Below are 56234 nucleotides of genomic sequence, written 5' to 3' on the forward strand. Positions count from 1 at the left end.
GACATCCGCCAGCCGCAGCCCCAAGCGCCATCTGCCATCTGCAACGGTATAGACCCGCAGCAAGGCGCCGCGCCGGTCCACCACCTCGACAGAGCTTTGCAGGCTTAGGCTGGGCAGATCGGTGGTGTCGATCCACTGATCGGCCAAATCACGGCCAAGGCCTGCCAGAAACAGGCCCGCCGCCAGCACAAAGACCGCCGCACCGCGCATCACTCGGCGATTGTGACGCTGCCCGCATCACTGCGGCCGGTCAGATCGGGGCGATACATATCTTCGACCGTGGCGGCAGGCAGGTGGAACACCCCCGGCGAGATTGCGCGCAAGACATAGCCCAGTTTGAACGGCTGATTCGAGCTGCGGTCAATCGCCGCCAAAAACCGATCTTGCCGAAACTGGGTTTGCGTGACGTCGCTTTCCAAGCCAAAGGCCGCCATGGCCTCGCTGGCGCTGGATAAAAGAGTGGGGTTATCAATTTCAAAACCGGCGGGCAGTGGGTCGTTGATCATCAACCGCGCCTCGCCGCGACCAAAGGGCGTAATGGTTAGGACAGTGGTAAAACGCTCACCAACCCGCAGCGCCTCGAGGCTAAGCGGAACGCCGTCTAGGCTGTAATAGCTGCGGCTAATGGCATAACCGGTGCCCCCCGCAACCACAGGTTCATTTGGCACACCCATTGTTGTCAAAGTCACATTTGTGTCTTTACCATCGTTTTGCAGGATCAGAGGACCGTCGCTTGGTGTTAAACGCCGCATAATGCGATCTGTGACAGTCGCACCTGTTTTACCTTGACCTGCTTCTGACCCTTGCAACAGGGCATGTGCGGCCAGCAAGCTCCAGACAGCCTCCTGTGTTGACAGCCGCAGGTTTGTGACAATCCGGTCTGTGAGGGCAGACCTGTCAACGGCTTTTGATCCGGCCTCGGTGGCCAGCGTCAAGACTGCTGCTGCGTCGCGGAACCCTGTTCCATAATCGGCTCGAAAGATCTGCTCGGTTTCCGGTCCGGCCATGGTTTGCAAGGCAAGCCCCGCCCGGCGGAACATCGCATCGGCGCGCGGTTGGTCGCCATAGCTTGCCAGCGCCGCCCCCAGTTGCGCCATAGCCATCGGGGTGGCAAAGGCCGCCCCCTTTACATCTGCGTAATAGCGCAGATCGCCCACAGCTGCCGCGCCTTCGCGCGCCAGCACCAGCAGCGCATAGGCAAGCCCCTCGCCGCCCTTGTCGAAATCGGCAGCATAGTTGACCTGATTGCGCAGATTGTCCAAGGCAGAGCGAAAGGCCTGATCCGGCACGGCGTAGCCCATGGCTTTGGCGCGGCTGAGGAAATCGGTGACATAGGAATCCAGCCACATATCGCCGCCGTCCTCGACCGGACCCCAAAGCCCAAAGGCGCCGTTCGAGGCCTGGTTTGTCAGCACATCGGCAATCGCGCCTTGAATGCGCTGCGTCAGATCCTCGGCCCCTTGCAGCTGCAACGCCTGGGCCAGATCGTTGAAATACAACAGCGGCAGCGCCTTTGAGGTGATCTGCTCGGTGCAGCCGTAAGGATAGCGGTCAAGCGCTGCCAACAGCCCCGCCGCATTCAGCCGCGCCAAAGGCCCAGTGACCACCGTCGCCGTGGCCGTTTCGGGGGTCAGCCCTGCAAATATACTGGCATCCAGTGTCAGACTTTGCCCCTGTTGCAGCGCAAAGCGCGACACCCTTGCGACGGCCGGATCATTGTTGCGCACGGGCACTGTTAGGGTTTTGCGCAACAGCTTGCCATCAGGGGTGGTCAAGACGACCTCGATCGTCTGATCGCCCAGATCGCGCGTTGTCAGCGGCACCCTGAACACCGCCTTGCCGTTCTGCGCCAGATCAAAGCGGTCAGGCACAGCGCCCAGAGTTAAACCGTTTGAGGTCACGCTTAGCCCAACTTCGCCCGCAGGCCCGCTGGCATGAATGATTTCCAACAGCATCCGGCTTTGATCGCCGGGCTGCAAGAACCGTGGCAGGCTGGCGGTGAGAACCACCGGATCGCGCACCAGCACATCGGCATTGGCCTGCCCGATGGCAGAGTTCGACCAAGCCACCACCATGACTTTGACCGTGCCGTTAAACGAAGGCAGCGCAAAACTGGCACGCGCGTAGCCATCCGCCCCCACCGCAATCGGCCCGGTGAAATTGGCGACCAAATCCTCGGTCGGCGGCGGGGCTTGCAGCCGCGCTTGTGCCGCCGCATCGCCGCCCGAGCGGGTTTCTCCCATCGCGCCCGACATCCCGTCGATCAGCCGCCCATAGAGATCGCGGATGCCAACGCCCAGTTTGCGCTGGCCAAAGTAATGCCCCTGCGGATCGGGCGGGGTATAGGCTGTCAGGTTCAAGATGCCCTGATCGACCGCCGCAATGGTGACAAAAGCCGTTTCGCCTGCCGCAATGCCCTGAACCTTGACCGCGACGTCAAGCGAGCCGCGTGGATCAGCCTCGGGCGCGGTTTCAATCGTGGTTTTCAGCGCACGCGGCCCCGGATCAATGCTGGCATAGGTCAGGCCCAGCGCACGCGCAGGGTTGCGCGCCGCCGCCACATCCATCGGCCGCAGCGCCTGCACCGTGACATAGGCCCCCGCGCCCCAATCGGCGCTTACCGGCAGTGGGATCAGGTTTTCGCCCGCCGCCACCGCCACCGTCTGCATCGCCACCAACCGGTTTGACAGCACGGTGATCAGCGCCGTGCCTTCAGCCTTTGGCACCAGCCGCAGCATCGCAGTTTCGCCCGAGGCATAGGCGGGCTTGTCCAGCGACATCTCTAACACATCCGGCGAATCGGAGGTATCGGCGGGGGCATACCATCCGGCATAAAACCGGGTCGAACTTGACGGGCCATTTGGCGCAGAAACCACCAGCTCGTATTGGCCCCAGTCTACCGCCGCCGCAATCGAGGTGGCGGTGTCGCCCAGATCGGCCATGCCTTCGGCCACGCGTTTGCGGCTGGTGACGGGTTCCCAGTTCCAACTGCCGCCAGACTGATACCATTGATAATTGGTCTCGATCCGCGTCAGGGTCCAAGTGACCTGCATCGGCACCGGCGCCAGATCGGCACCTATCGCAATCAGATCAAAGCGCGCCGCGCTTGCCTCGGCCACCACACCGTCGAACAAGGGCTTGATCCCGATCATGTCAGACGAGGGCGCAAGCAGGCGCGTCAGGCTGCGTTCAACCGGACGGCCCGAGCCTTCGGCGATGCGGGTGGTGACGCGCAATTCAAGTGGGCGGGCGGGGTCGTCTATTTGCGGCAGCGGCAGGGCGATCAGGGCTTGGCCTCTGGCATCGGTCTTGATGCCGCCAAAGCTGTCTTGTACCGGGCTGAACGGCGTATCCTCGCGGCCAAAAACATAGCGCGGCCAAGCCTCCAAGCCCTTGGCGGCGCGCAGCAAAACCTCGCCCTCAATCGCCAGATCAGCACCCGCCGCCCCAAACAGATATTTGGCAGCAACCGTCATTTCCGGGGCATCGCCCAGACGAATCGCGGCATCAGGCAGGCTCTGGCTGAAATCAATGCGTTCGGGCAGAAAATCTTCCACCAGCACGGTTTTGGATTGCAACGCCGGAGCCTCTAGGTCGGCGAAAACCGCCAAGCTCCACAGCCCACGCGGGGCAGAGCCTGCGACGGGCAGCGCAAAGATATGACCGCCCGCGCCCGCATCTGCCATCTGCGCGCGGCTGTATTCAACGCCATCTGGCCGGCGCAAAATCGCGGTCAGCGGCAGACCGACAATCGCCTTGGCACTGCTGTCGCGGGTCAGGGCTGTGGCGTAGATCGTCTCGCCGGCGCGGTAAGCGCCGCGATCTGTGGTCAGAAACACATCAACCGGCGGCGCAGCCTCGCGCCCCGCAACGCCGCGATCTGACAGATCAAATTCGGGATCGGTCAGCGACAAAAACGCGATATCATCACTGCCTGCCGTTGCCACAATCAGCGCAGGCGCGTGGCCCCCCGTGCCCAGCGCAAGCGCTGCCTCAAAACGCGCATAGCCCTGATCGTCGGTCACCGCCGCGCCAAGCACCTCGTTCGCGGCCGACAAAAGCTGAACCGAGACGCCCGGCTTTGCCGCTGCAGTGCCAAGGCTGCGCACAAAGACATGCAGCCCGTCGGTGCCCGACAAACTGGTCAGCCCCAGATCCGAGATCACAAACCACTGCCAGCTTGCGGGCACATCATAGGGGTCTACCCCTGGCACCGCTGCGCGCAGGGCATATATTCCGGCGGGTTGACCATTAAGTGCCTGGCCAAGCGGCAGGCGGGTGGTGACATCGACGTTCACCTCTTGCCGCACCAAGCCCGCCCCATGCCAGATTTCTGCGCCGATTCTGTCGCTGAAATCCTGTTCCCGATAGAGGTTCATCGGCGCGCCGAAATAGCTGTCTTGCAGCGCGCGCAGCATGTTGCGATCTGAAATCTTGAACAGGGTGAGGTCCAGCTTTTCTGTGTTCACGGTTTCCACCGGAATCGCCTGATCTTGCCCGCGTGGCAGCACATAGCCCCGCCCAGCAAAGCGCACACTGGGTTTGCGGTCGCGGACATAGGCCGTCACCTCGACCGATTTCGCCAGCGTTTGGCCATCAGCGGCAGGCAGGCCCGCGCGCAGAGTAAAGCTGTTGCGCGAGCCAAACTGCACGCCCTCGATACAAAGCTGCTGGTCGCCGTCGCTGCTGACCGTCAGGCTTTGATCGGAGAGCTGCACAAAATTGGTATAATCGACGCCCGATTTTGCCAAAGGCTCGGATAGGGTGACACAAATCCGTGGCCTCGCGCTGTCGGATTGCACTTGAGTCTCAAGCATCCGAAAGCCGTAAAGCCCGATGACCCGATCAAGAGCCGCTGCGGTGTCATCGCGGGCCTGTAAGCTTTGCGCCAATTGAAGTGCAGGCACAGCCAGACGGCCTCGATCCAGACCTTCTAAAGCCGCGGCCATGCCGACCAAGATCGAATGGCGCAGCGCAGGGCTATCCCCGCGTAGATAGGCATTTACGCCAGCATAATAGGCTTGGGTGTAATAGATCAGCGCATCGTCTTGCGCAGCAATAGCGCGCTGCCGCAGGTCTTCGGCATAATCGGCCCAAGCCTCGGCGCTATCGGTCAAGCTGACCAAAGTGGCGTAGTCGCTGCTGCTGGCCAGATCTTCGGCGCTTAGGTCATTCACCGGAAAGGCATTGGCCATGGCCTTGGCCTGTAATGTAATCTGGGGCATCTCCCAATCCTGCACAAAGCTTAAATCGGCGCGCAGAGCCTCGGCTCTGGTCAAAATCTCTGGATCGGTGGCAAAGCGATAGCCCGAGATCGCATTGGCAAAACCAACTGGCGCGCCTGCATTGGCCTTGGCAAAGCACGAGCCGTTGCGCTGGTTAAAGGTAAAGGCCTCACAGGCGGTATTGCTGGCACAGGCGCGTTGGCAGGCGTCGAGAGTTGTGTCGAAAATCGAGGCGATATCGCCACCCGGAAGATCGGTGTCTTGCCTGATCAGAAAACGCGTTTCGGGAACCAGAGTCTCGGCCGCTATGGGTTGGGGCATCAGAAAGGCGGTCGAAAGACTCATTCCAATGAAAAGGTATGCAAGACCAGCACGCATATCGAAACCCTCCAAAATACTTGCACAGACTGGCACGGTATCGGCCTTGGCAGCAAGCTTAGCGATTGGGCCGCGAAGAATTCTGTGGCGTTAATTGGCCATTCATTTTGTTGCGCGAAACTGTGGGCAATAAAGGGCTGTGACCCAGACCCGCACACAGAAAGTGATGATCGTAAAACCGATGGAATTTGCAGAACGGTTGGCAAAAGAACGGCGGGCGCGGCTGGCGGCAGAGCGGCTGCTAAAGCACAAAAGCCGAGAGCTTTTCATCGCCAATGAAAAGCTTGGCCTGCATGCCCGCGCGCTCTCTGACCAGATTGTTGAACAGCGCCAAGTTGTTGCAACCGCGCTGGGCGAGGCAGAGCGGTTAAAGGGGCAGGAAACCCGTTTTGTCGCCGATCTGGACCGCGCGCATACGGTGGCGGTTATGGCAGAACGTCGGCTTTGGGATAGCATCGACACCATTTCAGATGGCTTCGCGGTGTTTGATGCCAACCAAAAGCTTGTTGCCGCAAATTCCGCCTATCTGGCGCTGTTTGATGATCCTGCGATCACGCTTGGTTTGCCCTATCCTGATCTGCTTGGCCTCATTGCCCGCAACCGCCAGATTGATCTTGGCGGTGTCCCTGCGGATCTGTGGATCACCGATATGTTGGCACGCTGGGACAGCGACTTGATCGAACCGATGGTGCTGCAAATCCGCCCGGGCACTTGGATCCGCCTGATCGACAAACGCGCGGGCGACGGCGACATGGTCAGCCTGGCCATCAATATCACTGAAGAAATGCGAATTCTGGCAGCCATAGAGGCTATTCCAGACGGCTTTGTACTATTTGACAGGGAGGATCGTCTTGTGATCTGCAACCAAAACTATCGCGATATCTATGCAGACTCGGCGCCTGCCATGGTGCCGGGCACCACCTTTGAAGAAATTCTGCGCTATGGCTTGCAATGCGGCCAATATGCCGAAGCCATTGGCCGCGAGGATGATTGGCTTTCCGAACGCATGGCGCAGCGCGGCAACCCCGGCACAGTGATCGAACAGCAGCTGGCTGACGGAACTTGGGTGCGCGCGCAGGACAAGGCCACGCCCGATGGTGGCCGCGTCGGCCTGCGCATCGACATCACGCCGCTTAAGGAACAGCAGGCTGCGCTTGAAGCCGCCCGCGTCGCGGCTGAGGCGGCAAGCCGTGCGAAATCGGCGTTTTTGGCGAATATGAGCCACGAGATCCGCACGCCGATGAATGGCGTTGTTGGCATGGCGGAGCTGCTTTGCGACACCTCGCTCTCTGAAGAGCAGCGCCTTTTTGCTGAAACCATCCGGTCTTCGGGTGAGGCTTTGCTGGTGATCATCAATGACATCCTCGATTTCTCGAAGATCGAGGCGGAACGGCTGACGCTGCATCCAGAACCCTTTGATCTGGAACGCACAATTCACGAAATCAGCATGTTGCTTCAGCCGCGCGCCCGCGAAAAGGGGCTGGATCTGATGATTGATTTCGACATGTTCCTGCCCACGCGCTATGTCGGCGACCCAGGGCGCGTGCGGCAGATTTTGACCAATCTGATCGGAAATGCGGTCAAGTTTACGGAAAAAGGCCATGTGCTGATTCGCGTCGTCGGTCTAGAGGGCGAGACCGGCCATCACGAGCTGCATGTCACGGTCGAAGATACCGGCGTTGGCATCGCTGCCGAAAATTTGGCCGATATTTTTGGCGAGTTTAACCAAGTTGAAACCGCCACCAACCGCAAATTTGAGGGCACTGGGCTTGGCCTCGCCATCACCAAACGCCTAATCGAGCGGATGAAGGGCGAAATCTGGGTTGATAGCGAGCTTGGCAAGGGCTCTTGCTTTGGCTTTCGGCTTTCATTGCCCATCGCCGAAGAGCCCGAGATGCTACGCGGAACCATTGCGGTTAAAAAGGTGCTGGCGGTGGACGATCAATTCATCAATCGCACGATTTTGGAACGCCAGCTGGTGCCTTGTGGCATTTCCGTAACCCTTTGTCGCAGCGGTGCCGAGGCTTTGGCGGCGCTAAAGAAAGAAAGCTTTGACGTCATCATCACCGATCACGAAATGCCCGAGATGGATGGGCTTGTGCTGACCCAACGCATTCGCGAGGCTGGCATCGATTCGCCTATCATTCTACTGTCCTCTAGCCCAAAAAATGCGCAAGATCTGCGCGCTTCCGAGACCTTTGCGGCCCTGTTGCAAAAGCCGATCCTGCGCGCTGATCTTTACCGTCAGTTGCAAAATATCACGATGCCGCTGGCTGAAGTGGCCGAAGCCGTTGTCCTGCCCGAGGTGTCAGCGCCGACCGAGCTGCGGCAAATGCGGGTGCTGGCCGCTGAGGATAACCGCACCAATCAGCTGGTGTTTCAGAAAATGGTGCGTGATGCGGATATCGATCTGGTCTTTGCCAATAATGGCGTCGAGGCCGTGGCATTGTTTCAAAGCTTTCAGCCGGATATGATCTTCATGGATATTTCAATGCCTCAGATGGATGGCCGCGAAGCCAGCTTGGCCATTCGTGCGCTTGAGGCGGGCAAAACCCATGTGCCGATTGTTGCCCTGACCGCGCATGCGATGGATGGTGATTCGGCCGATATTCTTGCAGCGGGGATTGATCGCTATATGACCAAGCCGCTGCGTAAAGGCGCTATCGCGGCCACTTTGTCAGAGTTTTGCCCGCCCCTTGCCCGCGCGCCAATGCCGGCGGCCGAAGAAAACGCGGCCTAAGCGGCTTCTGTCTCGACTGCGCTGCGGCTGAACACCAGCCGCAGCGCATCAGATTGCGCGGCCTGAAACTGATAGCCGCCCAGATCAAAACTGCGCAGATCGGCGGGGTCTGTCAGATGGTGCAGGCTGATATAGCGCGCCATCGCCCCGCGCGCCTTTTTCGCCCAAAAGCTGACGATCTTTGCCTCGCCGCCACGCTCTTCCAAAAACACCGGCGTGATGATTGGCAGGCGCAGCGCTTTGACATCGACCGCGCCGAAATACTCGGTCGAGGCGCAATTGACCAAGGCCTGCGCGCCAACTTCGGCCGCAAGATCATTCAGCGCATCGGCGATTTTGCTGCCCCAAAAGGCGTAAAGATCGCGGCCTTTGGGGTTTTCCAACCGGCTGCCCATTTCCAACCGATAGGGCAGGATCGCATCCATTGGGCGTAACAGCCCGTAAAGCCCGGATAAAATCCGCAAATGCCGCTGCGCCCAGCGCAGAGCGTCAGGCTCTAGGCTGCGGGCCTCTAGCCCGGCATAGGTGTCGCCGTCGAACAAAAATGCCGCAGGTTGACCAGCCGCCTTTGGGTCAAAGCTCTGAAACCGGTCATGGTTAAGCTGCGCCAGTTTCTCGGAGATATGCATCAACTTGCCCAGATCCGCGGCCGAAAGCCCACGCGCGATCTGCGCCAGATTGGCAGCCTCGGCGGTAAAATCGGGCTGGGTCGCGGCCAAAGGGCTGCTTTGGGCGGTCTCATTCAGGCGTTTGGCGGGCGAAATCACGGTCAGCATGGCGGCTCCTTTTCAGGATAAATAGCGGGCGGGGCGCAAAGGTCTAGGCCTCGCGCAGAACGGCCAAGAAGGCCTCGCCAAAGCGTTCGATTTTTTGCGGGCCAAGATCGCCGATCCGGTCCAGATCGGACAGGGTCGAGGGGCGGCCTTCGGCGATTTTGCGCAACGCGCCTTGGCTTAGCGACAGCGGTTTTCCGGTGCCATCTTCGCCGCGTTGCAGCCGCAGCTGTTCTTGCGACAGCCGGTCAAACACCTGCCCGGCATCGCGGCCAACCAGCCGTTTGCGCGCCGGATGCATCGCCCCCGCGCTGGCGCCGGTGATCACTTCCAAAAAGCCGCGACCATAGCTTTCCAGCTTTTTCGCGCCAACCCCGGTGATGCCCATCATCTGATCCAACGAGGCGGGCCGCTTTTCGGCCATCTCGATCAGGGTGCGGTCGGCGAAAATTACATAGGCGGGCACGCCTGCGGCCTCGGCCAAGGCGCGGCGCTTGGCTTTCAGCGCCGAAAGCAGGCTCATATCCTCTTCGGCGACCATCATTTTGATGGCGACGCGCGGGGTGGCTTTTTCGACGGTATCGCTGCGCAGAGTGATCGCCGCCTCGCCGCGCAGGATCGGCCGCGCGGCCTCGGTCATCCGCAGCGCGCCAAAGCGGTCGGGGTCGGGCCGCACCAGATCGCGGCCCATCATCTGGCGAAACACCGCACCCCAAGCCGGTTTTGACAGCTCGCGCCCTATTGCAAAGGTGGGCAGGCTGTCATGGCCCTTTTCGCGGACTTTGGCAGTGCTGTTGCCGGTCAGAATATCAATCAAATGGCCCGCGCCGAAATATTCGCCAGTGCGCAACATCGCCGAAAGCGCCTTGCGCACCGCATCGGTAGCGTCAAACAGGGCCGCAGGGCGGTCGCACAGATCGCAATTGCCGCAAGGCTCGGATGCCTCGCCAAAATACCCCAGCAGCACCTGACGCCGGCAGGCTACCGCCTCGGCCAGACCCAAAAGCGCGTTCAGCCGACCGTGATCGGCATCTTTGCGTTCGGGGGGCGCAAGGCCTTCGTCGATCTGGGTGCGGCGCAGACGAATGTCGTCGGGGCCGTAAAGCGTCAGGGTCTCGGCCGCAGCGCCATCGCGGCCCGCGCGGCCAATTTCCTGATAATAGCCCTCGATCGACTTGGGCAGATCGGCATGCGCGACCCAGCGAATATCGGGTTTGTCGATGCCCATGCCAAAGGCCACGGTGGCCACAACGATCAGCCCGTCTTCTTGCTGAAAGCGGATTTCGACGCGGCGGCGGTCTTCGGCATCCATGCCGCCGTGATAAAAGCAGGCGGCATGCGCTTCGGCGCGCAGGGCCTGCGCCAGCGTTTCGGTTTTCGCCCGCGTGCCGCAATAGACGATGCCCGATTGCCCCCGCCGCGCGCCTGCAAAGCGCAAGATCTGCTCGCGCGGGCCATCTTTGACGGCAAAGGCAAGGTGGATATTGGGGCGATCAAAGCCGCGCAGAAAGGTCGCGGGGGCCTCGCCGTCGAACAGGCGGGTGACGATTTCGGCGCGGGTTTCTTCATCTGCTGTGGCGGTAAAAGCGGCCAAGGGCACGCCCAAGCTGCGCCGCAGCGCGCCGATGCGCAGATAATCTGGCCGGAAATCATGGCCCCATTGGCTGACGCAATGCGCCTCGTCGACCGCGATCATGGTGCAGTTGATCCGCCGCAGCATCGGCACGGTTTGCGCCGAGGCCAGCCGTTCTGGCGCCATATACAACAGCTTAAGCGCGCCCGCATCCAGCTTGGCGAAGACCTCTTCGGTTTCTTCTTCGGTATTGCCCGAGGTCAGCGCACCGGCCTCGACGCCCGCTTCGCGCAGCGCGCGCACTTGATCACGCATCAGCGCAATTAAGGGCGAGATCACCACCGTCACCCCGTCGCGGCACAGGGCTGGCAGTTGAAAACACAGCGATTTTCCGCCACCCGTTGGCATGATTGCCAGCGTGTTGCGCCCGGCCATCACCGCATCGACAATCTCTTCCTGACCTTGCCGAAACCCGGAAAAGCCAAAGACAGTTTGCAGCAATGCGGTGGGTTCAGGCATTCTTACTCTATTCGCCGTCAGGCACTGGGGGGCGGCAGCGGTTTAGTAGAAGGCCATCTGATTGCGCAGCAGCAGTTGCTTTAGCACCATGATGCCGATCAGCACCACCAGCGGCGAAAAATCCACCCCTGACATCGAGGGCAGCATCCGGCGGATTGGCGCATAGACGGGTTCCAGAATCCGGCCCAAGAACGACCAGAGCTTATAGACCAGCGGCTGACGAATGTTCAGCACCTGAAAATTGATCAGCCAGCTCATTAAGGCCTGCGCCAGAACGATCCATTGCGCGATCAGCAAGGCATTCCAAATTAGCGTGAAGATTAAGGGCATCGAAAGGCTCCAACCACTACAGATGGTGCCAGAGGTAACGCCAGCCCCCCGAAAGGGCAATGCTTTCCGTCGCGTTTTACTTGACCTGCGGGGGGTCTGCGGGCAGGGATGGGGCCAAAGCACAGGGGATTTGCGATGTATCCGATTTTTCGCATGGCTAAAGAGCTGTGGAAATTCCGCAAGTCAGCCGCTTTGAGCATTTTGCAGCCGCATATCAGCACGCATCGGGTTTGGCCTTGGGATCTGGACGTTTGGTTCGAGCTGAACAACGGCCGCACCCTGACGCTGTTTGATCTGGGCCGGATTCCCATGGCCAAGCGGATGGGGTTTGACAGCGTGGCCCGCGCGCGCGGCTGGGGGCTGACGGTTGCGGGCAATTCGACTCGCTATCGCAAACGGGTGACGGCGTTTCAGCGTCTGACCCAAGTCAGCCGCGTGGTTGGTTGGGACACAAGATTTGTCTATCTTGAGCAAAGCTTTTGGCGGGGGGACGAATGCACAACCCATATGCTGTTGCGCAATGCTTTTATCTCGAAGGCCGGAATGGTGCCGCCTGCCGAGGTTTTGGCAGCCCTTGGCCAAAGTCAGCCCAGCCCACCCTTGCCCGAGTGGATCAGCGATTGGATCGCGGCAGAGGCCAAGCGGCCTTGGCCACCGCAGCGCTAGGCCGCGCTTGCGCCAGCGCGCGTTTTCAGGCTTGATCCGCAGCAAGCAATCGAAGGGGTAGGCAATGGCAACGGCTCGGCAACGCATTTGGGGTTGGTGGTTTTTCGATTGGGCCAGCCAGCCCTATAGCACTCTGCTTTTGACCTTTATCTTCGGCCCCTATTTCGCCGAGGTGGCGCGCAGCTATTACATGGGCACCGGCATGGCGGAAGAAGCCGCAAAGGCCGCTGCCCAAGCCTATTGGGGCTATGGGCTGACCATCGCGTCGATTTTGATCGCGGTTTTGGCGCCAATTTTGGGGGCGGTTGCCGATGGCACCGGCCGGCGGATGATCTGGATCTGGATTTTCTCGATGTTCTATGTGGTTGGTGCGGCGGGCCTGTGGTGGGTGGTGCCCGGCGGCGAAGCCAGCACCTTGGCTTGGGGCGTGGCGCTGTTTGGTCTGGGTTTTATCGGCATGGAGTTCACCACGATCTTCACCAATGCCCTGATGCCAAGTCTGACCGACCATGACGAGATTGGCGCGGTCTCTGGCACCGGATTCGCCTTTGGTTATTTGGGCGGTCTGCTGGCGCTGATCTTGATGCTGTTGCTGTTTGCCGAAAATGCGGCCACCGGCAAAACCTTGCTGGGGATTGACCCGCTATTTGGCTTTGACGCCGAAGCCCGCGAGGGCACCCGCTTTGTCGGGCCGCTGACGGCGCTGTGGTATGTGGTTTTCATGATCCCGTTTTTCCTTTGGGTGAAAGAACCAAAGATGCCCGCGACGCGGCTGCATATCGGCAAGGCCTTGGGCAGTTTGAAAGAGTTAATCGCTGGCCTACGCTTTCGCAAAAGCCTTGCCGCCTATCTGACGTCGTCGCTGTTTTACCGCGACGCGCTGAACGCGCTTTATGGGTTTGGCGGGGTCTATGCCTCGAATGTGCTGAATTGGTCGATCACCCAGATTGGGGTCTTCGGGATTTTGGGCGGCATCACGGCAATGGTTGCTTCGTTTATCGGCGGCAAGCTCGACAACCGCTTTGGTCCGCGCTTTGTGATCGGCTGGGCGATTGTGGTGCTGATGTTTGTCTGCATCATCATCGTGGGCATGACCCGCGAAAGCCTGTGGGGCATTGCGCTTGATCCAGCCTCGGCGACGCCGGATATCATCTTTTACATCTGCGGCGGGTTGATTGGGGCGGCGGGCGGGCCGTTGCAGGCGGCCTCGCGCACCATGTTGCTGCGCCACACCACGCCAGACCGCGCGACCGAGGCCTTTGGTCTGTTCGCGCTCTCGGGCAAGGTCGCCAGCTTTATGTCGCCGTTTTTGATCGCGGTTGTCTCGCAAGCCAGCGGGTCGGCGCGCATTGGCATCTCGCCGGTGATCTTCTTGTTTCTGATTGGACTTATTCTGTTACTCTGGGTCAATCCAAAGGGTGAACGGGCATGATAGCCAGAATAGTTATGATTGCGGCGCTGTTTGCGCCTGTGCCGGGTGTTGCAGAGCAGCTGGCCAATAAGCTTTTTGGTGCGACGAAAGCCCCCAGCCAGCAAGAGGCTGCACCGATTGGCACCTATGCCAAGGGCTGTGCCGCGGGTAATGTCGAACTGCCCGAATCCGGGCCGACATGGCAGGCGATGCGGCTGTCGCGCAATCGCAATTATGGTCAGCCAGTTTTGGTGCAATATCTGGAGGATCTTTCGGTCAAGGCCACCCAGATCGGCTGGAAGGGGCTTTATATCGGCGATATGGGCCAGCCGCGCGGCGGGCCGATGACCTCGGGTCATGCCAGCCATCAGATCGGGCTGGATGCCGATATCTGGATGCTGCCGCCCACAAGCCTGACGCTGTCGCGGGCCGAGCGGGAAAAGATCAGCTCGATCCCCGTACGCTCGGCCGATCAGCGCAGTGTCACGAAAAACTGGACGCCGCAGCACGCGGCCTTGTTGCAGGCCGCCGCCTCTGATCCGCGGATCGAGCGGATTTTTGTCGCGGCAGCCGTGAAGATTGCGATGTGCAAGACCGCAAAGCCGGCCGATAAAAGCTGGCTGCAAAAGATCAGGCCGATTTATGGCCATGACACGCATTTTCATGTGCGGCTGAAATGCCCTGCGGGCGCAAGCCAATGCCAGACCCAAACGCCGACGGTGTCGCAATTGTCCAAGGGCGGCAATGGCTGCGATGAAACCCTGCAATGGTGGGTGTCGGAGGCCTATCTGAACCCGCCCAAGCCGAAGCCTTCGGCCAAACCTGTGCCCCGCAAAAAAGGCGCGCGCGATTACACCTTGGCCGACCTGCCTGCCCAATGCGCCGCCGTTCTATCCTCGCGTTAGGCCTTGGGCTGGTGTTTTTGGCGGGCCTGCAAGGCAGCGCCAGCCCCTTGCCGCCGCTTGGGTTTGTGGGGGCTTTTGACTGGCGGGCCGATGATCCGCGCTTTGGTGGGTTTTCTGGGCTGGAACTGTCCGAGGATGGCGCAAGCTATGTCGCGCTGTCAGATCGCGGCGGCTTTACCCAAGGCAAGATCCTGCGCGATGCCGAGGGCCGGATTGTCAGCATAACCACCGCCCCCGTGCAACTGCTGCAAGGCGAGGATGGCCGGCCGCTGAAACCGCTTCAGACCGATAGCGAAGGTTTGGCGCTTGCAGCGGATGGGTCGATGTTTGTCTCGTTCGAGGGGGGCGCGCGGGTTGCGCATTACGCCCGCCTTGACGGCCCCGCCAAAAACCTGCCCCGCGCCCCCGAGTTTGCCAAGCTGCAGATCAACTCTTCGCTTGAAGCGCTGGCGATTGGGCTGGATGGTGCGCTTTACACCCTGCCTGAGCGGAGTGGAAACGCAGACATCCCCTTTCCGGTCTATCGGTTTCAAGCTGGCAGCTGGGACAGCACTTTGTCGGTGCGGCGCGACGGTGGCTTTCTGCCTGTGGGCGCAGATTTTGGCCCTGATGGCCGCTATTATCTGCTGGAGCGTGATTTTCGCGGCCTTGCCGGTTTTGCCAGCCGCCTGCGCCGATTTACCGTGACGCCAGATGCGATGACCGAGGAAACCACGCTGCTAGAGACCCCGACGGGGCTTTATGACAACCTTGAAGGCCTGTCGATCTGGCGGGATGCGCAGGGCCATTTGCGGGCGAGCATGGTGTCAGATGATAACTTTGCCTTCTTTTTGCGCACGCAATTGATCGAGTATCGCCTGCCCGATTGACAGCCCGCAGCGCAGGGTCTAAGCCGCCGCGTCCCGACATGGGGCATCCAAGTCTCCGCGACCTTGTAAAAAACGGAATGAACATGAACAAACTTCTGCCCGGCGTTATCGCCATGGCCATCGTTGTGGTGGTCTCTAACATCCTTGTGCAATATCCAATCGGCCAATGGCTGACCTGGGGTGCCTTTACCTATCCCTTTGCCTTTCTGGTCTCGGAACTCGTCAACCGCTTTCACGGCGTGCAAGCTGCGCGGCGGGTGGTCTATGCGGGCTTTGTGGTTGGCCTGATCTGTTCGCTGATCGGCACGCAAATCATCGGCGAATACGGGCCCTTGGTGACGCTGCGCGTCGCGATTGGTTCGGGCGTGGCTTTCCTTGTGGCGCAACTGCTGGACGTCAGTGTGTTTGACCGCCTGCGCCGCTCTGCTTGGTGGCGCGCGCCGTTTTTGGGGTCTTTCCTTGGCTCCAGCGTCGACACGCTGTTGTTTTTCAGCATCGCGTTTTCGGCGACATTGGTCTGGATCGAGCCAGGCAATGATATCTCTTGGGCGATCGAAAGCGTGCCTTTGCTGGGCTTTGGCCCTGCGGTGCCGCTGTGGGTTTCGCTGGGGTTTGCCGATTGGGGTGTCAAAGTTGCTGTTGATATCATCGCGCTGATGCCTTTCCGTGCAATTGTCTCGAAATATGCGGCACGGGTAGCGTAAAAGCTTTTGACATACACAAAATCTGTGTCACCATCCTCTTATCGGCAACATTTTGAAAGGAGGTGACCCAGTGTCTAGAGTGATAGTGGAGAGCGGTGTCGGGACAGTCATGGGGGGCGTTTTCTAGAAGCAGCCTTCTAGCGAAACCACCAATGATTGGGCTTTGATACCTAACTGGCCCATCTCCTAAGATCTCGGAAAGGGTTGCCGCACTTGCTGGCAACCCTTTCTCTTTTCCGCAGCTGCCGCTACCCTGCCGCCATGCTGCGGATCAATGACACCATCGCCCTTCAAGATTGGGAGCTTTCGGAAAGCTTCATGCGCGCCTCTGGGCCGGGGGGGCAGAATGTCAATAAGGTCTCGACGGCCGTTGAATTGCGCTTTGAGGCCGAGCGTTGCCCCAGTTTGGCGGCCTCGGTGAAGGCGCGGCTGAAGAAACTTGCGGGCCGGCGCTGGACGCTGGAAGGCGCGATTGTGCTGCAAGTGGACGAGACCCGCAGCCAGTTGCGCAACCGCGAAATCGCCCGCGAGCGGCTGGTCGAGCTGATCCGCACCGCGCTGATCGCCCCCAAACGCCGCATTGCCACCAAGCCCACCTATGGCAGCCAGTTACGCCGTATGGCCGCAAAATCGCAGCGCGGCACCACCAAAGCCCTGCGCGGCAAACCTTTGGACGAAGAATGACCCTGACAGCTCTTGCCAGCGAAGCCGCTGCGCTGTGGCAAGGCCAGCCGCTGCGTCTGTTGCGCAATCGCGAAAATGCGGTGTTTGAAATTGCGATTCCTGCGGGGCGGGCGGCCTTGCGTCTGCACCGGATGGGCTATCAAGACCCCGCTGCGATTGCGTCCGAGCTGTGGTGGTGCGCCCAGATGGCGGCGCAGGGTGTTGCGGTTCCGGCAGCGCTGCCCGCATTTGATGGCCAGTTTTTGCAGCGCTTGTCGAATGGGCGGCATGCCTCGGTGATCACTTGGGTCGAGGGTGAGGCGCTGGGTGAGGCGGGGCAGGGCTTTGATCTGCCCTTGGCCAGTATTTTGCAGCGGCATCACGATCTGGGCCAGCTGTTGGGGCGGGTGCATCGCGTCACCGATAGCCTGCTGCTGCCGCCCGATTTCCAGCGCCCTGCTTGGGATGTGGCGGGTCTGGTGGGCGAGACGCCGTTCTGGGGCCGGTTTTGGGAGCATCCTTTGGCAAGCCCGCGTCAAACCGCACTGCTGCAAGAGGCGCGCGTTTTTTTGCTGGGCGGTCTGCAAAGCTACGCGGCAACGGGGAATAGCGGCCTGATTCATGCTGATGTGCTGCGCGAAAATGTTTTAGTGAACGGCAGTTCGCTTTCGCTGATCGACTTTGACGATTCCGGTTTTGGTCTGCGCCCCTATGATCTGGGCACGGTGCTTAGTCAGAACCTTTACGAGCCCGCCTATCCCGAGATCCGCGCCGCCTTGATCGAGGGCTATGCAGACCTTGCGATCACGCCGCAGCTGGCCGATCTGTTCACTTTGGCGCGGGTCTGCGCCTCGGTCGGTTGGGCGGCGCCAAGGTTGCCGCCCGACGATCCGGTGCACAAAAGCCACCTTGCCCGCGCCGAGATGCTGGCGCGCAGGCTGCTTGGCTAAACCTTTACCGCCTGTGCGGCCTGTTCGCCGACGCCAAAAACCCGCTTGTAGCGCGCGATTTCATCGGCGGGGCCCATCGCCTTATTCGGATTGTCAGACAGTTTGACGGTGGGCCGCCCATTGGCCGAAACCGCTTTGCACACAAGGCTAAAGGGTGCCAGCGAGCTGCCATCGGTCAACCCGCCGAAATCATTGGTCAGCATGGTGCCCCAGCCAAAAGACGCCTTCACCCGGCCCGCAAATTGGCGGTGCAGCTCGCTGATCTTGTCAACGTCCAGCCCATCCGAGAAAATCACCAGCTTTTCGCGTGGGTCTTCGCCGCGGTCTTGCCACCAGCGGATGGCTGCTTCGGCGCAGGTTGCAGGGTCGCCGCTGTCAACCCGAATGCCGGTCCAAGCGGCCAGCCAATCGGGCGCGCGCTGCAAAAAGCCTGCGGTGCCATAGGTATCGGGCAGGATGATGCGCAGATTGCCGTCGTGTTCGTCCTGCCAATCGGCCAGCACCTGATAGGGGGCTTGGGCCAAATCGGCGTCAGACTCTGCCAAGGCACTGTAAACCATTGGCAATTCATGCGCATTGGTGCCAATCGCCTCCAGCTCGCGCCGCATCGCGATCAGGCAGTTCGAGGTGCCGATGAACTTATCCTCCAGCCCCTCTTGCATCGCCTGCACCGCCCAATCTTGCCACAGAAACGAATGCCGCCGCCGGGTGCCGAAATCGGCGATCCGCAGCCCATCGATGGCGCGCAACTGCGTCACCTTTTCCCACAACCGCGTCATCGCGCGGGCGTAAAGCACCTGCAACTCGAAGCGGCCCTGCTGTTCCAAGACCGCGCGGCCGCGCATTTCCATCAGCACCGCCAACGCAGGAATTTCCCACAGCATGACCTCGTGCCATGCGCCCTCGAAGGTCAGCTCGTATTGGCCATCGCGCTTTTCCAGATGATAGTCGGGCAGGCGCATGTTTTCGAACCACTGCATGAAATCCGAGCGGAACATCTGCCGTTTGCCGTAAAACATATTGCCGCGCAGCCATGTGCTTTCGCCGCGTGTCAGCCGCAGCGACCGCACATGATCCAATTGTTCGCGCAATTCGCCTTCGTCAATCAGCTCGGCCAGACGGATCGTCTTGGTGCGATTGATCAGGCTAAAGGTGACGTTGGTGTCTGGTTTGTTGCGAAAAATAGACTGACACATCAACAGCTTATAGAAATCCGTGTCGATCAGAGAGCGGACGATCGGGTCGATCTTCCACTTGTGGTTCCAGACGCGCGTTGCGATGTCGACCATTTTGATGCTCCCTTTGCAGCCTCTCTACGGCATTCTAAGGGTAAAGGTCAAAACCATCTCGACGTTGCTGAGTTTGCTGAAGCAGGCTGTAAAGGTCGGCGCGCGCAAAGGGTTTGGTCATAACGCCGTCCATGCCAGCCTCAAGGCACAGCCGCGCCTCCTCGGCGGCGGCATAGGCGGTCAGCGCGACGATCGGACAGCGCGGCAAATCAGCTTCTGTCTCATAGGCGCGGATGGCGCGGGTGGCGATATCCCCCGTCATTTCGGGCATCGAGATGTCCATCAACACCAGATCTGGTGGCGAATCCCGATAGGCCGCAACCGCCAGCTTCCCATTGACCGCCTCGGTAATCGTGCTGACGCTGCGTTCCAGAAGTTTGCGGGTGATCAGCATATTGGTGTGATTGTCCTCGGCCACCAAGACATGCAGCGTGGTTTGCGGCGGCGCCTGTTGGGCCAGCACCTGACGCGACATAGGCCGATCTGCGCGCGGCAAATTCAGCGTCAAGGTGAACACCGATCCTTGGCCCAGAGTCGAGGTCACCGTGATATCACCACCCATCTGATTGGCCAGAATCCGCGAGATTGTCAGACCCAGACCCGTGCCGCCAAAGCGTTTGGTGATCGAGATTTCGGCTTGGGTAAAGCTTTCAAAAATCTGCTGTAATCTTTCGGCTGGAATCCCGATACCGGTATCTGCAACCTCGAGGGCGATCTGGTCCAGATCTCCGTTTTGGCGAGACTCGACTCGCAGATGAACCCCACCCGTTGCGGTAAATTTCAGGGCATTTCCAAGCAAATTTAGTAAAATTTGTCGCAGTCGCCCGGCATCTCCTAGCGATTGGCGCAGATTAGGCGCAAGCTTGGCCGAAAGGGTTAGCCCCTTTTTGCTGGCGGTTGGTTGCAGCAGATCCACCACCCCCGCGACACAAGCATTGACCGAAAACGGTTCACAAAGCAGATCAAGCTTGCCCGCCTGCAATTTCGACAAGTCCAGCACATCGTTGATAATCTCTAATAAGGCATGACCCGAATCGATTAACGTGGTGACATAGTGGCGTTGCTGTTCGGTCATGTCAGTCTCGGCCAAAAGGTCTGCCATGCCAATGACCCCATTCATCGGGGTGCGGATTTCATGGCTGATGGCGGCCAGAAACTGTGATTTCGCCAGCGCCGCAGCCTCGGCTGCAAGCCGCGCCTGCGCCAATACGATCGCTTGCGCCTTGGCCTCGGTGATATCGCGTTCAACCGTGATGAAAACCTCTGGCGTGCCGCTGCCTCCGGGTACGGGGCTAAGCGAAACCTCCATCCAGATCAGGCGGCCGTCGCGGGTTTTGTTTTGCAATTCAACCCGAACCGGAACCGCCTCGCGGTGGCCGCGGTCTAGTTCGGCAAGCGCTTCTGGGCTGGTGCCCTCAGTGTACAAAATCTCGCTTGGCAGATGGCCAACCGCCTCGTCAAAGCGAAAGCCGGTTATACGGGTGAAAGCGTCATTCACCCATTCGATACGCCCATCTGGCGCAGTGAAGATGACGGAATCATTGGCATATTTTGCAACCATCGCCAGCCGCTCGGCGATTTTTGCCTGCTCTTTTTCGCGCAGATGCGCCTCTTGCAGGGCTTGGTTTTTCTCAAGAATGGCCAACTCAAAGCGGCTGCGTTCGGCCTGACGTCTTTCGGTTGATTGAATGAAAAGCGTGGTCGCATAGGACAGAATTGCCGCCGTGATCACAAAAAACAGCTCATCTCGCAGCCCCTGCGTGCTGCGCTCTAACCCCTCACTGATCAGCAGGAGCAGACCTGTGCCCGCATAGATGGCCAGTCGAACAAAGGAGCCCAATTTGAAATAACTGAGAACCAAACCGGTGTTAAGCGCCGCCGACATCAGAAAACACAGTGCAAAAAAGCGGCCCGAGGCTTCTGGCACCGCGTTCCAACAAATCGCAACGCAGGCCGCCAGCGTTAGCCCCTGCACCCCGCCCGTAAGTGCCACCAGCCAGCGGATGCGCTGCGGAATGGGGCCCTGCACATAGCGTGTGGCAACCGCTTTTAGCACAAGCGTTTCAAAGCTTTCGCCCGCCAGCGCGATAACGGCGGTGATGGCGCCGATTTGGCCTGACACCAACAGCGCCAGCGTCGCCGAGCCAATCAGCGTCATGGTTTGACGCATCCAAAAGCTGCGCACCCGCCCGCGCACAAACCGCAAGAACAGGCCATCCGGGCTGTTTCGGGCTAAAAACCGTTGAATATCCAAAACTGGTCGCTTTTCTAAGGCTCGGGTTGTCACCTAAGCCTCAGCCTAGCGGCTATTTATTAACCACTGGTAAGTTTGCTGCCAAAGCTTACTCGATCCAGTTTACCCCAGCCTCAAGACAGGCCTGCTTGCGCGCGGCCAAAGATCCATTCAGGTCAATCGCGCGGCAGGCGCTGGCCAGAACTGTGACGTCAAAGCCCAAGGCCGCGGCATCCAGCGCGGAATAGGCAACGCAAAAATCGGTGGCAAGACCAACCAGCGTCAGCTTGGCGATGCCGCGCGCACGCAGATAACCTTCCAGTCCGGTCGGGGTTTTATGGTCATTTTCAAAAAACGCCGAATAGCTGTCGATGCCGCTGCGAAAGCCTTTGCGCAGGGTCAGCTGCGCGGGGTCGGTTTGCAGATCGGGGTGAAAGGCCGCGCCCACGCTGCCCTGCACGCAGTGGCGCGGCCAAAGCACTTGTGGGCCATAGGGCATCTCGATCAGGCCAAAGGCCTCAGCCCCCGCATGCATATCGGCAAAAGAGCTGTGATTGGCCGGATGCCAGTCTTGCGTCAGCACCACGCAGGCAAAATCAGGCATCAGCGCGTTGATCTGCGGGATGATCGCATCGCCCTCGGCCACGGCCAAAGCGCCATTGGGGCAGAAATCGTTCTGAACGTCGATCACGATCAGGGCTTCATCGGCTGCGCGCATGGCGATCTCCTTTAATCTTACACAGATATTGCGTAAGGGTCGCACTGCAGCGGGTCAACGGAAAGTGCAAGCATGAGCAAGGCTTTGGTCTTTGGGGCCTCGGGGCAGATGGCGCGGGCTTTGGTGCCTTTGCTGGCCGAACGCGGCTGGCAGGTGGATGCGGTCACCCGTGCGGGGCGCGATGTGCCGGATGCGCTGGCACCCTTGGCCCGCGCGGTGCCGATGGCGGCTTCGCGCGCGGCCACCATTCAGGCCGGCGGCGGCTATGACGCGGTGTTTGACCCGATGGCGATGGATGCCAGCGAGGCCGCAGATCTGCTGCAAGCCGCCAGCGATGTCGGGCAGTTTTGCGTGATCTCGACCGCTTCGGTCTATGCAGATGCGCAGGGCCGCAGCCTTGAATCCTCGGGCGAGACCGGATTTCCGCGTTTTCCGCGGCTGATCACTGAAGCGCAGATGACGGTGGCGGCAGGCGATGGCTATTCCTCGGGCAAGGTCGCGATGGAGCTGGCGCTGCTGCACAGCAAAACCACGATCCTGCGGGCGGGGGCGATTTACGGCATCGGCGCGCGCCACCCGCGCGAGTGGTGGTTTGTCAAACGCGCCTTGGATGGCCGCGCCCGCGTGCCCTTGGTCGATCAGGGCCGCAATGTGTTTCACACCAGCTCGGCTGCGGGCATCGCCTCGCTGGCGGCGTTTTGCTTTGAAGGCGGGCATTGTGGGCTGTTTAATGTGGCAGACCCGCAACCGCTGACCGTGGCGCAGATCGGCCATGCGGTGTTCGAGGCGATGGGCCACCAAGCCGACCTGATTTCCGCCGATGATCTGCCCGAGGCCGAGTGGCAGGTGGGCTATACCCCGTTCAGCTGCGAAAACCCGGTGCGGCTGTCTACCGCGCGGGCAAGGGGCTTGGGATGGGACGGCGGGCCAAGCTATGAAAGCCTGATGCCCGACTATACCGCTTGGCTTGCCAGCCGGTCGGCAACTTGGGAAATTGATTTCCCCGCCTTTGCGGCCTATGGCTATGACGCCTTCGACTATGCCGCCGAAGATGCCGCCTTTCTTCCGTAACTTGCCCCAAGCGCTGCTGCGCAGTAAAGATATGCCATGATCATCGTCGCCGCCCTTTATCACTTTACCCGCTTTGACGACCCCGACGCGTTGCGCCCGCCGTTGATGGCGCTTTGCGCGCAGCATGGCGTCAAGGGCTCGCTTTTGATGGCGCAAGAAGGGGTGAATGGCACCATCGCGGGCAGCCGCGACGGCGTTGACGCGGTGCTTTTGCATTTGCGCAGCCTGCCAGGCTGTGCGGCGCTAGAGCATAAGGAATCCTTTGCCGAAACGCCGCCCTTTAGCCGCATGAAGGTCAAGCTTAAGCGCGAGATCGTCACCATGGGCCAGCCCAATGTTGACCCAATCGCGCGCGTGGGGTCCTATGTTGCGCCCAGCGATTGGAACGATCTGATCAATCAGCCCGATGTGGTCTTGATCGACACCCGCAACGATTACGAGGTGGGCATCGGCACCTTTGAAGGCGCGGTTGATCCTGACATCCGAACCTTTCGCGAGTTTCCCAAATGGTGGGAAGACAACCGCGAGGCCTTTCGCGGCAAGCGGGTGGCGATGTTTTGCACCGGCGGCATTCGCTGCGAAAAATCCACCAACTTTTTGTTGGGGCAGGGGGTGAACGAGGTTTACCACCTGAAGGGCGGCATTCTGAAATATCTGGAAGAGGTGCCGGCCGAGGCGTCAAAATGGCAGGGCGAATGCTATGTCTTTGATGGCCGTGTTTCTGTGGGCCACGGGCTGGTGCCGGGCGATTACGACAGCTGCCACGCCTGCCGCAGACCAATCTCGGCGGCGGATAAGCAGCATCCGTCTTACGAGCGCGGCGCCTGCTGTCCGCACTGCGTTGGCGAATATTCGCAATCGGACCGTGACCGCTTTCGCGAGCGTCAGCGGCAGTTGGATCTGGCACGGGCGCGCGGCGAAAAGCGGTTTGCAGACGAAGACAGCGGCAGAGTTTAGCGCCAATCCGCTTGCGTTGCGCGCGAAACCATGGCCCCTTGGGCGGCAATAAGGCTGGAAGCTGCACTGTGATGAAACCGGATTGGATCGCTGTTGATTGGGGCACCTCGAACCTGCGGGCTTGGGCGATGGGGCCTGATGGCGTGCAGGCCGAGGCCAGCGCTGCGCTGGGCATGGGCCAGCTTGCCCCTGCCGATTTTGAACCTGCGCTGTTGGGCCTGATTGCGCCTTGGTTGGGCGCGGGGTCGATGCCGGTGATTGCCTGCGGCATGGTCGGCGCGCGGCAAGGCTGGCGAGAGGCCCCCTATCGCGCGGTGCCTTGCGCGCCGGTGGCCGCGGGGCAGCTGATTGCGGTGCCAACCCAAGACCCGCGTCTGCGTGTGCGTCTGGTTTCGGGGCTAAAGCAAACCGCGCCTGCCGATGTGATGCGCGGCGAAGAAACCCAGATTGCCGGGGCGCTGACACTGTTGCGTGATTTTGACGGTATCCTGTGCCTGCCTGGCACCCATAGCAAATGGGTGCATGTCTCGGCTGGCGAAGTGGTAAGTTTTCAAAGCTTTATGACCGGCGAGATTTTTGCGCTGCTGCGGCAACACTCGGTTCTGCGCCACGGTATCGCCGAAGGCTGGGACGATGCCGCCTTTGACGCAGCGCTGTCGCAAGCGCTGTCGCGGCCCGAAAAGATTGCCGCGCGGCTGTTCAGCCTGCGCGCCGAGGCTTTGCTGGAAAACCTGTCGCCAGAGCTTGCCTTTGCGCGGCTGTCTGGCCTGTTGATCGGCATCGAACTTGCGGCGGCCAAACCCTATTGGCTGGGCCAGCGGGTGGTTCTGATCGGCGCGTCCCAGCTTTGCAGCCCCTATGCCCGCGCGCTGGCCGCCCAAGGCTTGCAGCCTGAAACCCTTGATGCCACCGCTTGCACCCTCTCTGGTCTCGCGCTTGCGCGCGGCCTTTTGTAAAGGTCTGATCCATGTCCCGCCCTTTGATTGCCATTCTTCGCGGTATCACCACAGCCGAAGCCCTGCCGATTTGCGAGGCCCTGATTGATGCGGGCATCGACCGCATCGAGGTGCCGCTGAACTCGCCCGAACCTTTGGTGACGATTGCCGCCATGGCGCAGGCCTTTGGCGGCCACGCGCTGATCGGGGCGGGCACGGTGCTGACGCTGCAAAACGTCGCTGATGTCGCCACTGCCGGTGGCAAGCTGATCGTCTCGCCCAATTGCGACCCTGCGGTTATTGCCGCCACCAAGGCCGCGGGCCTGCAAAGCTGGCCGGGGGTGATGACGCCAACCGAATGTTTCGCGGCCCTGCAAGCGGGCGCGGATGGGCTGAAAATTTTTCCCGCCACGCTGATCGGCCCCGAGGGCGTCAAGGCGATCCGCGCCGTGCTGCCAAAAACCTGCGAGGTTTTTGCCGTCGGCGGTGCCGGGGCCAGCAACTTTGCCGAATGGATCAAGGCGGGCGCCACCGGCTTTGGCATTGGAACCGCGCTTTACACCCCCGGCCTGAGTGCAGCCGAGGTTGCCGCCCGCGCCCGCACAATCGTCGCAGCCTATGATGCAGCGCTATGATCTTTGATGCCCGCCCCTGTGATCTGGGCGAAGGCCCTTTGTGGCATCCGCTGCGCAAGCAGTTGTTTTGGTTTGATATTCTGAACCGCAAGCTGCTGTCCGTTGATGCAAACGGCCCGCGTGACTGGGGCTTTGCCCAGATGGTTTCGGCCGCAGGCTGGATCGACCATGACCGCTTGCTGATCGCAGGCGAAGACGGGCTGTCGCTGTTTGATATCGAAACCGGCGTGCTGACACCCTATCGCGCGGTCGAGGCTGACCGCCCAGACACAAGGTCAAACGATGGTCGCGCCGATCCTTTGGGCGGGTTTTGGTTTGGCACCATGGGCAAGCAAGCCCAGCCGGGGCAGGGCGCGATCTACCGCTATTATCGCGGCGAGGTCCGCCAGATTTACGCCGATCTGACGATTCCAAATGCGATCTGCTTTCCACCGCAGGGCGATTTTGCGCATTTCTGCGATACGGTGACCTCTTGTGTGATGAAGGTCGCGCTGGATGCCAATGGCTGGCCCAGTGCCGCGCCAAAGGTGTTTTTGGATCTTCGCGCCGAGGGGCTGCACCCAGACGGTGCGGTTGTCGATGCGGCGGGGGTGTTGTGGCTGGCGCAATGGGGCGCGGGGCGGGTGGCGGCCTATGGCCCCGATGGCCGCTTTTTGCGCGCGGTTGCGATCGGCGCGCCGCACAGCTCTTGCCCCGCCTTTGCCGGCGAGCGGCTGTTTTGCACCACCGCGCGCCAAGGCATGTCGCCAGATCAACTTGCCGCGCATCCCGACGCGGGCAAAGTTTTTTGCAGTGACAGCATAGCTTTAGGTCAAACCGAACATCAGGTCATATTATGAAACGAAGCCTTGGCGTCTGCTATTACCCCGAACATTGGCCCGAAGCACAATGGGCCGAAGACGCCGCGCGGATGGCGGCACTTGGGCTGACTTGGGTGCGGATCGGTGAATTTGCCTGGGGGCTGATGGAGCCTGTCGAGGGAAGCTATGATTGGGGCTGGCTGGACCGCGCGATTGAAACGCTGGGGGCTGCGGGGCTGAAGGTGGTGCTGGGCACGCCGACCGCGACGCCGCCGCGTTGGATGCTGAACAAATATCCCGATATGATCGCGCTGGACCGTGACGGCAAGCCGCGCGGCTTTGGCTCGCGCCGGCACTATTGCTTTAGCCACCGCCCCTATCGTGCTGAATGCGCGCGCATCGTCACCGCGATGGCGGAACGCTATGGCAAGAACCGCCATGTTGCGGCGTGGCAGACCGATAATGAATATGCCTGCCATGACACGGTGCTGTCGTATTCGCAGGCGGCCACGCAGGCCTTTCGTGACTGGTGCGCGCAGAAATACCAATCACCTCAGGCGCTTAACCGTGCTTGGGGCAATGTGTTCTGGTCGATGGATTATGCCAGCTTTGACGAGATTGCGCTGCCAAACCTGACCGTGACCGAAGCAAACCCCGCGCATGTGATGGCGCATCGCCGCTTTGCCAGCGATGAGGTCGTCAGCTTTAACCGCTTGCAGGTCGAGATTTTGCGCAAACATAGCACAGCGCCGATCAGCCATAACTACATGGGCCAGATCACCGATTTCGATCATTTTGATGTGGGCGCCGATCTGGATATTGCCGCTTGGGATGCCTATCCGCTGGGGTTTTTGTCCGACAGGCTGGCCGCGACGCCCGCGCATAAGCACCGCTTTGTGCGCCAAGGCGATCCTGATTTTCAGGCCTTTCACCACGACCTTTATCGCGCCGTTGGCCGTGGCCGCTGGTGGGTGATGGAGCAGCAGCCGGGCCCCGTGAACTGGGCGCCGTGGAACCCCGACCCCTTGCCCGGCATGGCGCGGCTTTGGGCTTGGGAGGCCTTTGCCCATGGTGCCGAGGCGGTGTGCTATTTCCGCTGGCGACAAGCGCCCTTTGCGCAAGAACAGATGCACGCGGGCATGTTGCGCCCCGATTCCGTCGCCGCCCCCGCCTATCACGAGGCCGGGCAGGTCGCCCAAGAACTGGCGCAGATGCCCGATGTCGGCACCGCCCGCGCCCAAGTGGGGCTGGTGTTTGACTATGCCTCGGCCTGGGCTTGGGAGACGCAGCCGCAGGGCCGCGATTACAGCTATTTCCGCCAAGTGTTTGAAACCTATCGGGGTTTGCGCAGGCTGGGGTTGAATGTTGATATTTTGCCGCCCGATACCGCCGATCTGTCGGCCTATCCGATTGTGCTGGCTCCGGGGGTCGCGACGATGTCGCAACCCTTGCTTGCGGCTTTGGCGGTGCATCAGGGCCAAAGCCTGATCGGCCCGCGCAGCAATTCCAAGACCGCAGATTTCGCGATTCCTTTGCCGCTGCCGCCCAATCTGCCGAATCTAAAGGCGACCGTGGCGCGGGTGGAAAGCCTGCCGCCAGATGTGCCAGTGCCGTTAACCCTTGGCGGCAATTTCCTGCATTGGCGCGAAAAGATCGAGACCTCGGCGCAGGTGCTGGAAACCACAACCGATGGCTGGCCGGCGCTGATTGCGGCGCGGGGATTGCAGTATTTGGCCGGTTGGCCCGATGAGGCCGCGCTGTCGCGGATCTTGCAGCAGCTGTGCCAAAAGGCGGGCATCGAAACCGATCCGCTGCCCGAGGGGCTGCGCCGCCGCGATACCGAAACGCATCAGTTCTTGTTCAATTACAATGCGGTAGAGGTCGAGTGGGGCGGCAAGATCATTCCTGCCGCCGGCGTTCTTTGGCAAAAGCTACCCTAAGACAGCGCTGCTTGCGCCGGTGAAGAAACCATAGGCATTCGGGCCAAGCTGGAGCTTGCCGTCCGAATGCACCACCCCCGCCGAGGGGCCAATGGCTGCGCCCAACCCCAAAGCGTTGATCTCCAGCGCAGTGGGCGAAAGGTTAAAGACGCAAAGCAGATCTTCGCCGCGCGCAAAGGCCAAGATTGGTTCGGGCAGATCAAAAAACCGCGTCGCGCCAAGGCGTAGCGCTTCGGTTTGCCGCCGAAACGCCAGCATCGCGCGATAGCTTTCCAGCACCGAGCCCGCAACGCCCGCCTGCGCTGCCACATTGCGCGCAAGCTGTGGCGCTTTCACCGGCAGCCAAGGCGTGCCGCTGGTAAATCCGCCCTGCGCCGAGCCGTCCCAAACCATCGGCGTGCGGGTGTTGTCGCGGCCGATGGGTTCGGGCCAAAAGGTGATGCCCTGCGGATCGGTCAGCTCGTCCAGCGTCAAAACGGTGTCGGTCTGGCCCAATTCCTCGCCCTGCCAAAGGCAGATCGAGCCTTGGAACGACAGCAGCAAGGCCCCGGCTTGGGCTGCCAAGGCGTCTTGGCTGATACCATATTTCACCCAACGCGAGGTTTGCCGCACCACATCATGGTTTGAAAACGCCCACATCGGCCAGCCATTCGGCGCGCCGGTGAAGAACTCTTCGATCTTGCGGCGGAACAGCCCTGCCGAATAGTCGCTGCCAAACATCTCGAAGGAATAGCACTGATGCAGCCGCCCCGGCGCGGTATATTGCCCCATGATCTGAATGCCGTGATGCGATTCCCCGACCTCGCCCACCGAGGTGCGATCGTCATAGCTGTCAAGCACGGCGCGGATGCGTTCCAGCCACAGCAGGTTCTCGGGTTGGTTCTTGGAAAACAGGTGATACTGCATTTCGTAGGGGTTGCCGGGGGCTTCGGATTTGTTGCGGAAATCGGCGGGATCGTCGCGCAGCATGCCGTCTTTGTAGAAAAAGTTCACGGTATCAAAGCGAAAGCCATCGACGCCGCGATCCAACCAAAACCGCAGCACGCTTTCCATATAGTCAAGCACCGCCGGATTGCGAAAGTTGAACTCGGGCTGCTGGGCTAAAAAGCTGTGCATGTAATATTGCTTGCGCCGCGCATCCCATTGCCAAGCCGGGCCGCCAAAGATCGACAGCCAGTTGTTAGGCGGCGTGCCGTCATGGCGTGGATCGGCCCAGATATACCAATCGGCCTTGTCGTTGCTGCGATCTTTGCGGCTTTGTTCAAAGAAGGGGTGCTTGTCGGACGAATGATTCATCACCTGATCAATGATCACCTTCAGCCCCAAGCCATGCGCACGGGCGATCAGCGCGTCGAAATCGGCCAAAGTGCCAAAGACCGGATCGACATCGGTGTAATCGGCAACATCATAGCCCATATCCAACATCGGCGAGGTAAAGAACGGCGAAAGCCAAATCGCATCGCAGCCCAAGGCCGCGATATGGTCAAGCCTGCGGGTGATGCCCGCCAAATCGCCGACGCCATCGCCGTTGTCATCCTGAAACGAGCGGGGATAAATCTGATAGGTCACCGACCCGCGCCACCATTCTGTCATCGCCTGCTCCCTAGCTGTTTTCGCGAATTTAAAGCGCTTTGGGCGCGCTGCAAAGGGGCTTCGTTTGTAACAGACACAATTTAGCGCTTTGTGCGGGTCAAGGCTTCCGCTAACCCTGTCGCGTTGCAGGAGCTTGCCATGACATCCACCCAAAAAGTCGCGATTTTCACCCCGGTTTTGATCGCCGGCTGTGTGATCTTGATGTTCAACTTTGCCATTCGTGCAAGCTTTGGGGTGTTTCAGATCCCGATTGCGACCGAGTTTAACTGGGCCCGCTCGGATTTCTCGCTTGCGATTGCGATTCAGAACCTTGCTTGGGGCTTTGGTCAGCCGATTTTTGGCGCGATTGCCGAGCGGTTGGGGGACCGCCGCGCGATTGTTGCGGGGGCGTTTTTGTATGCATCTGGTCTGGCGCTGACGGCTTTTGCCCATACGCCGGCGCAGATGCAGCTGTTGGAAATCTTGGTTGGCTTTGGCATCGCGGGCACCGGGTTTGGGGTTATTCTGGCCATTGTCGGGCGTGCGGCCAGTGCCGAGAACCGCAGTCTTGCGCTGGGCATTGCCACGGCGGCGGGCTCTGCGGGCCAAGTGTTCGGCGCGCCTGTGGCCGAGGGGCTGCTGGCGGTTTACCCGTGGCAAACCACCTTTTTGATCTTTGCGGTAGTGATTATTGCCGCCCTCGCCGCCCTGCCGTTTCTGCGCAGCCCAAGCGTGGCCAGCAAACAAGAGCTTGAGGAATCGCTGGGCACCGTGCTGAAGCGCGCCTTCAAAGACCCGTCTTACACGATGATTTTTCTGGGCTTTTTCTCTTGCGGCTATCAGCTTGCGTTTCTGACCGCGCATTTTCCTGCCTTTGTGACGGAAAAATGCGGCCCGATTTCGGCCAATGGCTTGCTTGCGGGGATTGGCATCACCTCGACCTCGGCGCTGGGGGCGATTGCGATTTCGGTGATTGGTTTGGCCAATATCGGCGGCAGCATTTACGCGGGCTGGCTGGGCAAGCGCTATTCCAAGAAATACCTGCTGGCGGGGATTTATGCTGCGCGCACGGTGATTGCCGCCACCTTTATTCTGCTGCCGATGACGCCCTTTACCGTGCTGGCGTTTTCGCTGAGCATGGGGGCTTTGTGGCTGGCGACGGTGCCGCTGACCTCGGGTCTGGTCGCGCATATCTACGGGCTGCGCTATATGGGCACGCTTTATGGCTTTGTGTTTCTAAGCCACCAGATCGGCAGCTTTTTCGGGGTTTGGCTGGGGGGTAAGCTTTATGATCTGACCGGCGGCTATACCACGGTTTGGTGGATCGGCGTTGGCGTCGGCGCGTTTTCGGCGCTGGTGCATCTGCCGATCCGCGAAAAGCCGCTGATGGGGCAAGCCGCATGAAGGCCGGATTGATTGCCCTGATCGCAGGCTATGTCTTAAGCCAATTCTACCGCGCCTTTTTGGCGGTGCTCAGCCCGGTTTTGGCCAGCGATCTGGGGGCCACGCCCGAGATTTTGGCGACGGCTTCGGGCTATTGGTTCTTGGCCTTTGCGCTGATGCAGCTGCCGGTGGGGGCCGCGCTGGACCGGATTGGGCCAAGGCTTACCACCTCGGGCCTTTTGGCGGTGGGGGCGGTGGGGGCGGCGATTTTTGCCTCGGCGACCGGGCCAAATGCGATTGTCTATGCGATGGTGCTGATCGGGGCGGGCTGTGCGCCAGTGCTGATGGCGGCCTATTTCCTGTTTGCACGGCTTTACCCGCCAAGCGCTTTTGGCACTTTGGCGGGGATGGTGATTGGCATCGGCTCGCTGGGCAATATCGCGGCCTCGTTGCCTTTGTCGGCGGCGGTCGATCTGTTGGGCTGGCGCGGCACGATCTGGGTCTTGGCGGCGCTGACCCTGCTGACCGCCCTTGCCGTGCTGATCTTTGTGCGCGACCCTGCGCGCAGCCAAACCGGGCACAAAGGTTCGGTGTTGGATCTGTTGCGAATGCCAGCACTTTGGCCGATTTTTCTGATGATGGCGGCCTGCTATGCGCCGGCTGCGGGTCTGCGCGGGCTTTGGGCGGGGCCCTATCTGAGCGATGTCTTCGACGCAGATCGCGCAGAGATTGGGCGGGTGACTTTGGTGATGGGCTTGGCGATGGTTGCGGGCAATTTCGCCTATGGCCCGCTTGAGCGGATCTTTGGCACCCGTAAGGGGCTGATTTTTGGCGGAAATGCCATTGTCTTGGCCTGTTTGCTGACCATTGCCGCCTTTCCTGAAACCCAGCCGATGCTGCTTTTGCCCGCGATTGGGCTGTTTGGCGCCTCGTTTCCGATGGTCATGGCGCATGGGCGGGCGTTTTTACCGGCGCATCTGACCGGGCGGGGCGTGACGCTGATTAACCTCTTTGGCATCGGCACCACGGGGGTGATGCAATATGCGACCGGGCATCTGCACGCCGCCCTGACCCCTGCGCCGCCGAATGTGCCCTATATCGGCATCATGCTGGCCTATGCGGGCCTTGTTGCTTTGGGTCTGACCGCCTATCTGTGGTCAAAGGATCGCACCGACTGATTGCGGGCGGTGGCGCGCCGAATCCGCTTTCCACGGGCTGCGCCTTGCGCTAACAGCGCCTCGTCTTTGATGGTCAAAGACAATTATAGGAGAACCCCGATGGGCTATAAGGTCGTCGTCGCGGGTGCCACGGGTAACGTGGGCCGCGAAATGCTGAATATCCTCGCCGAGCGCGAGTTCCCAGTTGATGAAATCGTCGCTTTGGCGTCACGAAAATCGCTGGGCACTGAGATCAGCTTTGGCGATAAGACCCTGAAGACCAAGGATCTTGACACCTTTGATTTCACCGGCTGGGACATTGCTTTGTTCGCCGTGGGGTCGGATGCCACCAAGATTTACGCCCCCAAGGCTGCGGCTGCGGGCTGCGTTGTCATCGATAACTCGTCGCTTTACCGCTATGACGCCGATGTGCCTTTGATCGTGCCAGAGGTGAATGCCGATGCGATCTACGGTTATACCAAGAAAATGATCATCGCCAACCCCAACTGCTCGACCGCGCAGATGGTTGTGGCGCTGAAGCCGCTGCATGACCGCGCCCGCATCAAGCGCGTTGTCGTCTCGACCTATCAGTCGGTTTCGGGCGCTGGCAAAGAGGGTATCGACGAGCTTTGGGATCAGACCAAGTCGATCTACAACCCGACCGACAGCAAGCCACCGGTCAAGTTTACCAAGCAAATCGCCTTCAACGTGATTCCGCATATCGACGTGTTCTTGGACGATGGTTCGACCAAAGAAGAATGGAAGATGGTCGCCGAGACCAAAAAGATCTTGGACAAGTCGATCAAGATCACTGCGACCTGCGTGCGGGTTCCGGTGTTTGTCGGCCATTCGGAATCGATCAATATCGAGTTTGAAGAGTTCCTGGATGAACACGAGGCCCGCGACATTCTGCGCGAAGCCCCCGGCATCATGGTGATCGATAAGCGCGAAAACGGCGGCTACATCACGCCGATCGAATGCGTTGGCGATTATGCCACCTATATCAGCCGCATCCGTCAGGACAGCACGATTGATAACGGCATCAACCTGTGGTGCGTCTCTGACAACCTGCGCAAGGGCGCTGCGCTGAACGCGGTGCAAATCGCCGAAGTGCTGGGCCAGCGCTGCCTGAAAAAAGGCTGAACTGTCAAAAACCCCGCCCGAACCGGCGGGGTTTTTTCTTAGCGGCAGGCCGCGGTGACCGCTTGTAGAAACCCCGCAAACAGCTTTTGCATCGCGGGTTTTTTATAGGGGAAGATGGTTTCGTCATCCATGTCGTGCACGATCATCGCTACATCCACCTCGAAAATCAAAAGTCTGCCATCGGGCAGTTCGGCGCAATCAATGCCGAAATAATCAAGGCCAAAGATCCGGTGCAGCGCAGCAAAGGCCTCTGCGTGGCGCTGGGCAAAGTCTTGGTCGAAATGCGCCATCCAATCGGCCTCTGCCGATCGGCGGTCTGGATTTGCCGCCATATCGGCGTTCAGGTAATGCACCATCCAGTTTTGCGACCGCGCCAGATGGCTTGCAAAAGGTTTGCCGCAAACCTGTACCACGCGCGCCTTGCTGTAAAATCCATCCGCACCGCGATAATCGACAAAGGGGGCGAGATAGACTTCGGCATCGTCAGAGTGGCGTAGCCACGCCGCCAAAGCGCTAAGGGTGTCGATCTTGCACAGACCTGCGCCTGCATGGCTGCCAATCGGGCGCAGCAGCAGTGGAAACTTCAAAGCCGCGCGGTCTTCGCCCATCACCTGCGCCACCAGATCACGCTGCGACATCCGCAGCGTTGGCGGTGCATAGATCGAAGCTTCCGCCGCCAGAACCGCGCTGACAGAATCGCGGCTTAGGCTGGCAATCACCTCGGTTGCGTTGTTGAAAATTGGGCCGCCCCAATTCTTTAACAGCTGGCCCAGTTTCTGCAAAATCATCGCGTTTTCGGGGCTTTCACCAATGGCGACAAAGGCCAGGTCATGAGGCGGAAGATCATGCAACGCAAAAAGATTGGCATCGACAAAGTGCAAGATCAGCACTGCATCTGACCCGCGCAGCAGAAAATCCAACGGCGTATTGGCCATGAAGTCGCCCGCAGTAACAAAGGCCAGAATCCGCGGCCCCAGACCGCTGCCATGCAGGATCTGAAAGCTGCGGCTGATCTGCAAAGCATGGGCCTGCATCACCGCCCCCTCGGCCGCCAGCGCGCCGCCTTGCAGATGCAATACGGTCGAAAGATCAAGTAGCGCGCCCGCATCCACCATGGGGCCAGTGACCTGCGACACCAAATCGGCGGTCAGCTGCGTCAGGTTTTCGCCCGCATAGGCGCGATGCACAATCTCGGCATAACCCATCGAGGTGGGAATATTATCGCGCCACTGCGGCGGATCGGGGCAGAGGGCGGGCTGGGTCAGGCGCATCGCATTCCTTTGCAATTCCAGTCTGGCTTTTGCAAAGCTTTAGCGCTGATTCCTAAAGATTCCGTTCCCTGTGCCCCTTTTCCTTATGCCAAACCTTCGGCCCGCAGCACCTGTTTGATCGAGGTTGCGGCCTTGTCGATGATCTCGTCCAGCTCGGCCTGGGTGGCATTATAGGGCGGGGCAAGGATCACGATATCGCCGTTGGTGCCATCGACATTGCCGCCCACCGGATAGCAGATCAGCCCATTTGCCATCGCTTGCGCGCGCACCTTCATGAACAGCTTGCGCTCGGCGGGGAAGGGGGTCTTGGTGACAGGGTCGGCAACCAGTTCGGCGGCGATGAAATGGCCACGGCCGCGAATATCGCCCACCGCCTCGACCCCCGCCAAAGCGGTGGCCCAATCGGCCATCAGCTGCGGCCCCTGTGCGGTGACCCGCGCCAAAAGCCCTTCACGCGCGACGATCCGCTGCACGGCGACGCCTGCCGCACAGGCTGCGGTATGGCCGGTAAAGGTGTGTCCGGTGCCAAAGGCGCCATCGACGGCGCAAATGGCCTGCCACACCTTGGTGGTGCAAATCGCAGCCCCCAGCGGCATATAGCCCGCCGCCAGACCCTTGGCGACCGACATCAGATCGGGTTCAACGCCATCATGCGCCAGCGCCCGCCATGGGCCGGTGCGGCCCGCGCCACACATCACCTCGTCTGCAATCATCAAGACGCCGTGACGGTCGCAGACCGCGCGCACCAGCGCTGCATAGCCTTCTGGTGCAGGCACACAGCCTCCCGCCGCCCCAACCACGGGTTCAAAGATAAAGGCGGCAATCGTCTCTGGCCCAGCGGCAAGAATGGCGGCCTCAAGCTCGGCTGCGCCGCGTTCGGCCAATGTGCCTTGGCCTGCAATCGGGCGATAGTCATTGGCGGGCGAGAGTTTGATCGAGGGGATAAAGGCCCCCTCATAGGCGCGGGTGCGCTCTTCAAAGCCCGAAACCCCCAGCGCACCCAGCGTGTTGCCATGCCAAGACCGCTGCCGCGAGATGAACCTGCGCCGCGATTTCTGCCCAATCGCGGTTTGATACTGCAAGGCGATCTTCAGACAGCTTTCCACTGCCTCTGAGCCTCCGGTGACATAGACCATCTCGCGCAGCGTGCCGCCACAATGGCTGCGGATGATCTCGGTCAATTCCTCTAGCGCATCGGTGGTGAAGTTATAGCGATAGCCATGCGCAATCGCGCCCATCTGCGCCATGACCGCCGCGTTGACCTCTTCATTGGCATGGCCCAGACAATAGACCGCTGGCCCGCCCGAGCCGTCAATATACTGCCGCCCCTCGGCATCCCAAAGATAGCTGCCCTTTGCGCGCACCACCTTGGGCAGGGCTGCGGTCGATTTCAAATTCGAAGGTGTCGGGCTGTTCATGTCGGTCTTCCTTTTCGCGGCAGCTTAGGCCGCGCGCTTCTTCGCCTGCAAGCCCGCAGATTGCTTGTCAAAGGCCCCGGGGCGCAACTAGGTTTGCGGTATAGTCAGGAGGCTTTTATGCACCGCATTGTGACGCTTGCGCTTTTACTGCCCTGCCCCGCTTTGGCCGATACCATCCTTGCCAAAAGCCAGATCACGGCTGTCACGCTTTACCCCCAAGGCGCGCAAGTGACGCGCGTGGTCAGCTTTAACGCTCCGGCGGGGACGCATGATCTTTTGATCACCGATCTGCCCGCGGGCACCGAGCCTAACCTGATCCGGCTGACCTCGCCCGATCTGGCGCTGGGGGCCTTTGCGCTGCGAACCGACCGTCTGCCGCCGCGATCAGATGCAAAGACGCCAGAGCTTTTGGCCGCCACAGCGGATGTGACGGCTGCCAAGGCAGCTTTGCGCGACGCGCAAGCCGCCGTTGCAGCCATCAACGCCCGTGTCGAGGCCGCACAAGCGCAGCTGGCCTTTCTTGCAGCGCTGCGGCCGGAAGGGGCGGCGCTGACGGTCGAAAGCCTGACAGCGCTGACGCAAACTGTGGGCGCGCAGACCCTTGCCGCGCGGCAAGCGGCCCTTGCCGCCGCCGCCGATCTGCCGCCCGCACAAACCGCAGCAGAGGCCGCGCAACAGCTGCTAGACGCCGCAATCGCAGCCCGTGCAGCGCTGTCACAGCGTGACAGCGATTACACCGCGCTTTCGGTCGCCATCGACGCGCCTGCGGCGGGCGAGGCGCATTTGACCGTCAGCCATTTCATCCAAAACGCAACTTGGTCGCCGGTCTATGACATGACGCTGGACCGCAAAGCCGCAAGCCTGCGAATAGATCGCGGCGTATTGGTCAGCCAATATTCCGGCGAAGATTGGGCGGGCGTTGATCTGACCCTGTCCACCGCGCAACCTTCGGCGCAGTCGGACCCCTCGACGCTTTGGCCCGATCTGCGACAGGTGTTTGATCCTGCAACCGACGCGCCGCCGGTTTATGCGACCCGCAGCGAAGCCATGGTTGCCGATGCCGCCCCGATGCCAAAGCAGGTTGGCATGACGCTGACCGCTGTGCCGATGCTTCAGGGCGAAACCGTGGTCTATCATTACCCCAGCGCGGTTGCAGTGGCCTCGGGCGTTGAAAACCTGCGCCTTGCCTTGGACAGCCTGACGATGACGCCTGACATCGAGGCGCGCGCCGTGCCTTCGCGCGACCGCAGCGCGTTTTTGCTGGCGACATTGACCAACGACAGCCCCGAGATTTTGCTGCCCGGCACCGCCTCGCTTTATCGTGACAGCGCGTTGGTGGGGTCGGTGCAATTTGCCGGTCTGGCCGCGGGGGCCAAGGCCGAGATCGGCTTTGGCGCGATTGAAGGGCTGCGGCTGAAACGCTCGATGCCAGAGCGCAGCACGGGGGATCGCGGCTTTATTTCGACCTCGACGCAGCAGCAAGAAACCGCAGTGCTGACGGTGGAAAACCTGACGTCCGAGGCTTGGCCGCTGCGGGTGTTGGACCAAATTCCCTATTCTGAACAAGAGGATCTGAAGATCAGCTTTACCGCCGATCCTGCGCCAAGCGAGACCGATTTTGACGGAAAGCGTGGCATTCTGTCGTGGCAGTTTGACTTGGCTGCTGGTGTGAGACAGCAGATCACCCTGTCACAAAAGCTGACATGGCCCGAGGGCAAGGTTTTGCAATAGGTCTGCAAAACCGGGCTGCGCGGGCCTAGCCCTCGCGCAGCCAACCCGGCTGATAGTCGACCCGATCACAGCCCGAAAACGCCGCCCAGCGCTGCAGCTCGGCTTCAAGTTTCCGCAGCCGGCCTGCGCCAAATTTCACGCCGCCCTCGGGCCAAAGCGCCTTGATCCGCAGGGTGTTTTCAGCCCGAAACGCCTTGACGTCGATGCGGCCAACCAGCCTGTCGGCTTCCAGAATGGGAAAGACATAATAGCCGTAGATCCGCTTTGGCTCTGGCACGAAAACCTCGATGCGGTAGTGAAAGCCGAACAGAAACTCGGCCCGATCGCGGTCGCGCAGCGCCGGATCAAAGGGCGAAAGCAGCCGTAGACGCTGGCTTGGCTCGGGCGCAAGGCTGGCATGGGCCAGCACATCGGGGCGCGCATAGCTGCGTTTGCGCGACAGATCTGCACCTTCGACCTCGATCTCGGTGATCTCGCCGCGCGCAAGGGCGGATTTCAGCCAAGCCTTCACCTCGTCAGGGCGCAGGCAGTGCCAATAGCCGCGCAGCTCTTTCGCATCGGCAAAGCCCAGATGATCCAGCGCAGACCCACAGGCCCAATCGACCATGGTGGCTTCGTCGGGGGTGTCCAAGCGATGCGCCTGCGGGATCACCCTTTCGGTCAGATCATAGACCTTCTGGAAGCCTTCGCGCCGGGTGATCGCCAATTGCCCAGTGCGCCACAGCCATTCCAGCGCGGTTTTGCTGGGGTGCCAATCCCACCAGCCACCTTTGCCGCGCGCCTCGCCTTGACCAACATCGGTCGAGGTTACCGGACCATCGCGGGCAATCCGATCTAGGATCGTGTCGAACTGCGCCTCATAGCCGTCGCGGAACCACGCCTTCCAAGAGCCGCGCAGCCGTTCGGCATCGCGGGCAAAGCGGTGCTGCCACAGCGGATGCAGCGCTATCGGGATGATCGAGGCGTCATGCGTCCAATGCTCCCACAGCTGGCGCTGGTCTTCCAGCAGCGGCTTTAGCGCCTCGGGCCGGTAAGTCTGCCGCCGGCTGAACAAGATCATGTGATGCGCGCGGGCCAGGGTGTTGATGCTGTCAACCTGCACAAAGCCCAGCTGCGAGATCAGATCGGCCAGCGCCTGACCAGAGCCCGCGCCAAGCGGAGGCTCTGCCAACAGATGGCGGTGCAGGAACAGCCTGCGGGCAAGGGCATTGGTCAGCAGCATCGCCAAAGGTTAGCAGCAGCAACCCCCGCCGCCAAGCGCGGCTTAGGCCAGATCGTAAAGCTTTTTCGCCTCGCGGAACGACAGCAGCTTTTGCAGCTTTTCGTCCCACAGATGCAGGTTCACCGACTTAAAGCTTTCCCAGACCGTCAGGCGCTGCGCCTCGGCCAAGGCGGCATTGTCGCGCAGCACTTCGGGCAGGCGGTAAAACGGGATGCGGCTGTACAGGTGATGCACATGGTGAATGCCGATATTCGCGCTCAGCCACCGCAGCGGCTGCGGCAGGATGTAGTGCGAAGACCCCTCAAGCGCTGCTTCATGCAGCTGCCAGTCTTCGGTCTTGGCCCAATGGGTTTCTTCAAACTGGTGCTGCACATAGAACAGCCAAACCCCAACCGTGCCCGCAATCACCGAGGTGGGCAGATAGATCAGCAGCACCGGCATAAAGCCACCCAGATAGATGATCAGCCCCAGAATGATCGCGATCATCGCGTTGGTGCCCATCGCACTTGTCCAATAGCGCCAGCCCGATTTCATCAGCCCCAGCGGCAAGCGGTTTTGCAAGATGAACAGATAGCTTGGCCCCAGCACAAACAGCACCAGCGGATGCCGATAAAGCCGATACATAAAGCGGCCAAAGCGGCTGCGGGCGCGGTATTCTTCGACCGTCAGGGTCAGCACATCGCCAATGCCGCGCTGATCAAGGTTGCCGTGGTGCGAATGGTGAATCGAATGGGTACGCCGCCAGACATCATAGGGGGTAAGCGTCAGCACGCCCAAACAGCGGCCGACCCAATCCTGAGCCTTGCGGCTGCTGAAATAAGACGCATGGCCGCAATCATGCTGGATGACAAAGATCCGCACCAGAAACAGCCCGTTCAGCGCCGCAATCGCAAAAGCAAGCCAGTAGCTGACCGACAAAGACGCCCAAGCCAGACCCCAAAGCAGGACAAAAGGCACCAAAGTGGCCACAAGTTCAAAAATGCTGCGGCTGGTCGAAGGCTCGCGATACTTCGCCAGAACCAAGACCCACTCTTTCGCAGAACGCTTTTGCGTATCGTCCGAAGCCGCCATCTTACTGCCCTATCCTCTAGCCGGCAAAGCGCCGGTTGTCTGGTTCCGTCTGGGTTCGTTCTGTGTTGCACACCCAGTTTGACAACTGCTTAACGAATTGAAGCCCATGACGCCAGCTTTTCGTTTTATGCCGCCCTGCTAAATACCACAAAAAGAGCAGGATGACCGCCAGCCCACAACCCCTAGGTGATTTAGCCCTGAACTGTCGTTTTTGTCGCAGATTTGCGCTGCTTTTCGGTGGCCGATTTCAGCTGGCCACAGGCCGCCATGATGTCTTCGCCGCGCGGCGTGCGGATCGGGCTGGAGTAGCCGGCCTGATAAATGATGTCGGCAAAAGCATGGATCCGGTTGCCAGACGATCGTTTATAGGGCGCGCCGGGCCATTCGTTAAAGGGGATCAGGTTGACCTTGGCGGGGATGCCGCGCAGCAGTTCCACCAAGCGGTAGGCGTCTTCTTTGCTGTCGTTGACATGATCCAGCATCACATATTCAAAGGTGATGCGTTCAGAATTGGTCAGCCCCGGATAGGCTTTCAGCGCTTCAAGCAGGGTGGCGATGTTCCACTTTTTGTTGATCGGCACCAATTGATCGCGCACCTCGTCGGTGGTGGCGTGGAAAGATACCGCCAGCAGGCAGCCGATTTCTTCGGCGGTGCGGGCGATTTCTGGCACAACGCCGCTGGTCGACAGGGTGATGCGGCGGCGGCCCAGAGCGATGCCCTCGCCGTCCATCACCACCTTCATCGCGTCGCGCACGTTTTCAAAGTTATACAAAGGCTCGCCCATGCCCATCAGCACGATATTGCTGACAAGCCGCGTCTCGTTCTTGGGCGCGCCTTGCACCGGCCATTCGTTCAGATCATCGCGCGCCAGCATGACTTGGCCAACGATTTCCGCCGCCGTCAGGTTGCGCACCAGTTTTTGCGTGCCGGTATGGCAGAACGAACAGGTCAGCGTGCAGCCGACTTGGCTTGAGATACACAGCGTGCCGCGATCGGTTTCGGGGATATAGACCACCTCGACCTCGTGGCCGCCGGCGATGCGCACCAGATATTTGCGGGTGCCATCGGTGGAAACTTGCTTGGTCACCACCTCGGGCACTTCCAGCACGAAATGCTCGGCCAAAAGCGCGCGATAGTCTTTGGCAAGGTTGGTCATCGCTTCGAAATCGCGCACGCCCCAGTGATAGACCCACTGCCAGACCTGACCAACGCGCATCTTGGCTTGCTTTTCTGCCGTGCCAGCCTCGATCAGCGCGGCGCGCATCTGGTCGCGGGTCATGCCGACCAGATTTGGCTTGCCGCCCTCGGGCAGCTTGCGCGGAATGGTCATAACGTCTTGGGTGATGGGCGCGGTCATGGCAGAATCCTATGGCTGGAAGCGTTGCTATAAGGGATTCGGCAGCAAAACGGAACTGTCGGAATGCAAAACGCCCCGAGCCATGCGCGGGGCGTTTCAAATCTGGGCTTTAGCGGGGTTAGCCGCACTGTTTGGCGGCTTCTTCCATCGCGGCGGTAAAGCCGCGCAGGCTAAAGGTGTCTTGGGTCTGGGTGCCCTTTGCCGAACGCGCGGTCAGCACCGCTGTTGCGCCCTTTTTCAACGAGGTCAGGATCGCCGCATCATCTGCCGCACTGCCCGACCAAGCCCATTCACCATCGGTAAACAGCTCATAGCCCGCGCCATCAACTTTCAGATTAACCGTCGAGCCGCCCGCAAAGGGATATCCGCCCGAAAACGAAATCTCGCCAGCGCTGCCCTGCCGAAAGGTCACAAACAGCAAGATGTCGCCGCGGCGCACCGAAACTGGCTGGCCGTCTTTGGTGTTTAGGGTTTCTTTGGGGCTGGAGACGCCCCAGCATTCTTTCGGGTCTTTTTCGGCGAAAACGCTCCAATCCGTCATCGTCGCGACGCGGTTGGTGGAGTCTTGTGCCAAGCCTGCCGAACCTACACCCATTCCGATCACGGAGATCATCGCAGCTGACGCTACGCGTGTCATCCAGTTTGCCATGTCGTTACAGCCTCCAAGCCGTGTTGCCTGTGCCCGCCCGATCGCCGCTTGATGCGGTTTTTGATATAGCGCGAACGTCTTTCACTCGATATGCCATGCTTAACCGGAAAATGACGATCCGCGAAAGCCCTACAGGGCCGAAACGGGCAGAAAATCGCGCATAAGTGAGGGAGATGACCATGGCGGCGGCAGAATTGGTGCAACTTTGGCGCGGGGGGCTGCTGGAAAGCACCCATCGCGGGCATGTGGTGATTTGCGACGAAGCGGGGCAGATCGTGCAATCCTGGGGTGATCCAGAGCGCGTGATCTTCCCGCGATCGTCCTGCAAAATGATCCAAGCGCTGCCGCTGCTGGAAAGCGGGGCTGCCGATGCGGCGGGTCTAAGCGATGCGCATATCGCGCTGTCTTGCGCCAGCCATCAGGGCGCGCATCTGCATGTCGATATGGCGGGGCGCTGGCTGGCCGATTTGGGGCTGGGCGAGGCCGATCTGCGCTGTGGCTCGCATGAACCCTATGACCGCACCGAGCGCGACCGTCTGATCCGCGCCAATGATGCGCCCTGCCAGTTGCACAACAACTGCTCGGGCAAGCATTCGGGCTTTTTGACCGCGAATAAACATCTGAAGGGCGGTTCGGAATATACCGAGATTGACCACCCCTTGCAGCGCGCCATTCGCGCCGCGACCGAAGAAGTGACCGGCGAGAGCGTGGCAGGCTACGGCATTGACGGTTGTTCGGCGCCAAACTTTGCGATGTCGGTGGCGGGGCTTGCCCGCGCGATGGGCGCTTTTGCTGCTGCGCGCGAGGGTGGCAACAGCCGTCAGCGCGCGATGGCACGGCTGCGCGACGCGATGGCGGCGCATCCTGATCTGGTCGCAGGCGAGGGCCGCGCCTGCACCGAGCTGATGCGGGCGATGGGTGGCAAGGTTTCGATCAAAACCGGAGCCGAGGCGGTGTTTGTCGCCATGTTGCCCGAACAAAAACTGGGCATCGCGCTGAAGATCGAAGACGGCAACGGCCGCGCCTCCGAGGCGGTTTTGGTCAGTCTGCTGGCCAAGCTGGGTGCTTTGGATGCCGCTCATCCGATGGCACAAAAGCGATTGCCCGCGCCGCAGATCAATTGCCGTGGCTTTTCCGTGGGCGAATTGCGCTTGGCAGAGGGGTTCTGCTAGGCCCTGCCAATCAAGAAACCCCCGCCTGTGTGGGCGGGGGCCTTTGATTTATACAGGGCCCGACAGCAAGGACTCGGTGGGGGCTTTGTCGCTGCCGTCGGGGTCGTTAACCTGTAACTGAGATCTTTATGCCGGCGAATGGCGGCGGGTTTTTGAAGTTCCGGTGGTTTTAAAAGGGTCTTATTGCGGCAAAACTGCGGTGCTTGATTTTTTGCAAAGCCAGCGTAGACTTTTACCATGACGTTACAAACGCCAACTCCTTTCCCATCGCCTGAAAGCCCGCAAGAGCAGGTTACCTTTGATCGCAAAGAGCTTGGCGCGTTGACACGGCTTTACGGGCAGTTCGTCTCGGCTGGCGAATGGCGCGACTATGGCATCTCATTTCTGCGCGAGGCGGCGGTGTTTTCGGTGTTTCGCCGCTTTGCGGAATCGCCGCTCTACCGCATCGAAAAGCGCCCCAAGCTGCGTGACAAGCAGGGGCTTTATTCTGTGGTCGGCATGGACGGCTATATTCTGCGGCGCGGCAATGATCTGGGCCAAGTGCTGCGGGTGCTTGAGAAAAAGCTTATTCGCGCCGTAGAGTAATCCTGCGGCGATGGCTGACGGGCTTGCCTTCCGCCGCCAAAATCCGCGCGATGCAGGCGGCGGTGTCTTCATAGGCCACCGACATGGTGTGCCCATTGGCGTGGATCAGCCGCGCCGCATCAACGACCATCGCGACATGACCTTTCCAGAACAGCAGATCGCCGCGCTGCAAGGCCGCGTCTTCGGTCAGCGGCTGGCCAAGGCTTTGCTGCAAATCGGCATCTGGAGCCGAAGGCAGACCGCAAGCCACCAGCGCCAGTTGCACAAGCCCCGAACAATCAATCCCCGCTCGCGAATTGCCGCCCCAAAGATAGGGGCTGCCCAGCAGGCTTTCGGCCACGGCGACCGGATCGGGCAGATATTGCCCCAAGGGCAGCAGGTGGCAGGCGGGGATAAACCCCTGCGGTGTCTGCGCAAAGCTTCCCGTCTGCCCCAGCACTTGCAGCTTTGCGCCCATCGGCAGGCTGGTGATCTCGCGCGCTTGCACCCGTGGTTCGGGGTAAAGATGGCTGGCAGGGGCGGCCAGCCAATGCGTCGGCGCGCTGTCGCCCAAGGCCGCGATTGGCAGCCAGCCGCAATAGCCGTCTTTTTGCGCAAAGCCAAAGGCATGGCCGTCGCGCTGATCAATCACGGTAAAGCCCTCGCCCTGCCAAAGCTGGCGGTCGCGCGCGCCATTTGGTGCGGACAGCAGATCGACCAAGGGCAAGGTGATCTGGCGCAATTGCCCTGCGGTAAAGCTTTCGGCCGCGATCTGGCCTTGCAGCGAGATATGCGCGATGCGGCCGCTAAAGGGCGTCAGGCGGCGGTCCATCACAGCCCCAACATCGCGGGCAGCGCGCCCAGCAGCGCCCGCGCGCCTTGGCCCGCGCCGCCCTTGGGCCGTGCGGGGGCATCGGCGGGCATATGGCCGTAGATGTCAAAATGCATATAGCGCGGATGATCGGCAAAGCGGCGCAGGAACAGCGCCGCCGTCACCGACCCCGCAAAGCCATAGCCCGGCGCATTGTCCAGATCGGCAATGCCGGGTTCGATCACAGCCTCATAGGGGGTGTGAAACGGCAGCCGCCACACCGGATCAAAGCCCGCAACCGCGCCGGCCTCAAGCGCCTGCACCATCGCGCTGTCATCGGTGTAATAGGGCGCAAGGTCTGGCCCCACGGCGACCCGTGCCGCCCCCGTCAGCGTCGCCATCGAGATCAGCACATCGCAAGGCTCTTCGGTGGCCAAGGCCAGCGCATCGGCCAAGACCAAGCGGCCTTCGGCGTCGGTGTCGTTCACCTCGACCGTCAGCCCCTTGCGCGAGGTTAGAATGTCTTTTGGTTTCAGCGCATTGCCCGAGATGACATTTTCTACCGCCGCCACGATCACCCGCAGCCGCAGCGGCAGGCCAAGCTGCATGATCATCTGCGCAAGACCCAAGACCGTCGCCGCGCCGCCCATGTCTTTCTTCATCAGCGCCATGCCCGCCGAAGGCTTGATGTTCAGCCCGCCAGTGTCAAAGCAGACCCCCTTGCCAACCAAGGTCAGCTGCGGCCCAGCACTGCCCCAGCGCAGGTCCAACAGGCGCGGCGCGCGCGGCGAGGCGCGACCGACCGCGTGGATCATCGGAAAGTTCTGCTCTCGCAAAGCCTCGCCTGTGATGGCGGTAAAGCTTGCGCCAAATCGCTGCGCCAAATCGGCCATCGCGGTTGCAAGCTCGTCTGGCCCCATGTCGGCGGCGGGGGTGTTGATCAGATCGCGGGTCAGAAACTCGCCCGCTGCCATGGCTTGCAAGGCGGCCAGATCGCAGCCGGCAGGTGCGATCAGCTGTGGCATCGGTTCGGGGGCGGTGCTGCGATAGCGGCCAAAGCGGTACTGCGCCAACAGCCAGCCCAAGGCGGCCTCGTCGCGCTGGGCGGGGGTCAAATCGCCCTCGATTCGCCAAGCGCCTAAGGGCAGGCTGGCCACCGCTTTGGCCAGACCAAAGCGCAGCCGCGCGCGGGCTTGCGGCGTGCCAAAGCCCACCACCGCCCCTGCCACCCCATCTGCCCCGGGGATCAGACGGATATCGCCCAAAGCGGCCTTAAACCGCGACTGTTCCAGCCAAGCGCGGATCGGCGCGGGTTGGTTGGCCAAAAACTCTGCCAAACTGTCGCTTGGCACAATTTGTAACGGCAGGCTTGGCGCGGTCGGGTCAGCAAAAAGCGGTTGCATGCGGCATCCTTCAAGAACTGCCCAAAGCCTAGCGTTTCTGAGCCGCGCTGCAAGAGCCCGCCTTAGAGCAGCGTCTTATCCATAAGATCGGTTTCGCAGGCCAGTGAGCATTCGGCAATCCGCAACAGCCGTGCCCAGACCGCAGCAAAGGCGGTGGCGTCGCTGCGGTGCAGGCAGATCGTCAGATCACTTGCCACTGTTGCCAAAGACACCATGCCAAGGTTTTCCGCCATCCGCCCCAAGCGGCGGAACTGCTGCGCCAGATCGCTCATCTGATGGCTGCGCACCTGTTCGGCCAGCCCCGACATCGCCAGCGCCAATTCGCCCAAGGCGCGGGTGACCACACCTTCGGCTGAACTGGTGCCCAGATTGCGGTAGATCGTTGCAATAGGTTCCACATTTTGCTGCACCCGTTCTTTGGGTCGCAGCATCACAATATTCGTCATTACACACCCTTTCGTCTCACCCAAGCTGAAGATGCCATGTCGTGCTGAAGAAAAGGTTGCCTTGGCTGAAATTAACCTCTCGAATTTTCTGCGATTGCAGCATAATTGGGGGGACGCTTTTCAAATCAGGATAATGATCATGATCCATGCGCGCCCCTTACCCGCTTATTTGATCCAAAGGTTTCAGGGTTGGAAAGCCACGACCTATCTGGAAAACAAATCCTGGTATCGTCGTCTGGCCAGCAGCGGCCAGCATCCGCGCGCTATGGTGATTTCCTGCTGTGACAGCCGTGTGCATGTGACCTCGATCTTTGGCGCGGATGAGGGCGAGTTCTTTATTCACCGTAACGTTGCCAATCTGGTGCCGCCCTATAACCCGGATGGCGAATACCATGGCACTTCGGCGGCGGTGGAATATGCTGTCACCTCGCTGGGGGTGGCGCATATTGTGGTGCTGGGCCATTCCAACTGCGGCGGCGTCAAAGGGTGCCATGACATGTGCTGCGGCGATGCGCCGGAACTTCTGGAAAAATCAAGCTTTGTCGGCCGCTGGATGGATATTCTGCGGCCGGGCTATCAGCGCGTAGAGGGCATGCCAGCGGGCGAAATTCTGCCCGCCTTGGAGAAACAAGCCGTGCTGGTCAGTCTGGAAAACCTGATGACCTTCCCCTTTGTGAAGGCAGCTGTCGAAGATGACCGCCTGACGCTGCACGGGCTTTGGACCAATACCGGCGAGGGCGAGCTGGAGCAATACGACCCCGCCCGCGAAGGCTTTGTCGGCGTTTAAGCGCGTTTCCCTTTTATCAGAGGCTTGAATGACCCAGATGTTGACCTTGGCAGGGCAAAACCTGCTGACCCCAATGATCTTGTGCTTTGCGCTGGGCCTTGCGGCGGCGCTGGCGCGATCTGATCTTTCGGTGCCAGAGGCGGCGGCAAAGGCGATGTCGCTGTATCTGCTGTTTGCCATCGGTTTCAAAGGTGGGGTCGCCGTGGCCGCGCATGGCTTTGACGGGCATTTGTTTGCAACCTTGATCGGCGGCGTGGTGCTGTCGTTTGGCCTGCCGCTGGTGGCCTATGCGCTGCTGCGCACGATCACGCGGCTGTCGGCCTTGGATGCGGCGGCGGTGGCGGCGCATTACGGCTCGATCTCGATTGTGACCTTTGTGACGGCTACCTCGGTTTTGACCGGGCAGGGCATCGCCTATGAGGGCTATATGGTGGCGGTTGCCGCCGCGATGGAGGCACCTGCGATTGTCTCGGCGCTGTGGCTGGTGGCGCGCTCGGGTTCTGGCGCGCGGATGGATGCCAAGCTGTGGCACGAGATTTTGCTGAACGGCTCGATTGTGCTGCTGGTCGGGGCTTTTGCCATCGGGCTGACCACGGGCGAGGGCGGCATGGCCAAGATCGAAAGCTTTATCGTCTCGCCGTTTCAAGGCGTGCTGTGCCTGTTTTTGCTGGATATGGGGCTTGTGGCGGGGCGCGGTTTGCGCGGGGCCAAGGGGGTCTTGTCGGTTGGCGCTGTCGCCTTTGGCGTGATCATGCCGGTGATTGGCGCCGCATTCGGCTGTGGCGTCGGGCTGGTGCTGGGGCTGTCGACCGGCGGTTTGGCGCTGTTGATGGTGCTTGCGGCTTCGGCCAGCTATATCGCAGTGCCCGCGGCGATGCGCGTGGCGCTGCCCGAGGCCAACCCCGCGTTGTCGCTGACGCTGTCGCTGGGCGTGACCTTTCCTTTTAACCTGACCCTCGGCATTCCGACTTACATCGCCGTGGCCCAAGCTGTGACCGGAGGTTAACATGCAAACCCATGCCGCAAAGCGGGTCGAGATCATCATCGAAGCCCCGATGGAATCGCGCCTGACAGATGCCTTGATCACCGCAGGCGTGACAGGCTTTACCGTGCTGCCGGTGCTGGGCGGATCGGGGCGTTCGGGGCAATGGAGCCGCGAAGGCCAGTTGGGCCGCGCCGGCATGGTCGCCGTGATCTGCCTGATCCGGCCAGAGGCGCTTGACGGCCTGCTTCAGGCCGCCTTTGCCGTGGTCGAGCGTCACATCGGCGTGGTCTCTGTCACCGATGCGCAGGTGCTGCGCGCCGAGCGGTTTTAGCGCGCGGCCCAGCCGTCCATCGCCGCAAGCGCCTCTTCGGCGGTTTCGACAAATTGAAACAGCCGCAGGTCTTCGGCGTTGATGGTGCCTGCCTCGGCCAGCATCTGCCAATCAATCAGCTTTTCCCAAAAGGCGCGGCCAAACAGCAGAAAGGGAATAGGCTTCATCCGTCCGGTCTGGATCAGCGTCAGGCTTTCAAACATCTCGTCCAAAGTGCCAAAGCCGCCGGGGAACACGCAAACCGCCTTGGCCCGCATCAGGAAATGCATTTTGCGAATGGCGAAGTAGTGAAAGTTGAACGACAGCTCGGGCGTGACATAGGCGTTTGGCGCCTGTTCATGCGGCAGCACGATGTTCAGGCCAATCGACTTGCCGCCCGCATCGGCAGCCCCTCGGTTTCCGGCCTCCATCACGCCGGGGCCGCCGCCGGTGCAGATCACGTTCTCGTGGCAATCTGACAGCAGGCTGCGTTCGGTGATGATGCGGGCAAAGCGGCGGGCCTCGGCGTAATATGTCGAGAGCGCGGCCAAAGCCGGGGTCTTAGCCTGCGCCTGTGCTTCGGGGGCGGGAATGCGCGCGCCGCCAAACAGTACCACGGTCGAGCGGATGCCCATCTCGTCCAGCATCAAGTCGGGTTTCAGCAGCTCAAGTTGCAACCGCACCGGCCGCAGCTCTTCGCGGGTCATGAAATCGGCGTCGTTAAAGGCCAAGCGATAGGCGGGCGCGCGGGTCTGCGGCGTGTCGGGCAGCCGATGCGTCGCCGCCATATCCTGCGCGGAATCGCGGAATGGATGCAGGCGGCTATCGGCGGGTTTGGCTGGCTTGGACACGGGTTCACCTTTTGAAGTTACGCAGGACCCAAGGCCTAACGGGTTTGGCGGCGCTTGGATAGGTGCTGACATGTTGCGCGACGGCTTTGGCGCAGCTATAGGGCTTGCAGCAAAACAGGAGATTTCAGATGTCGAACGCAGCACTTGAAACCGCGATTGAAGCCGCTTGGGAGGCGCGTGACAGCATCTCTGTGACCACCAAAGGCGAGGCCCGCGACGCCATCGAGGCGACCCTGACCGCACTTGATTCCGGCAGCCTGCGGGTGGCGGAAAAGCGCGGCGCGGATTGGCATGTCAATCAATGGGCGAAAAAGGCGGTGCTGTTGTCGTTCCGCCTGACCGATATGTATGAAATCTCGGGCAGCAATGGCGGCACCAATTGGTGGGACAAGGTTCCGTCCAAGTTTCAGGGCTGGACCGAGGCCGATTGGCGCGCCGCTGGCTTTCGCGCCGTGCCGGGGTCGATTGTGCGCCGCTCTGCCTATATCGCCAAGGGCGTGGTGCTGATGCCGTCTTTCGTCAATATCGGCGCCTATGTTGGCGAAGGTTCGATGGTGGATGGCTGGGCCACGGTTGGGTCTTGTGCGCAGATCGGCAAGAACGTGCATCTGTCGGGCGGTGTGGGCATTGGCGGCGTGCTAGAGCCGATGCAGGCGGGGCCGACGATCATCGAAGACAACTGCTTTATCGGCGCGCGGTCCGAAGTGGTTGAAGGCTGCATCATCCGCGAAGGTTCGGTTCTGGGCATGGGCGTGTTTATCGGCCAGTCTACCAAGATCGTTGATCGCGACACCGGGGCTGTGATGTATGGCGAAGTGCCCGCCGGTTCGGTTGTGGTTGCAGGCTCGATGCCCAGCAAGAACGGCGTGAACCTTTATTGCGCGGTGATCGTGAAAAAGGTCGATGCGCAAACCCGCAGCAAAACCAGCATCAACGAGCTGCTGCGCGACTAGGCCGCAGCCCAGATAGGCAAAAGGCCGCCAAAGTCTTGGCGGCCTTTTTTAATCTGCTGCGGGGTTCAGCGCGAGGCGCAGAACATCCGCGACTGGGCGCGTTGCAGGCAGGTGCGTTCGGTCTGCCCAAGGCTTTGCCGCGCGGTGGCCGAGGTTTTCGGCAAAATCCGGTCGATTTCAGATTTGGTGTCTTCGTCAAGCTGATGTGCAAAGGCGCGGTCTGGATGTAGGCTTTCGACCTCCATCTCATTGGCGCGCAAAATCTCGTGATGATCGAACAGCATTTGCACCATGGTGATCGGCGCAAAGTCCTGCACGCTGCAAATCGTGGTGCCATTGACCAGATCACCTGCCAGAGCAAAAACTTCCGACTCGCGATACAGCGCCTTGACCATGGCGCTGCGGATCAACACGCGGGTTTGTGGTGCAAGGGTAATCGCCTCGTGGTTGCCCATCGCGCCTGCGGCAAAGTGGACGGCTGCGGCATCTGCTTGGTTGAAGAACTGCCATGCGCCAACCCAGCGCACCGGCTGAAGCCCACGGTCACGCGTGATGACTTTATCGCCGACAGCGATGCTTTCAACAGGGACAATTCCGGATTGGGTGAGCAAAGTGGTTCCAGCAGCGATCCCCGAAGTGATCGTAAAAGACTGGCCCAATGCAAGCGTAGCGTCATCAAACAATGGCGAGAAAATAGCGGACATAGCAACCTCTTACGAAACACTGATTATTGTTGGAATAAAGCACAAAATAAGGCCAATCGCGCTGTGGCATTGGGTTGGAATCTGTATGCTTTAGGTTAGTTAAGATAAACTTAGGGGGTAAAGTTTTAGGTTTTTTCAGCAAGCCCAGCAGGTTTTGCCAAGGCGTTTTGGCCAATGCAGCTTGCATTGGCGTGCGATCCGCGCAAGGTCTGCGCGGCAAAGATAAGGGGCGGCAGGATGGCACAGACAGAGAGCAAACAGCAGGTTTATACATTGGTGGTCGAGGTTGGCCGCAAACCTGGGGATGGCCTGCCCGACAAATCAACGGGCGCCGCGCTGATGTGCTATGCCAGCGGAGTAGACGAGGCCGAAGCGGTGCGAGAGACCGTTGCGATTCTAAAACAGGCGGATTTGGCGCCTTTGGATGTCTCGGGCTATGGCACTTTGGACGAAAGGCTTGAGTCAGGCGACGAGATTGATCCCGAAGAGCGCGCGCTGATGGAGCGGGCTTTGGCCGAGAATTCAGTGGTTGTTGCGCAGATGACGCCCTATTTCGATTAGGCTGCATAGCGCGCACTCCGGCCCAACAGCGACATCAGCGTAAGCACCTCATAGGATTTCAGCGCCCGCAGCGGCAAATCGCGCGCGGGGTCATGCCCCAGCGCCAGCACGCAGCCGTCGGTCATAATCAAGGCTGGTGTCGGCAGTTTTAGCGCCACCGCCCCTGTCACCGCGCGACGGTCGTCTGATAGGGCCATGCGCCCGTCAACCAAAGTTGCGGCAGGTGCCAAGACGCTGTCTTGATCAAAAAGATATTCGGTCTCCAACCCGCCAATCGCGATCAGCTGATCGGCCGAGACCAGAATGTCTTGGCGCTGGCCGAAATAGGGCGCGCGCAGCAGTACGGGCGCAAAGCTGCCACGCGCCGGCAGTGATAGTGGCTGACAGGCCAGCAACGGTTGCGGCCCTTGATCCAGCGTCATGATAACATCCCCCGGCCGCAGGTTGCCCGCAGCAATCGGGCCAAGGCTGGTTTCAACCTCGGTACGCAGGCCGATCCAAGGCGCCGAGGTCGGCAGGGTTTTGCCAAAGCTTGCGCCGAACCAAAGCGTTGGGCTGCTTGCGCGTGGCGTGGTGCAAAGTGCTGCGATATCGCCGATCAAAAGCGGCAGCGGATCAAGGCCGCGACTGCTGATCTGCTGCGGCTCTTCACCCAAAAGATATTCAAACCGCAGGCTCCACCGGCGCGCAGGCGCGTCAAAGTCAAAGGTGAGTCGACCAGGGCCTACCCCCGAAGGCAGCGGGCCGGGCAGCAGATGCCGCACCAGCCGTTCGCCCTGTCGATGTGCGATGACAAAGCCAATCTTGGGGTCAAACATCAAGGTAAAGGTGCGCGGCCAGCCGACATTCGAGTGATGCTCCAGCAGGACAACCCACTCTTGCAACGGCATTGTCATTTCGATCACGAATTGGCCGCGATGCAGGATGTCGCTCAGGCGGCTGTTGTCCAGAATGCCCTTATCCGACAAAGCCAGCCAGCCTGCGTTTGCACAAGCTGCTTGCTTTGGTTTCAGCGCGCCAGAGGCGTCTGAGGGATAGGTTGACTCGGCGCCTGTCGCCACTTTTCCGCCTCCAAATGTCTTGGAGACAGCACAAAACGCCGTTGATCGCATGCTGCGACTGTCGAAAACTGCTCGGTTCGGGCGCGTTGGCCCAGCGTTTGCCCTGCCTCAGGACTTATAATTATCCAAAAGTATGAAGCAAAATTAATCTTTAGGCTAGTCACAATTTTAGCTAAATGCGTGGCAACCTACCGGCGGGTGGCTTTGGCGCAGCGCCCGCCCTGCGGGTTTGGCCAGCAGAAACGTTGCAAGCTGGGCCGCGACTGGCTATTTCAAAGCCGAAACCGCCTGAAAGGCCTGCATGATGACCATCGATCCCGTTGCTTTGACCGCCGATCTGATCCGCTGCAATTCAGTGACCCCTGCCGAAGGTGGCGCGCTGGTGCGGCTCGAGTCATTGTTGTCAGAAGCGGGATTTGCCTGCACGCGGGTGGATCGTGGCGGGATTTGCAACCTTTATGCCCGCTGGGGCGCGCGGGGGGCGAATAAGTCCTTTGGCTTTAACGGCCACACCGATGTTGTGCCGGTGGGCGATGTGGCGGCTTGGACCCAAGACCCCTTTGGCGCTGCGATTGTCGATGGCTGGATGTATGGCCGCGGCGCGACCGATATGAAATCGGGCGTTGCAGCCTTTGCGGCGGCGGCGGTGGATTTCGTGCGCGACACCCCGCCCGATGGCGCGGTGGTGCTGGCGATCACGGGCGACGAGGAAGATGTGGCCGAGGACGGCACCGTTGCCCTGCTGGACTGGATGGCCGCCAATGGCGAGCGCATGACGCATTGTCTGGTGGGCGAACCCACCTGCCCGAATGTGATGGGCGAGATGATGAAGATCGGTCGGCGCGGCAGCATGACCTGCTATTTCACCGCCGAGGGGGTGCAGGGCCATTCCGCCTATCCGCACCGCGCCAAGAACCCGATGAGCGCCTTGGTCAAGCTGATGGCGCGGCTAGAACAGGCGCCACTGGACGCGGGCACCGCGCATTTCGATGCCTCGACGCTGGCGATCACCACGATTGATTGCGGCAATCTGGCGACCAATGTGATCCCTGCCAAGGGGCGTGCGACGGTCAATATCCGCTTTAACGACGCGCATTCCGGGGCCTCGCTGACCGACTGGCTGCGCGATCACGCCGCAGCAGTGCAGGCCGAAACCGGGGTGCTGATCGAGATGCGGGTGAAAATCTCGGGCGAAAGCTTTTTGACGCCGCCGGGGGCGTTTTCGGATCTGGTGGCGCGCGCGGTGCAGGCGGAAACCGGCGTTGTGCCAAGCTATTCGACCAGCGGCGGCACCTCGGATGCGCGCTTTGTCAAAGATCATTGTCCGGTGGTTGAATTTGGTTTGGTCGGCAAGACCATGCATCAGGTCGACGAGCGGGTCGAAGTGGCGCAGATTCACGCGCTGAAGGCGATCTATACGCGGGTGCTGCGGGATTATTTCGCGTGACGCTGCTGATTGAAGAAACCCGCGATATTGCCACCTGCCGCGCGCTGCGCCGCGTGGTGTTTATCGAAGAACAAGGCGTGTCCGAGGCGGATGAGATTGACGAGTGCGACGAGGATGCGATCCATCTGCTGGCCAGGGTCGAGGGTCAAGCCACAGGCTCGGCGCGGCTGCTGCTGGGTGATGGCTATGGCAAGATCGGGCGGGTTTGCGTGCTGCGCGCGGCGCGGGGCCAAGGCATTGGCGCGGCGCTGATCCGCGCGGCTGTGGCGCGGTTTGCGCAGATTGAGGGCGTGGTCGAGGTCAGGCTTGGCGCGCAGACCCATGCGCTTGGGTTTTATCAGGCACTGGGGTTTCAGGCCTTTGGCCCGATTTATGACGATGCCGGCATCGCGCATCGCGATATGGCGCTGCGGCTTTAGCCGGCCAGCATCGCTGCCACCAGCGCCGCGTGATGGCTGTGCGTCAAGGCGTGATAGGCGGCAAGCCGGTCTGGGGTAAAGTGGTGCTCTTCGGCCAAAAGATTGACCGTGCCCAGCACCGTGCCGTCCTGCACTACCGGAATATTGATGCAAGAGCCAAGCCCAAGCGATGTGATCAGCGCATGGTCAAAGAAATAGCGGGCGAATTCGGGCGTGGTATTGGCGACAAAGGTTTGTTGGCCCGTGATGCAATGGTCATACCAGCCGTCGCGGGTCAGCGGTTTGGTTCCCGACACCGGATATTCGACCGGATGCGAGCTAAAGGCGCGGCGCGCGACGTCTTGTGTCAAGTCTTGCACCGTCACCGTAAACAGGCGCGTTCCAAGGGCTGCACAGGCAAGGTTGAGGGCGGCATAGGTCTGGCTCATCTGCCTATCTGGCAAGGCCAAGAGCGTGAAAGCAAGGCTTTCTTTCAGGATTTCCACGCTAATGTCGTCGAAATACCCATAAAACGCCGCATCTGGGGTTGCGACCTGTGGACTTGCGTAGCATGCCCAAGGCAGAGCAGGAGGGCCAAGCATGAGGGCGCACAGAGCATTTCGCAGGGGCATGATGCGGCGATCATCGGCGCTGATAACCTCGTCGCGGCTGTGGAAGTCGCGTTTGGTGTTCTGGGCGGGCGCTTTGATGACCGGCGTGATCTCGGCCGGCTTTGCGGTGATGGCGGATGAAGCACAGGGTTTGTTCTTTGCAGTCACCGGCGGACATGGTTGGAACATGTGGTTGCCCTTGGTGATTACGCCTGTTGGCATGGTGATTTGCGCGCTGACGGCGGATCGCTATTTTCCAGGATCGCAGGGCTCGGGGATTCCGCAAGCGATTGCGGCGCGGCATCTGCGCAACGACCACGAGCGCAGCTATCTTTTGTCGATGCGGCTGGTGCTGGGCAAGATTGTGCTGACGATTGTCGGGCTGGCCTCGGGGGCCTCGATTGGCCGCGAGGGGCCGACGGTGCAGGTCGGCGCCTCGCTGATGCTGTTGTCGGCACGCCTTGGCGGCATGGCCCATGCCAAGGGGCTGATCCTTGCGGGGTCGGCGGCGGGAATTGCGGCGGCGTTTAACACGCCCTTGGCGGGGATTGTTTTTGCGATTGAAGAGATGGGGCGCAGCTATAATGCGCGCACCAATGGCGTGGTGCTTTCGGCGGTGATTATTGCCGGTGTGGCCTCTTTGGGGCTGACGGGGTCTTATACCTATTTTGGCATCACCCGCGAGATTGCGCATTTCCCTTCGGACTGGGGCTTGGTGGTTGCTTGCGGCGTTGCGGGTGGCATTTGCGGAGCGCTGTTCAGCAAGCTGACGCTGTTGGTCGTGCGCTGGCTGCGGCGGGTCAAGTTGGAAAAGATTGGCAAAGTTGCGGCTGTGGCGGCGGCGGCTGGGCTGTTGATCGCGATTGTTGGCATTGCGACGGGCGGCATGACCTTTGGCACCAGCTATGTGC

50 protein-coding genes (2 of these 50 only partly in view) are annotated in these 56234 nt (G+C 60.6%); 28 read left to right on the forward strand and 22 right to left on the reverse strand.

The window, feature by feature from the left end; all coding sequences use genetic code 11:
• On the reverse strand, nt 1-213 hold the start of the coding sequence (gene pbpC / locus V7Q10_RS02130; RefSeq protein WP_333867384.1) for a penicillin-binding protein 1C. Its footprint begins 1830 nt before the window's first position; the window shows 213 of its 2043 coding nt (coding positions 1-213); the start codon lies at nt 211-213; its stop codon lies off the left edge, out of view.
• Entirely contained in the window at nt 210-5546 is a 5337-nt protein-coding gene (locus V7Q10_RS02135; protein WP_333867385.1) for an alpha-2-macroglobulin family protein, read from the reverse strand. Before V7Q10_RS02135 ends, pbpC begins: the two co-directional genes overlap by 4 nt.
• Before the next feature lie 238 nt (nt 5547-5784).
• Between V7Q10_RS02135 and V7Q10_RS02140 the strand changes: the two genes are divergently transcribed.
• Nucleotides 5785-8343, forward strand: a complete 2559-nt coding sequence (locus tag V7Q10_RS02140) for a hybrid sensor histidine kinase/response regulator (protein WP_333867440.1) — start codon at nt 5785-5787, stop codon at nt 8341-8343.
• Here V7Q10_RS02140 and yaaA read toward each other — a convergent pair.
• From yaaA to V7Q10_RS02155, 3 genes are read right to left on the reverse strand one after another with little or no spacing between them, the layout of a single operon-like run.
• Nucleotides 8340-9119: a peroxide stress protein YaaA gene (gene yaaA, locus V7Q10_RS02145; RefSeq protein ID WP_333867386.1), complete on the reverse strand. Its 780-nt coding sequence runs from the start codon at nt 9117-9119 to the stop codon at nt 8340-8342. The genes V7Q10_RS02140 and yaaA overlap by 4 nt on opposite strands.
• Nucleotides 9120-9162: 43 nt before the next feature.
• The gene (recQ, locus tag V7Q10_RS02150; protein ID WP_333867387.1) at nt 9163-11208 is read right to left on the reverse strand and encodes a DNA helicase RecQ; all 2046 of its coding nucleotides are present in this window, start codon (nt 11206-11208) and stop codon (nt 9163-9165) included.
• 42 nt (nt 11209-11250) lie between these two features.
• Nucleotides 11251-11538, reverse strand: coding sequence for a YggT family protein (locus V7Q10_RS02155; protein WP_333867388.1), 288 nt, complete (start codon nt 11536-11538; stop codon nt 11251-11253).
• A gap of 135 nt (nt 11539-11673) precedes the next feature.
• On the opposite strand from V7Q10_RS02155, the gene V7Q10_RS02160 reads away from it, so the two are divergent.
• The 7 genes from V7Q10_RS02160 (at nt 11674) to V7Q10_RS02190 (ending at nt 17706) form a co-directional block, all read left to right on the forward strand.
• Entirely contained in the window at nt 11674-12204 is a 531-nt protein-coding gene (locus V7Q10_RS02160; protein ID WP_333867389.1) for an acyl-CoA thioesterase, read from the forward strand.
• A 64-nt stretch (nt 12205-12268) separates the two neighbouring features.
• Nucleotides 12269-13636, forward strand: a complete 1368-nt coding sequence (locus V7Q10_RS02165) for an MFS transporter (protein WP_333867390.1) — start codon at nt 12269-12271, stop codon at nt 13634-13636.
• On the forward strand, nt 13633-14520 hold the full coding sequence (gene mepA, locus V7Q10_RS02170) for a penicillin-insensitive murein endopeptidase (RefSeq protein ID WP_333867391.1): 888 nt from the start codon (nt 13633-13635) through the stop codon (nt 14518-14520). Before V7Q10_RS02165 ends, mepA begins: the two co-directional genes overlap by 4 nt.
• Nucleotides 14493-15389, forward strand: a complete 897-nt coding sequence (locus V7Q10_RS02175; protein WP_333867392.1) for an esterase-like activity of phytase family protein — start codon at nt 14493-14495, stop codon at nt 15387-15389. The genes mepA and V7Q10_RS02175 overlap by 28 nt, the downstream gene beginning before the upstream one ends.
• A gap of 83 nt (nt 15390-15472) precedes the next feature.
• Entirely contained in the window at nt 15473-16093 is a 621-nt protein-coding gene (locus tag V7Q10_RS02180; protein WP_333867393.1) for a queuosine precursor transporter, read from the forward strand.
• Between the two features lie 261 nt (nt 16094-16354).
• Complete coding sequence (gene arfB, locus V7Q10_RS02185) at nt 16355-16777, forward strand: alternative ribosome rescue aminoacyl-tRNA hydrolase ArfB (RefSeq protein ID WP_333867441.1); 423 nt, start codon at nt 16355-16357, stop codon at nt 16775-16777.
• The gene (locus V7Q10_RS02190; RefSeq protein WP_333867394.1) at nt 16774-17706 is read left to right on the forward strand and encodes a phosphotransferase enzyme family protein; all 933 of its coding nucleotides are present in this window, start codon (nt 16774-16776) and stop codon (nt 17704-17706) included. Before arfB ends, V7Q10_RS02190 begins: the two co-directional genes overlap by 4 nt.
• Here the strand turns inward: V7Q10_RS02190 and pncB are convergent.
• The 3 genes from pncB to pncA all read right to left on the reverse strand — a co-directional run bounded on the left by pncB (nt 17703) and on the right by pncA (nt 21946).
• Complete coding sequence (gene pncB, locus V7Q10_RS02195; RefSeq protein WP_333867395.1) at nt 17703-18995, reverse strand: nicotinate phosphoribosyltransferase; 1293 nt, start codon at nt 18993-18995, stop codon at nt 17703-17705. The genes V7Q10_RS02190 and pncB overlap by 4 nt on opposite strands.
• Nucleotides 18996-19029: 34 nt before the next feature.
• Nucleotides 19030-21192, reverse strand: a complete 2163-nt coding sequence (locus tag V7Q10_RS02200) for an ATP-binding protein (protein ID WP_333867442.1) — start codon at nt 21190-21192, stop codon at nt 19030-19032.
• Nucleotides 21193-21337: 145 nt separating this feature from the next.
• Nucleotides 21338-21946 (reverse strand): bifunctional nicotinamidase/pyrazinamidase, encoded by a 609-nt coding sequence (pncA, locus tag V7Q10_RS02205; RefSeq protein WP_333867396.1) that lies wholly within the window; start codon nt 21944-21946, stop codon nt 21338-21340.
• Between the two features lie 72 nt (nt 21947-22018).
• On the opposite strand from pncA, the gene V7Q10_RS02210 reads away from it, so the two are divergent.
• The 6 genes from V7Q10_RS02210 to V7Q10_RS02235 all read left to right on the forward strand — a co-directional run bounded on the left by V7Q10_RS02210 (nt 22019) and on the right by V7Q10_RS02235 (nt 28284).
• Nucleotides 22019-23017 carry a hypothetical protein gene (locus V7Q10_RS02210; protein WP_333867397.1) on the forward strand — a complete coding sequence of 333 codons (999 nt, stop codon included), beginning with the start codon at nt 22019-22021 and terminating at the stop codon, nt 23015-23017.
• A gap of 36 nt (nt 23018-23053) precedes the next feature.
• Complete coding sequence (gene trhO, locus V7Q10_RS02215) at nt 23054-23974, forward strand: oxygen-dependent tRNA uridine(34) hydroxylase TrhO (RefSeq protein WP_333867398.1); 921 nt, start codon at nt 23054-23056, stop codon at nt 23972-23974.
• Between the two features lie 71 nt (nt 23975-24045).
• Nucleotides 24046-24930: a 2-dehydro-3-deoxygalactonokinase gene (locus V7Q10_RS02220; RefSeq protein ID WP_333867399.1), complete on the forward strand. Its 885-nt coding sequence runs from the start codon at nt 24046-24048 to the stop codon at nt 24928-24930.
• Nucleotides 24931-24941: 11 nt separating this feature from the next.
• Entirely contained in the window at nt 24942-25544 is a 603-nt protein-coding gene (locus tag V7Q10_RS02225; protein WP_333867400.1) for a 2-dehydro-3-deoxy-6-phosphogalactonate aldolase, read from the forward strand.
• Nucleotides 25541-26383: an SMP-30/gluconolactonase/LRE family protein gene (locus tag V7Q10_RS02230; RefSeq protein ID WP_333867401.1), complete on the forward strand. Its 843-nt coding sequence runs from the start codon at nt 25541-25543 to the stop codon at nt 26381-26383. The genes V7Q10_RS02225 and V7Q10_RS02230 overlap by 4 nt, the downstream gene beginning before the upstream one ends.
• The gene (locus V7Q10_RS02235; protein WP_333867402.1) at nt 26380-28284 is read left to right on the forward strand and encodes a beta-galactosidase; all 1905 of its coding nucleotides are present in this window, start codon (nt 26380-26382) and stop codon (nt 28282-28284) included. The genes V7Q10_RS02230 and V7Q10_RS02235 overlap by 4 nt, the downstream gene beginning before the upstream one ends.
• Here V7Q10_RS02235 and V7Q10_RS02240 read toward each other — a convergent pair.
• The gene (locus tag V7Q10_RS02240; RefSeq protein ID WP_333867403.1) at nt 28276-29877 is read right to left on the reverse strand and encodes an alpha-glucosidase; all 1602 of its coding nucleotides are present in this window, start codon (nt 29875-29877) and stop codon (nt 28276-28278) included. The two genes, V7Q10_RS02235 and V7Q10_RS02240, sit on opposite strands and share 9 nt — an antisense overlap.
• 138 nt (nt 29878-30015) lie before the next feature.
• Between V7Q10_RS02240 and V7Q10_RS02245 the strand changes: the two genes are divergently transcribed.
• The 3 genes from V7Q10_RS02245 to V7Q10_RS02255 all read left to right on the forward strand — a co-directional run bounded on the left by V7Q10_RS02245 (nt 30016) and on the right by V7Q10_RS02255 (nt 33539).
• Entirely contained in the window at nt 30016-31260 is a 1245-nt protein-coding gene (locus V7Q10_RS02245) for an MFS transporter (RefSeq protein ID WP_333867404.1), read from the forward strand.
• The gene (locus V7Q10_RS02250) at nt 31257-32417 is read left to right on the forward strand and encodes an MFS transporter (protein ID WP_333867405.1); all 1161 of its coding nucleotides are present in this window, start codon (nt 31257-31259) and stop codon (nt 32415-32417) included. Before V7Q10_RS02245 ends, V7Q10_RS02250 begins: the two co-directional genes overlap by 4 nt.
• Nucleotides 32418-32516: 99 nt before the next feature.
• The gene (locus tag V7Q10_RS02255; RefSeq protein WP_333867406.1) at nt 32517-33539 is read left to right on the forward strand and encodes an aspartate-semialdehyde dehydrogenase; all 1023 of its coding nucleotides are present in this window, start codon (nt 32517-32519) and stop codon (nt 33537-33539) included.
• A 38-nt stretch (nt 33540-33577) separates the two neighbouring features.
• Here the strand turns inward: V7Q10_RS02255 and V7Q10_RS02260 are convergent, their stop codons facing one another.
• Nucleotides 33578-34810: an ATP-grasp domain-containing protein gene (locus V7Q10_RS02260; protein WP_333867407.1), complete on the reverse strand. Its 1233-nt coding sequence runs from the start codon at nt 34808-34810 to the stop codon at nt 33578-33580.
• 83 nt (nt 34811-34893) lie between these two features.
• Nucleotides 34894-36228: an aminotransferase family protein gene (locus V7Q10_RS02265; RefSeq protein WP_333867408.1), complete on the reverse strand. Its 1335-nt coding sequence runs from the start codon at nt 36226-36228 to the stop codon at nt 34894-34896.
• 117 nt (nt 36229-36345) lie between these two features.
• On the opposite strand from V7Q10_RS02265, the gene V7Q10_RS02270 reads away from it, so the two are divergent.
• Nucleotides 36346-37959, forward strand: a complete 1614-nt coding sequence (locus V7Q10_RS02270) for a DUF4139 domain-containing protein (protein ID WP_333867409.1) — start codon at nt 36346-36348, stop codon at nt 37957-37959.
• Nucleotides 37960-37984: 25 nt separating this feature from the next.
• On the opposite strand, the gene V7Q10_RS02275 is transcribed toward V7Q10_RS02270, so the two are convergent.
• From V7Q10_RS02275 to V7Q10_RS02290, 4 genes are all read right to left on the reverse strand, one after another.
• A complete protein-coding gene (locus V7Q10_RS02275; protein ID WP_333867410.1) occupies nt 37985-39181 on the reverse strand; it encodes a winged helix-turn-helix domain-containing protein in 1197 nt (398 codons plus the stop codon).
• A 42-nt stretch (nt 39182-39223) separates the two neighbouring features.
• Nucleotides 39224-40252, reverse strand: coding sequence for a fatty acid desaturase (locus tag V7Q10_RS02280; RefSeq protein WP_333867411.1), 1029 nt, complete (start codon nt 40250-40252; stop codon nt 39224-39226).
• Nucleotides 40253-40443: 191 nt separating this feature from the next.
• On the reverse strand, nt 40444-41610 hold the full coding sequence (rlmN, locus tag V7Q10_RS02285) for a 23S rRNA (adenine(2503)-C(2))-methyltransferase RlmN (protein ID WP_333867412.1): 1167 nt from the start codon (nt 41608-41610) through the stop codon (nt 40444-40446).
• A gap of 118 nt (nt 41611-41728) precedes the next feature.
• A complete protein-coding gene (locus V7Q10_RS02290) occupies nt 41729-42259 on the reverse strand; it encodes an invasion associated locus B family protein (RefSeq protein WP_394973624.1) in 531 nt (176 codons plus the stop codon).
• A 179-nt stretch (nt 42260-42438) separates the two neighbouring features.
• Here V7Q10_RS02290 and V7Q10_RS02295 point away from each other — a divergent pair, with 179 nt between their 5' ends.
• Both V7Q10_RS02295 and V7Q10_RS02300 read left to right on the forward strand, forming a co-directional pair.
• A complete protein-coding gene (locus tag V7Q10_RS02295; RefSeq protein ID WP_442885805.1) occupies nt 42439-43431 on the forward strand; it encodes an asparaginase in 993 nt (330 codons plus the stop codon).
• A gap of 237 nt (nt 43432-43668) precedes the next feature.
• Complete coding sequence (locus V7Q10_RS02300; RefSeq protein WP_333867415.1) at nt 43669-44016, forward strand: DUF2794 domain-containing protein; 348 nt, start codon at nt 43669-43671, stop codon at nt 44014-44016.
• Here the strand turns inward: V7Q10_RS02300 and V7Q10_RS02305 are convergent.
• The 3 genes from V7Q10_RS02305 to V7Q10_RS02315 form a co-directional block, all read right to left on the reverse strand.
• A complete protein-coding gene (locus tag V7Q10_RS02305) occupies nt 43997-44827 on the reverse strand; it encodes a C40 family peptidase (RefSeq protein ID WP_333867416.1) in 831 nt (276 codons plus the stop codon). The two genes, V7Q10_RS02300 and V7Q10_RS02305, sit on opposite strands and share 20 nt — an antisense overlap.
• Nucleotides 44827-46209: a leucyl aminopeptidase family protein gene (locus tag V7Q10_RS02310; RefSeq protein ID WP_333867417.1), complete on the reverse strand. Its 1383-nt coding sequence runs from the start codon at nt 46207-46209 to the stop codon at nt 44827-44829. Before V7Q10_RS02310 ends, V7Q10_RS02305 begins: the two co-directional genes overlap by 1 nt.
• Nucleotides 46210-46271: 62 nt before the next feature.
• Nucleotides 46272-46655: a hypothetical protein gene (locus V7Q10_RS02315; RefSeq protein ID WP_333867418.1), complete on the reverse strand. Its 384-nt coding sequence runs from the start codon at nt 46653-46655 to the stop codon at nt 46272-46274.
• A 139-nt stretch (nt 46656-46794) separates the two neighbouring features.
• Here V7Q10_RS02315 and V7Q10_RS02320 point away from each other — a divergent pair, with 139 nt between their 5' ends.
• Genes V7Q10_RS02320 through V7Q10_RS02330 form a run of 3 tightly spaced genes read left to right on the forward strand, consistent with a single transcriptional unit; the run spans nt 46795 to nt 48758 of the window.
• Entirely contained in the window at nt 46795-47442 is a 648-nt protein-coding gene (locus V7Q10_RS02320) for a carbonic anhydrase (protein WP_333867419.1), read from the forward strand.
• 28 nt (nt 47443-47470) lie between these two features.
• On the forward strand, nt 47471-48448 hold the full coding sequence (locus tag V7Q10_RS02325) for a sodium-dependent bicarbonate transport family permease (RefSeq protein ID WP_333867420.1): 978 nt from the start codon (nt 47471-47473) through the stop codon (nt 48446-48448).
• 1 nt (nt 48449) lies between these two features.
• The gene (locus tag V7Q10_RS02330; RefSeq protein ID WP_333867421.1) at nt 48450-48758 is read left to right on the forward strand and encodes a P-II family nitrogen regulator; all 309 of its coding nucleotides are present in this window, start codon (nt 48450-48452) and stop codon (nt 48756-48758) included.
• Here the strand turns inward: V7Q10_RS02330 and V7Q10_RS02335 are convergent.
• Nucleotides 48755-49525, reverse strand: coding sequence for a TIGR00730 family Rossman fold protein (locus tag V7Q10_RS02335; RefSeq protein WP_333867443.1), 771 nt, complete (start codon nt 49523-49525; stop codon nt 48755-48757). The two genes, V7Q10_RS02330 and V7Q10_RS02335, sit on opposite strands and share 4 nt — an antisense overlap.
• A 191-nt stretch (nt 49526-49716) precedes the next feature.
• Between V7Q10_RS02335 and dapD the strand changes: the two genes are divergently transcribed.
• On the forward strand, nt 49717-50541 hold the full coding sequence (gene dapD, locus V7Q10_RS02340; protein WP_333867422.1) for a 2,3,4,5-tetrahydropyridine-2,6-dicarboxylate N-succinyltransferase: 825 nt from the start codon (nt 49717-49719) through the stop codon (nt 50539-50541).
• A gap of 65 nt (nt 50542-50606) precedes the next feature.
• Here the strand turns inward: dapD and V7Q10_RS02345 are convergent, their stop codons facing one another.
• Entirely contained in the window at nt 50607-51245 is a 639-nt protein-coding gene (locus tag V7Q10_RS02345; protein ID WP_333867423.1) for a Hint domain-containing protein, read from the reverse strand.
• Between the two features lie 237 nt (nt 51246-51482).
• Between V7Q10_RS02345 and V7Q10_RS02350 the strand changes: the two genes are divergently transcribed.
• A complete protein-coding gene (locus tag V7Q10_RS02350; RefSeq protein WP_333867424.1) occupies nt 51483-51806 on the forward strand; it encodes a hypothetical protein in 324 nt (107 codons plus the stop codon).
• On the opposite strand, the gene V7Q10_RS02355 is transcribed toward V7Q10_RS02350, so the two are convergent.
• Nucleotides 51803-52867, reverse strand: coding sequence for a Hint domain-containing protein (locus V7Q10_RS02355; protein WP_333867425.1), 1065 nt, complete (start codon nt 52865-52867; stop codon nt 51803-51805). The genes V7Q10_RS02350 and V7Q10_RS02355 overlap by 4 nt on opposite strands.
• A 304-nt stretch (nt 52868-53171) precedes the next feature.
• Here V7Q10_RS02355 and dapE point away from each other — a divergent pair, with 304 nt between their 5' ends.
• Nucleotides 53172-54314 (forward strand): succinyl-diaminopimelate desuccinylase, encoded by a 1143-nt coding sequence (gene dapE, locus V7Q10_RS02360; RefSeq protein ID WP_333867426.1) that lies wholly within the window; start codon nt 53172-53174, stop codon nt 54312-54314.
• Nucleotides 54315-54316: 2 nt separating this feature from the next.
• Entirely contained in the window at nt 54317-54733 is a 417-nt protein-coding gene (locus V7Q10_RS02365; RefSeq protein WP_333867444.1) for a GNAT family N-acetyltransferase, read from the forward strand.
• Here V7Q10_RS02365 and V7Q10_RS02370 read toward each other — a convergent pair.
• Nucleotides 54730-55161, reverse strand: a complete 432-nt coding sequence (locus tag V7Q10_RS02370) for a GAF domain-containing protein (protein WP_333867427.1) — start codon at nt 55159-55161, stop codon at nt 54730-54732. The genes V7Q10_RS02365 and V7Q10_RS02370 overlap by 4 nt on opposite strands.
• 181 nt (nt 55162-55342) lie before the next feature.
• On the opposite strand from V7Q10_RS02370, the gene V7Q10_RS02375 reads away from it, so the two are divergent.
• Nucleotides 55343-56234: the 5' portion of a chloride channel protein gene (locus tag V7Q10_RS02375; RefSeq protein WP_333867428.1), read on the forward strand. The gene runs 482 nt beyond the window's last position; the window shows 892 of its 1374 coding nt (coding positions 1-892); it begins with the start codon at nt 55343-55345; its stop codon lies beyond the right edge, outside the window.

The organism is Cypionkella sp. (assembly GCF_036782355.1).
GTDB lineage: Bacteria > Pseudomonadota > Alphaproteobacteria > Rhodobacterales > Rhodobacteraceae > Cypionkella.

Coding starts and splice junctions, on each gene's coding strand:
- V7Q10_RS02245 (WP_333867404.1), top strand. CDS start 30,016: ATGACATCCACCCAAAAAGTCGCGATTTTCACCCCGGTTTTGATCGCC.
- V7Q10_RS02190 (WP_333867394.1), top strand. CDS start 16,774: ATGACCCTGACAGCTCTTGCCAGCGAAGCCGCTGCGCTGTGGCAAGGC.
- V7Q10_RS02175 (WP_333867392.1), top strand. CDS start 14,493: ATGCGCCGCCGTTCTATCCTCGCGTTAGGCCTTGGGCTGGTGTTTTTG.
- V7Q10_RS02330 (WP_333867421.1), top strand. CDS start 48,450: ATGCAAACCCATGCCGCAAAGCGGGTCGAGATCATCATCGAAGCCCCG.
- V7Q10_RS02325 (WP_333867420.1), top strand. CDS start 47,471: ATGACCCAGATGTTGACCTTGGCAGGGCAAAACCTGCTGACCCCAATG.
- recQ (WP_333867387.1), bottom strand. CDS start 11,208: ATGCCTGAACCCACCGCATTGCTGCAAACTGTCTTTGGCTTTTCCGGG.
- V7Q10_RS02155 (WP_333867388.1), bottom strand. CDS start 11,538: ATGCCCTTAATCTTCACGCTAATTTGGAATGCCTTGCTGATCGCGCAA.
- V7Q10_RS02335 (WP_333867443.1), bottom strand. CDS start 49,525: ATGGCGGCGACGCATCGGCTGCCCGACACGCCGCAGACCCGCGCGCCC.
- V7Q10_RS02250 (WP_333867405.1), top strand. CDS start 31,257: ATGAAGGCCGGATTGATTGCCCTGATCGCAGGCTATGTCTTAAGCCAA.
- V7Q10_RS02370 (WP_333867427.1), bottom strand. CDS start 55,161: ATGAGCCAGACCTATGCCGCCCTCAACCTTGCCTGTGCAGCCCTTGGA.
- V7Q10_RS02165 (WP_333867390.1), top strand. CDS start 12,269: ATGGCAACGGCTCGGCAACGCATTTGGGGTTGGTGGTTTTTCGATTGG.
- V7Q10_RS02140 (WP_333867440.1), top strand. CDS start 5,785: ATGGAATTTGCAGAACGGTTGGCAAAAGAACGGCGGGCGCGGCTGGCG.
- V7Q10_RS02300 (WP_333867415.1), top strand. CDS start 43,669: ATGACGTTACAAACGCCAACTCCTTTCCCATCGCCTGAAAGCCCGCAA.
- V7Q10_RS02345 (WP_333867423.1), bottom strand. CDS start 51,245: ATGTCCGCTATTTTCTCGCCATTGTTTGATGACGCTACGCTTGCATTG.
- V7Q10_RS02240 (WP_333867403.1), bottom strand. CDS start 29,877: ATGACAGAATGGTGGCGCGGGTCGGTGACCTATCAGATTTATCCCCGC.
- V7Q10_RS02235 (WP_333867402.1), top strand. CDS start 26,380: ATGAAACGAAGCCTTGGCGTCTGCTATTACCCCGAACATTGGCCCGAA.
- V7Q10_RS02225 (WP_333867400.1), top strand. CDS start 24,942: ATGTCCCGCCCTTTGATTGCCATTCTTCGCGGTATCACCACAGCCGAA.
- V7Q10_RS02350 (WP_333867424.1), top strand. CDS start 51,483: ATGGCACAGACAGAGAGCAAACAGCAGGTTTATACATTGGTGGTCGAG.
- dapD (WP_333867422.1), top strand. CDS start 49,717: ATGTCGAACGCAGCACTTGAAACCGCGATTGAAGCCGCTTGGGAGGCG.
- V7Q10_RS02260 (WP_333867407.1), bottom strand. CDS start 34,810: ATGCGCCTGACCCAGCCCGCCCTCTGCCCCGATCCGCCGCAGTGGCGC.
- V7Q10_RS02275 (WP_333867410.1), bottom strand. CDS start 39,181: ATGCTGCTGACCAATGCCCTTGCCCGCAGGCTGTTCCTGCACCGCCAT.
- V7Q10_RS02295 (WP_442885805.1), top strand. CDS start 42,439: ATGGCGGCGGCAGAATTGGTGCAACTTTGGCGCGGGGGGCTGCTGGAA.
- V7Q10_RS02210 (WP_333867397.1), top strand. CDS start 22,019: ATGAGCAAGGCTTTGGTCTTTGGGGCCTCGGGGCAGATGGCGCGGGCT.
- pncB (WP_333867395.1), bottom strand. CDS start 18,995: ATGGTCGACATCGCAACGCGCGTCTGGAACCACAAGTGGAAGATCGAC.
- V7Q10_RS02280 (WP_333867411.1), bottom strand. CDS start 40,252: ATGGCGGCTTCGGACGATACGCAAAAGCGTTCTGCGAAAGAGTGGGTC.
- yaaA (WP_333867386.1), bottom strand. CDS start 9,119: ATGCTGACCGTGATTTCGCCCGCCAAACGCCTGAATGAGACCGCCCAA.
- V7Q10_RS02320 (WP_333867419.1), top strand. CDS start 46,795: ATGATCCATGCGCGCCCCTTACCCGCTTATTTGATCCAAAGGTTTCAG.
- trhO (WP_333867398.1), top strand. CDS start 23,054: ATGATCATCGTCGCCGCCCTTTATCACTTTACCCGCTTTGACGACCCC.
- dapE (WP_333867426.1), top strand. CDS start 53,172: ATGACCATCGATCCCGTTGCTTTGACCGCCGATCTGATCCGCTGCAAT.
- rlmN (WP_333867412.1), bottom strand. CDS start 41,610: ATGACCGCGCCCATCACCCAAGACGTTATGACCATTCCGCGCAAGCTG.
- V7Q10_RS02160 (WP_333867389.1), top strand. CDS start 11,674: ATGTATCCGATTTTTCGCATGGCTAAAGAGCTGTGGAAATTCCGCAAG.
- V7Q10_RS02230 (WP_333867401.1), top strand. CDS start 25,541: ATGATCTTTGATGCCCGCCCCTGTGATCTGGGCGAAGGCCCTTTGTGG.
- V7Q10_RS02220 (WP_333867399.1), top strand. CDS start 24,046: ATGAAACCGGATTGGATCGCTGTTGATTGGGGCACCTCGAACCTGCGG.
- V7Q10_RS02290 (WP_394973624.1), bottom strand. CDS start 42,259: ATGGCAAACTGGATGACACGCGTAGCGTCAGCTGCGATGATCTCCGTG.
- V7Q10_RS02265 (WP_333867408.1), bottom strand. CDS start 36,228: ATGAACAGCCCGACACCTTCGAATTTGAAATCGACCGCAGCCCTGCCC.
- pncA (WP_333867396.1), bottom strand. CDS start 21,946: ATGCGCGCAGCCGATGAAGCCCTGATCGTGATCGACGTTCAGAACGAT.
- V7Q10_RS02315 (WP_333867418.1), bottom strand. CDS start 46,655: ATGACGAATATTGTGATGCTGCGACCCAAAGAACGGGTGCAGCAAAAT.
- V7Q10_RS02270 (WP_333867409.1), top strand. CDS start 36,346: ATGCACCGCATTGTGACGCTTGCGCTTTTACTGCCCTGCCCCGCTTTG.
- V7Q10_RS02310 (WP_333867417.1), bottom strand. CDS start 46,209: ATGCAACCGCTTTTTGCTGACCCGACCGCGCCAAGCCTGCCGTTACAA.
- mepA (WP_333867391.1), top strand. CDS start 13,633: ATGATAGCCAGAATAGTTATGATTGCGGCGCTGTTTGCGCCTGTGCCG.
- V7Q10_RS02135 (WP_333867385.1), bottom strand. CDS start 5,546: ATGCCCCAACCCATAGCGGCCGAGACTCTGGTTCCCGAAACGCGTTTT.
- V7Q10_RS02305 (WP_333867416.1), bottom strand. CDS start 44,827: ATGGACCGCCGCCTGACGCCCTTTAGCGGCCGCATCGCGCATATCTCG.
- V7Q10_RS02180 (WP_333867393.1), top strand. CDS start 15,473: ATGAACAAACTTCTGCCCGGCGTTATCGCCATGGCCATCGTTGTGGTG.
- arfB (WP_333867441.1), top strand. CDS start 16,355: ATGCTGCGGATCAATGACACCATCGCCCTTCAAGATTGGGAGCTTTCG.
- V7Q10_RS02255 (WP_333867406.1), top strand. CDS start 32,517: ATGGGCTATAAGGTCGTCGTCGCGGGTGCCACGGGTAACGTGGGCCGC.